The 50,991-nt window shown below is 72.8% G+C and carries 43 protein-coding genes and 1 riboswitch; of the genes, 32 read left to right on the top strand and 11 right to left on the bottom strand.

The features are described from left to right. Positions 1–154 precede the first annotated feature (154 nt). Positions 155–883 (top strand): GNAT family N-acetyltransferase, encoded by a 729-nt coding sequence (locus tag H9652_RS06500; protein ID WP_191795525.1) that lies wholly within the window; start codon positions 155–157, stop codon positions 881–883. Between the two features lie 169 nt (positions 884–1,052). Here H9652_RS06500 and H9652_RS06495 read toward each other — a convergent pair whose 3' ends face one another. Both H9652_RS06495 and H9652_RS20240 read right to left on the bottom strand, forming a co-directional pair. Next, complete coding sequence (locus tag H9652_RS06495; RefSeq protein WP_191795524.1) at positions 1,053–1,919, bottom strand: phosphotransferase family protein; 867 nt, start codon at positions 1,917–1,919, stop codon at positions 1,053–1,055. A gap of 38 nt (positions 1,920–1,957) precedes the next feature. Further along, positions 1,958–2,938 carry a DUF2599 domain-containing protein gene (locus H9652_RS20240; protein WP_191795523.1) on the bottom strand — a complete coding sequence of 327 codons (981 nt, stop codon included), beginning with the start codon at positions 2,936–2,938 and terminating at the stop codon, positions 1,958–1,960. 208 nt (positions 2,939–3,146) lie between these two features. Between H9652_RS20240 and purL the strand changes: the two genes are divergently transcribed. The 5 genes from purL (at position 3,147) to H9652_RS06465 (ending at position 9,057) form a co-directional block, all read left to right on the top strand. Continuing rightward, the gene (gene purL / locus H9652_RS06485; RefSeq protein WP_191795522.1) at positions 3,147–5,531 is read left to right on the top strand and encodes a phosphoribosylformylglycinamidine synthase subunit PurL; all 2,385 of its coding nucleotides are present in this window, start codon (positions 3,147–3,149) and stop codon (positions 5,529–5,531) included. 159 nt (positions 5,532–5,690) lie between these two features. Then, positions 5,691–6,743, top strand: a complete 1,053-nt coding sequence (locus tag H9652_RS06480; RefSeq protein ID WP_191795521.1) for an endonuclease/exonuclease/phosphatase family protein — start codon at positions 5,691–5,693, stop codon at positions 6,741–6,743. Continuing rightward, the gene (locus tag H9652_RS06475) at positions 6,740–7,744 is read left to right on the top strand and encodes an endonuclease/exonuclease/phosphatase family protein (protein WP_191795520.1); all 1,005 of its coding nucleotides are present in this window, start codon (positions 6,740–6,742) and stop codon (positions 7,742–7,744) included. The genes H9652_RS06480 and H9652_RS06475 overlap by 4 nt, the downstream gene beginning before the upstream one ends. Positions 7,745–7,753: 9 nt before the next feature. Continuing rightward, positions 7,754–8,113: a hypothetical protein gene (locus tag H9652_RS06470; protein WP_191795519.1), complete on the top strand. Its 360-nt coding sequence runs from the start codon at positions 7,754–7,756 to the stop codon at positions 8,111–8,113. 182 nt (positions 8,114–8,295) lie between these two features. After that, positions 8,296–9,057: an SAM-dependent methyltransferase gene (locus H9652_RS06465; RefSeq protein ID WP_191795518.1), complete on the top strand. Its 762-nt coding sequence runs from the start codon at positions 8,296–8,298 to the stop codon at positions 9,055–9,057. Positions 9,058–9,063: 6 nt separating this feature from the next. On the opposite strand, the gene H9652_RS06460 is transcribed toward H9652_RS06465, so the two are convergent. The 7 genes from H9652_RS06460 to H9652_RS06430 all read right to left on the bottom strand — a co-directional run bounded on the left by H9652_RS06460 (position 9,064) and on the right by H9652_RS06430 (position 17,088). Then, a complete protein-coding gene (locus H9652_RS06460; RefSeq protein WP_191795517.1) occupies positions 9,064–9,282 on the bottom strand; it encodes a helix-hairpin-helix domain-containing protein in 219 nt (72 codons plus the stop codon). Positions 9,283–9,329: 47 nt separating this feature from the next. Beyond that, on the bottom strand, positions 9,330–10,601 hold the full coding sequence (locus H9652_RS06455; protein WP_318244009.1) for an MFS transporter: 1,272 nt from the start codon (positions 10,599–10,601) through the stop codon (positions 9,330–9,332). Beyond that, complete coding sequence (locus tag H9652_RS06450) at positions 10,598–12,034, bottom strand: LLM class flavin-dependent oxidoreductase (RefSeq protein ID WP_191795516.1); 1,437 nt, start codon at positions 12,032–12,034, stop codon at positions 10,598–10,600. Before H9652_RS06450 ends, H9652_RS06455 begins: the two co-directional genes overlap by 4 nt. A 73-nt stretch (positions 12,035–12,107) precedes the next feature. Further along, positions 12,108–13,019 carry an ABC transporter permease gene (locus H9652_RS06445; RefSeq protein WP_191795515.1) on the bottom strand — a complete coding sequence of 304 codons (912 nt, stop codon included), beginning with the start codon at positions 13,017–13,019 and terminating at the stop codon, positions 12,108–12,110. After that, positions 13,012–13,809, bottom strand: a complete 798-nt coding sequence (locus H9652_RS06440; protein ID WP_404822004.1) for an ABC transporter ATP-binding protein — start codon at positions 13,807–13,809, stop codon at positions 13,012–13,014. Before H9652_RS06440 ends, H9652_RS06445 begins: the two co-directional genes overlap by 8 nt. 98 nt (positions 13,810–13,907) lie before the next feature. Continuing rightward, positions 13,908–15,020, bottom strand: a complete 1,113-nt coding sequence (locus H9652_RS06435) for an ABC transporter substrate-binding protein (RefSeq protein ID WP_191795514.1) — start codon at positions 15,018–15,020, stop codon at positions 13,908–13,910. 466 nt (positions 15,021–15,486) lie between these two features. After that, entirely contained in the window at positions 15,487–17,088 is a 1,602-nt protein-coding gene (locus tag H9652_RS06430; protein WP_191795513.1) for an ATP-dependent DNA ligase, read from the bottom strand. 118 nt (positions 17,089–17,206) lie between these two features. Here H9652_RS06430 and H9652_RS06425 point away from each other — a divergent pair, with 118 nt between their 5' ends. From H9652_RS06425 to H9652_RS06350, 16 genes are all read left to right on the top strand, one after another. Next, a complete protein-coding gene (locus tag H9652_RS06425) occupies positions 17,207–18,007 on the top strand; it encodes a 3-hydroxyacyl-CoA dehydrogenase (RefSeq protein WP_191795512.1) in 801 nt (266 codons plus the stop codon). 501 nt (positions 18,008–18,508) lie between these two features. Next, complete coding sequence (locus H9652_RS06420) at positions 18,509–19,777, top strand: LLM class flavin-dependent oxidoreductase (RefSeq protein ID WP_191795511.1); 1,269 nt, start codon at positions 18,509–18,511, stop codon at positions 19,775–19,777. Positions 19,778–19,789: 12 nt separating this feature from the next. Next, on the top strand, positions 19,790–21,205 hold the full coding sequence (locus H9652_RS06415) for an NtaA/DmoA family FMN-dependent monooxygenase (protein WP_191795510.1): 1,416 nt from the start codon (positions 19,790–19,792) through the stop codon (positions 21,203–21,205). 63 nt (positions 21,206–21,268) lie between these two features. Then, a complete protein-coding gene (locus tag H9652_RS06410; RefSeq protein WP_191795509.1) occupies positions 21,269–22,240 on the top strand; it encodes a DUF1684 domain-containing protein in 972 nt (323 codons plus the stop codon). Beyond that, positions 22,237–22,848, top strand: coding sequence for a GNAT family N-acetyltransferase (locus H9652_RS06405; RefSeq protein WP_191795508.1), 612 nt, complete (start codon positions 22,237–22,239; stop codon positions 22,846–22,848). The genes H9652_RS06410 and H9652_RS06405 overlap by 4 nt, the downstream gene beginning before the upstream one ends. Positions 22,849–22,921: 73 nt before the next feature. Beyond that, a complete protein-coding gene (locus H9652_RS06400) occupies positions 22,922–24,070 on the top strand; it encodes an amino acid ABC transporter permease (protein WP_191795507.1) in 1,149 nt (382 codons plus the stop codon). Then, positions 24,067–24,882 (top strand): amino acid ABC transporter ATP-binding protein, encoded by an 816-nt coding sequence (locus H9652_RS06395; protein WP_191795506.1) that lies wholly within the window; start codon positions 24,067–24,069, stop codon positions 24,880–24,882. The genes H9652_RS06400 and H9652_RS06395 overlap by 4 nt, the downstream gene beginning before the upstream one ends. 74 nt (positions 24,883–24,956) lie before the next feature. Beyond that, on the top strand, positions 24,957–26,018 hold the full coding sequence (locus H9652_RS06390; RefSeq protein WP_191795505.1) for an ABC transporter substrate-binding protein: 1,062 nt from the start codon (positions 24,957–24,959) through the stop codon (positions 26,016–26,018). A 123-nt stretch (positions 26,019–26,141) separates the two neighbouring features. After that, positions 26,142–27,335, top strand: coding sequence for an FAD-dependent oxidoreductase (locus H9652_RS06385; RefSeq protein ID WP_191795504.1), 1,194 nt, complete (start codon positions 26,142–26,144; stop codon positions 27,333–27,335). A 60-nt stretch (positions 27,336–27,395) separates the two neighbouring features. Further along, positions 27,396–28,280 (top strand): NADPH-dependent oxidoreductase, encoded by an 885-nt coding sequence (locus tag H9652_RS06380; RefSeq protein ID WP_191795503.1) that lies wholly within the window; start codon positions 27,396–27,398, stop codon positions 28,278–28,280. Positions 28,281–28,333: 53 nt separating this feature from the next. Further along, entirely contained in the window at positions 28,334–29,623 is a 1,290-nt protein-coding gene (locus tag H9652_RS06375; RefSeq protein WP_191795502.1) for an LLM class flavin-dependent oxidoreductase, read from the top strand. 54 nt (positions 29,624–29,677) lie between these two features. Continuing rightward, positions 29,678–30,067, top strand: a complete 390-nt coding sequence (locus H9652_RS06370) for a rhodanese-like domain-containing protein (RefSeq protein WP_191795501.1) — start codon at positions 29,678–29,680, stop codon at positions 30,065–30,067. Continuing rightward, the gene (locus H9652_RS06365) at positions 30,064–30,702 is read left to right on the top strand and encodes a GNAT family N-acetyltransferase (RefSeq protein WP_191795500.1); all 639 of its coding nucleotides are present in this window, start codon (positions 30,064–30,066) and stop codon (positions 30,700–30,702) included. Before H9652_RS06370 ends, H9652_RS06365 begins: the two co-directional genes overlap by 4 nt. 121 nt (positions 30,703–30,823) lie before the next feature. After that, positions 30,824–31,939: an LLM class flavin-dependent oxidoreductase gene (locus H9652_RS06360; protein WP_191795499.1), complete on the top strand. Its 1,116-nt coding sequence runs from the start codon at positions 30,824–30,826 to the stop codon at positions 31,937–31,939. Between the two features lie 130 nt (positions 31,940–32,069). Further along, positions 32,070–33,167 (top strand): LLM class flavin-dependent oxidoreductase, encoded by a 1,098-nt coding sequence (locus H9652_RS06355; protein ID WP_191795498.1) that lies wholly within the window; start codon positions 32,070–32,072, stop codon positions 33,165–33,167. A 136-nt stretch (positions 33,168–33,303) separates the two neighbouring features. Then, positions 33,304–33,720 (top strand): hypothetical protein, encoded by a 417-nt coding sequence (locus tag H9652_RS06350; RefSeq protein ID WP_225227835.1) that lies wholly within the window; start codon positions 33,304–33,306, stop codon positions 33,718–33,720. Positions 33,721–33,785: 65 nt separating this feature from the next. Here H9652_RS06350 and H9652_RS06345 read toward each other — a convergent pair whose 3' ends face one another. Next, a complete protein-coding gene (locus tag H9652_RS06345) occupies positions 33,786–34,352 on the bottom strand; it encodes a flavin reductase family protein (RefSeq protein ID WP_191795497.1) in 567 nt (188 codons plus the stop codon). Next, on the bottom strand, positions 34,349–34,978 hold the full coding sequence (locus tag H9652_RS06340) for an NADPH-dependent FMN reductase (protein ID WP_191795496.1): 630 nt from the start codon (positions 34,976–34,978) through the stop codon (positions 34,349–34,351). The genes H9652_RS06345 and H9652_RS06340 overlap by 4 nt, the downstream gene beginning before the upstream one ends. A 20-nt stretch (positions 34,979–34,998) precedes the next feature. After that, a riboswitch (SAM riboswitch) is annotated at positions 34,999–35,108 on the bottom strand. Between the two features lie 228 nt (positions 35,109–35,336). Here H9652_RS06340 and gdhA point away from each other — a divergent pair. The 10 genes from gdhA (at position 35,337) to H9652_RS06290 (ending at position 50,935) form a co-directional block, all read left to right on the top strand. Then, entirely contained in the window at positions 35,337–36,674 is a 1,338-nt protein-coding gene (gdhA, locus tag H9652_RS06335; RefSeq protein ID WP_191795495.1) for an NADP-specific glutamate dehydrogenase, read from the top strand. A gap of 260 nt (positions 36,675–36,934) precedes the next feature. After that, complete coding sequence (locus H9652_RS06330; RefSeq protein WP_191795494.1) at positions 36,935–37,693, top strand: copper homeostasis protein CutC; 759 nt, start codon at positions 36,935–36,937, stop codon at positions 37,691–37,693. 286 nt (positions 37,694–37,979) lie between these two features. After that, positions 37,980–39,665 (top strand): ABC transporter substrate-binding protein, encoded by a 1,686-nt coding sequence (locus H9652_RS06325; RefSeq protein WP_225227834.1) that lies wholly within the window; start codon positions 37,980–37,982, stop codon positions 39,663–39,665. 46 nt (positions 39,666–39,711) lie between these two features. Continuing rightward, positions 39,712–40,710, top strand: coding sequence for an ABC transporter permease (locus H9652_RS06320; RefSeq protein WP_138826301.1), 999 nt, complete (start codon positions 39,712–39,714; stop codon positions 40,708–40,710). Then, the gene (locus tag H9652_RS06315; protein ID WP_138826299.1) at positions 40,703–41,839 is read left to right on the top strand and encodes an ABC transporter permease; all 1,137 of its coding nucleotides are present in this window, start codon (positions 40,703–40,705) and stop codon (positions 41,837–41,839) included. Before H9652_RS06320 ends, H9652_RS06315 begins: the two co-directional genes overlap by 8 nt. Beyond that, positions 41,836–42,753, top strand: a complete 918-nt coding sequence (locus tag H9652_RS06310) for an ABC transporter ATP-binding protein (protein ID WP_138826297.1) — start codon at positions 41,836–41,838, stop codon at positions 42,751–42,753. The genes H9652_RS06315 and H9652_RS06310 overlap by 4 nt, the downstream gene beginning before the upstream one ends. Further along, on the top strand, positions 42,753–43,640 hold the full coding sequence (locus tag H9652_RS06305; RefSeq protein ID WP_191795493.1) for an ABC transporter ATP-binding protein: 888 nt from the start codon (positions 42,753–42,755) through the stop codon (positions 43,638–43,640). Before H9652_RS06310 ends, H9652_RS06305 begins: the two co-directional genes overlap by 1 nt. Before the next feature lie 161 nt (positions 43,641–43,801). Then, entirely contained in the window at positions 43,802–45,331 is a 1,530-nt protein-coding gene (locus H9652_RS06300) for an RNB domain-containing ribonuclease (RefSeq protein ID WP_318244008.1), read from the top strand. A gap of 96 nt (positions 45,332–45,427) precedes the next feature. Next, on the top strand, positions 45,428–45,805 hold the full coding sequence (locus H9652_RS06295) for a sterol carrier family protein (RefSeq protein WP_191795492.1): 378 nt from the start codon (positions 45,428–45,430) through the stop codon (positions 45,803–45,805). Positions 45,806–46,228: 423 nt separating this feature from the next. Next, the gene (locus tag H9652_RS06290; protein WP_191795491.1) at positions 46,229–50,935 is read left to right on the top strand and encodes an ExeM/NucH family extracellular endonuclease; all 4,707 of its coding nucleotides are present in this window, start codon (positions 46,229–46,231) and stop codon (positions 50,933–50,935) included. Positions 50,936–50,991 lie beyond the last annotated feature (56 nt).

The following is a 50,991-nucleotide window of genomic DNA, read 5'->3' as shown; positions in this document are numbered from 1 at the left end:
GTGGGGGCGGCCCGGCGGGTCCTGTCGTGAGTCCGGGCGCTCGGCCCGCCATGTCGCGTCGGTGGCGGTCCCGGCGCGCCGTCCGTCCTCGGCCCGACGGCGAGTGCCCGCCATTCCTGTTGACGCACCTCGCGGACTTCGCCAGGCTGCACCGATGGCACCCGACCCCGTCCCCGACGCACCCGCCACCGACGCCCCCGCGTCGGTAGGCACCGCCCCCGCACTCCCGACGCGCACCGATCTCTGGCCTCCGTCCGGCCTGCGCGTCGTCTCGGGGGACCTGGAGCTGCGTCACCTCGACGAGGACCTCCTGTACCGGCTCGCTGCCGTTGGCGGCGAGGGCATCCACGACGAGGGGTTCATGCCCTTCGCGTTCCCGTGGTCGCGCGGTTCGGCGGTCGAGGTCGGCCGCAGCATCCTTGCCTACCAGTGGGGTGCGGCGTCGCGGATCGCACCCGCGTCCTGGGCGGTCGAGCTGGCCGTGGTGCGCGACGGCGAGGTGCTGGGCGTGCAGGCGCTCACGGCGTCGGACTTCGTGGTGACGCGCACGGCGGAGTCCGGCTCGTGGCTGGGGCGCCGGTACCAGGGGGCCGGCGTCGGCACGCTCGCGCGGCTCATGATCCTCGAGCTCCTCTTCACGGGGTTCGACGCCCGGACGGCCACGACGTCGGCCTGGGAGGACAACGCTCCCTCCCACGGCGTCACGCGCAAGCTCGGCTACCGGCCCAACGGCGCGGAGACGCTCGCCCGCGAGGGTAAGCCGGTGGTCAACGTCCGGTACCGCCTCGACCGGGCGGACTGGGACGCGCGCCCGGCGGCGCTGCGCCCCGAGGTGACGCTGCACGGCGTCGGACCGGTCAGGGAGATGCTGGGCCTCGACTGAGCGATCGCACGGGGCCGGTGCGGGGCTCGCGCGAGCCGGGGTGCCGGATACCGGGTGCCGGGTGCCGACCATGCGGTTGGCGTCGGTCGAGCATGCGGTTAGCGTCCGGACCCGGCCGATTCTCGACGCCAACCGCATGTTCGGCACCGAGAGGGAGGCCGGGGCGCCGTCAGGTCGCGACCAGGGTCGCCAGCACCGATCGAGCCTCGGCCTCAAAACCGGGGTCGTCGTGCTCGACCGACCACGCGATGATCGCGAGCGTCGAGAGCGCGACGTACGCGTGCAGCACGAGGCGGTCCTCGTCGTCGGGCACGCGGCCGTAGCCCTCGTGGAACGCCGCCTCGAGGTCGGGGCGTCCCCGCCACTCGCGCATCGTGAGCTTCTGCAGGTCCACGGCCCATGGCGAGAGCTCGGCGTGCGCGAAGTCGATCACGCGCACGTGACCGTCCGTGTCGACCAGCCAGTTGCGCGGCCCGAAGTCGCGGTGCGCCGGTACGAGCCGGACCGACCGCACGTCGGCCACAGGGGCCGCGACCTCGCGCAGCCGCAGGAGATCGGTCGCGTCGACGATCGGGCCGAGCGCGGCGGCCTTCTCGTCGAGGTCCGCGAGGAGGCGCTCCCCGTAGCCCTCGTCGGGTACGCCCGGGGCGCTCGCGTGCAGCCGTGCGAGCAGTACCCCGGCCTGCCGGTGGACGTCCGGGTCGAGGGCCACGTCGCCCGTCGCAAGCGCGCCGGGCACGTGCGTCAGGACCAGGACGTGCGCGTCGGTGTCGGCGGCGAGCAGCCGACCCGCGTCGTCGCCGAGCGAGGGTACGTACCTCTGCAGCGCCTCGACCTCGCGTGCCACGTTGCGCGCCGACCGCTCCCACTTCACGACGACGTCACCCGCCCCCGTGCGCACGCGCGCCACGCGGGACTCGCCGTGCGGCCAGATCCACTCCTCGACGAGCTCCGTCCGGGTGCCCGCACCGACTGAGGCGGCCCAGGTCGCGGCGGCGTCGAGCAGGACGGTGGGCAGTGGGAGGTCGGAGGACATCCGTCGATGCTAGGGCCTGGGCGGGAGCGAGGCCGGGCCTAGGCCGTCGGGTTGCAGCGCGCCGCGGCCGTCGCCAGGAACCCGACGTCCGGGCGCCACGGCTCCAGGTTCCACGTCTTCTTGTCGGTCGCGCCGAGGGCGTGGCAGTCGAACTGGTCGCGCATGGTCGTCGAGGCGGCCTCGGGCTCGCTCGCGACGAGCTGGGCCCAGGCCGTCGCCTCGCCCACGATGCCCGACTGCCGCGCCCACGGCGTCGGGTCGACCGCGAGCGAGCGTCCGCCCTCGCGATCTCCCCAGGTCGCACTGCGCACGCCCTGTGCACCGAGCCACGTGGTCACGGTCCAGCCGTGCGCCGGACCGGCACCGTCCCCTGTGGCGCCCCCGGTGCCCGACGGCGTCGCCCCCCGAGCCTTCGCGTGCACCTCCGCGCGGGTCGGCGCCACGACCACGACTCCTGCGCGGCCTGCTGCTCCGGACGTCTCCGTCGCCTCCGGCGCCGACAGCCCGCCGAGCGGGGTGCCTGCGGCGTCGAGGACGGTGACGCTGCCGTCGCTGTTGCGCACCAGGGAGCCGTCGGCGGGGGAGACGAGGTCGATCGTCGCGGGGACCGCGGTGCTCACGGCGTCGCTGCCGTCGGTCGTGCCGGTCGGGGTGCTCCCCGACGAGGCGACGGTCGCCGCCTCGTCGGCGGGCAGCACGAACGTGACGCGGCTCGACGCGTCCTCGTCCGGGGTGACCGCGACGGCCTCACCACCGCCGGTCCCGTCGGCTGCCACGATCGGCACCGTCAGCGCGAGCTCGATCCCGTCGGCCGTGAGGGCCTGCGTCACGGTGGCCCGCTCGGGTGAGGGTGCCGTCGAGGGTTCTCCCGACGCGGCCCCCTCGGAAGCCGCGGACGCGGGCGGGACGGGAGCGGCGCCGTCGGGCAGGGAGCAGCTCGTCGCCAGGACGGCCACGACCACGCCCACCACCGCGACGGTGGCGTGCGGGCGGGGGCGACGGAGAACGAGGGAGGTCACCGTGCGAGGCTATCTCCGCTCGCCGAGGGTTCCGCACCCCGCCGCCCACGTGCCCGGGAGCCGTCCGCCGCACGCGTTCGTGGACGCCCGACCCCACCGCTCCCGACCGCCGGTAAACTGGCCGCACCTGTGCAGCCCCGTGCCGGTCGCCTCCTCGATGACTCGCTCGTCGAAACGCGCCGGCTGGCACGCCACCCCGAGGGATTCGATGACCGCCCCCAGCAACGCCCCGACGCCCGCCGCAGCGACCTCCGAGCACCGGCCGCACCTCGACACGGTCGAGCGCGCAGCCGCCACCCCCGACGAGGCGCAGCCCTTCGCGGAGCTCGGCCTCAAGCCGGACGAGTACCAGCGCATCCGCGACATCCTCGGGCGACGCCCCACGGCCGCCGAGCTCGCGATGTACTCCGTCATGTGGTCGGAGCACTGCTCGTACAAGTCGTCCAAGGTGCACCTGAGCACGTTCGGCAAGAAGACGACCGACGAGATGAAGAAGCACCTCCTCGTCGGCATCGGCGAGAACGCGGGCGTCGTCGACATCGGTGACGGCTGGGCCGTGACGTTCAAGGTCGAGTCCCACAACCACCCGAGCTTCGTCGAGCCCTACCAGGGTGCGGCGACCGGTGTCGGCGGGATCGTCCGCGACATCATCTCGATGGGCGCACGCCCCGTGGCCGTCATGGACCAGCTGCGCTTCGGCGCGGTCGACCACCCGGACACGGCGCGCGTCGTGCACGGCGTCGTGTCGGGCGTCGGCGGCTACGGCAACTCCCTGGGTCTGCCGAACATCGGCGGCGAGCTCGTGTTCGACTCCTCCTACCAGGGCAACCCGCTCGTCAACGCGCTGTGCATCGGCGTGCTGCGTCACGAGGACATCCACCTCGCCAACGCCTCGGGCGTCGGCAACAAGGTCGTCCTGTTCGGTGCGCGCACGGGCGGCGACGGCATCGGTGGCGCCTCGATCCTCGCGTCCGAGACGTTCGAGGACGGCGTCCCCGCCAAGCGCCCCTCGGTCCAGGTGGGCGACCCCTTCATGGAGAAGGTCCTCATCGAGTGCTGCCTCGAGCTCTACGCGGCACGCGTCGTCGAGGGCATCCAGGACCTCGGTGCGGCCGGCATCTCGTGCGCCACCTCGGAGCTCGCGTCCAACGGTGACGGCGGCATGCACGTCGAGCTCGACTCGGTCCTGCTGCGCGACCCGTCGCTCAACGCGGGCGAGATCCTCATGTCGGAGTCGCAGGAGCGCATGATGGCGGTCGTCGCGCCCGACAAGCTCGACGAGTTCCTCGCCATCACGAGCAAGTGGGACGTCGAGACGTCCGTCATCGGCGAGGTCACCGGCACCGGGCGCCTCACGATCGACCACCAGGGCGAGCGCATCGTGGACGTCGACCCCAGGTCGGTGGCGCACGAGGGCCCCACGTACCACCGCCCCTACGCGCGCCCCACGTGGATGGACGGTCTCAACGCCGACAGCATCTCGACGGGTGAGGGCGCCGCGCGGTTCGCACGTCCCGAGACGGCCGACGAGCTCCGCGCGACCGCGCTGCGCCTGCTCGGCTCGCCCAACCTCGCCTCGAAGGAGTGGGTCACCAACCAGTACGACCGCTTCGTCCAGGGCAACACGGCCCTCGCCCAGCCCGACGACGGCGGCGTCATCCGCGTCGACGAGTCCACGGGCCTCGGGGTCGCCCTCGCGACCGACGCCAACGGCCGCTACGCGAAGCTCGACCCGCGCACGGGTGCCCAGCTCGCGCTCGCCGAGGCGTACCGCAACGTCGCCACGACCGGCGCCCGCCCGCTCGCCATCACCGACTGCCTCAACTTCGGCTCCCCCGAGGACCCCGACTCCATGTGGCAGCTCGTCGAGGCCATCGAAGGCCTGGCCGACGCGTGCCAGACCCTCGGGGTTCCCGTCACGGGCGGCAACGTCTCGCTCTACAACGGCACGGGAGAGCCCGGGCAGATCGACTCGTCGATCCACCCGACGCCCGTCGTCGGCGTCCTGGGCGTGCTCGACGACGTCGCGCACGCCACCGGGTCCGGCTGGCGCGAGGCCGGGGAGGCCATCTACCTCCTCGGCACGACCCGCCCCGAGCTCGACGGCTCCGCCTGGGCCGACGTCGTCCACCAGCACCTCGGCGGCGTGCCCCCGCAGGTCGACCTCGCGGCCGAGCGCGCCCTGGCCGAGGTGCTCGTCAACGCCAGCCGTGACGACCTGGTCTCCGCCGCGCACGACCTCTCCGAGGGCGGCCTGGTCCAGGGCCTCCTCGAGGCGTCGCTGCGCTTCGGCACCGGCGCCAAGGTCTCGATCGACGCCCTCGCCGCGCGCGACGGCGTCACCCCGTTCGAGGCCCTGTTCTCCGAGTCGACGGCCCGCGCGCTCGTCGCCGTGCCGCGCGGCGAGGAGACCAAGCTGGTCGACGCGTGCGTCGCGCGCGGCGTGCCCGTCCTCAAGATCGGCGAGACCGGCACCGAGCCCGCCGAGGTCACCGAGACCGGGGAGTCGCTCGAGGTCGAGGGCATCTTCACGATCCCGCTGAGCGAGGCCGACCAGGTGTTCCGTGCGACGCTGCCGGGGATCTTCGGCTGATTCGTCGCTGAGCCGCCGACGGGGCGGGGCGCGCGAGGTCTTCCTCCGCGCCCCGCCCCGTCGGCGTTCACAGGATCCCTCCGCGGGCTGCACCGGGTCTGCCCGCCGCCCGTGACCGACCGGCCCAGAACGGCCCGAACCGGTCGATAGGGTCGCTGCATGACAGGGGACAGCAGCACCATGGGGGAGATCGGCGCCTCGGAGGCCGAGCCACCGGCCACCCCGCCCGACGTCGCCTCTACCTCGACCCGCCGCAAGCGCCCGGGTGGGCGCGCCGTCGGGCTGGGGCTGTGGGTCCTGGGCGGGGTGGTCCTGGCCATGACGCTCGTGCGCGCCGTCCCGTACGACGGCGTCACGCCCCTCGCGCAGGTCGTCGGCGTCACGCCGTGGGTCGTCCCGCTCGCGCTGCTGGTGGCTGCGGCGGCCTTGGTCCTGCGGCGCCGGCTGCTCGCGATCCTGTGCGGGGTCGCGCTCGTGGCGCAGGTCGCGTGGGTCGCGCCGTTCTTCGTGCCCGGGCGCGGCATCGAGGCGGGTGCCCAGGGAACGCTGCGGGTGCTGACGGTCAACGCGTACTTCGGGCAGGCCGACGCCGCCGCCGTGGTGCGGATGGTCCACGAGCAGGACGCGGACGTGCTCGCGGTCGTCGAGCTCACGGCCGCCTTCCACGACCGTCTCGAGGCCGCGGGCATCGAGGCGGTCATGCCGCACCACGTCGACGCCAAGGTGGGCACGGGCTCGCCCGGGAGCGGCCTGTGGAGCAGGACCGCGCTGACCGACCCCGACACGAGCGAGTGGAGCACGTTCGCCATGCCCGCAGCCACCGTCGACGTGGACGGCACGCCCGTGCGCGTGACCGCAGTCCACCCCGTCCCTCCGCTGCCCGAGATCACGGGCGTGTGGCACCAGGAGATGGCCGACCTCGCCCGGCGCGCGCACGACGACCCCCTGCCCCAGGTGCTGCTGGGCGACTTCAACGCGACGTACGACCACGCGTCGTTCCGCGCCGTCCTGGGCGACCGCTTCCACGACGCGACACGCACGGCCGGGCACGGCCTGAACCTGTCGTGGCCCGTGGGGGAGCGGGTCCCGACGTTCCTCGACCTCGACCACGTCGTGGTCGACGCGGGCATGCGGGTCGACGACCTCGACTCGCTCGTCGTTCCCGGCTCGGACCACCGGGCGCTCGCGGTCACGGTCCAGGTGGCACCGTGAGCGCGCCCGTCCTGACCGAGGAGCGTCCGCCGTCGAGGGCGCGGCGAGCGGGCGCCGTCGCGTGGACGGTCGTCTTGTCGCTCTGCCTCATGGGGGTGGGGGCGCTCACGCTCGCGCGCACCCTGGGGTTCGACGACGTCACGCCCTTCGCGCAGCTCGTGTCCCTCACGCCGTGGGTCGCCCTCGCGGCGCTCGTGGTGCTGTTGCTCTCGCTGAGCCGGCGGCGCTGGGTGCTCAGCGCGGTCGCGGGGGTGCTGGTCGTCGCGCACGCGGTGTGGCTCGTGCCGTTCTTCGTGCCGGGGTCGGGTATCGCCGCCGGGGCCGACGGGGCGCTGCGCGTCATGGCCGTCAACGTCCTCTACGGGCGGGCGGACGCCCGGGCGGTGGTCGAGGCCGTGCGCGAGGAGGAGGTCGAGCTGCTGAGCGTCGTCGAGCTGACCGACGACTTCGAGACCGCTCTCGTGGGAGCCGGGATCGAGGAGGTGCTGCCGTACACGTGGACGCGGACCCACCCGACCGAGGGGGCAGCGGGCAGCGGCCTGTGGAGCGCGACGCCGCTGACCGACCCACGTGACGGCGTGGCGAGCCGGTTCCACCAGCCGAGCGCCGTCGTCGGGGTGGACGGGACGTCCGTGCGGGTGACGGCCGTGCACTCGCACCCACCCACTCCCGGCGAGGTCGACCTGTGGACGGACGACCTCGCGCTGCTGAGCGACGCGGCGCACGCAGACCCCACGCCGCAGATCCTGCTCGGCGACTTCAACGCGACCTCCGACCACTCGGCCTTCCGCGACCTGCTCGGGGACCGGTTCGCCGACGCGACCCGGCTCGCAGGGGACGGCCTGAACCTGTCGTGGCCCGCCGACCGCCGCTACCCGCCGCTCGTGGACCTCGACCATGTGGTCGTCGACGCCGGTATGCGGGTCGACGACGTCGGGCCCGTCGCGATCCCGGGCACCGATCACCTGGCGATCCTGGCGACGGTGCAGGTCAGGCCCTAGGTTGGTGGCATGAGCGACGACGACACCGCCACCACGTACGAGGCTCGGCTGCGCGACCTCCTCGAGCACCGCATGGACTCGGGCCGCGTCCTGGCCGAGCGGGCCGAGCAGGTCGCGGCAGCCAAGACAGCGCTCGAGGAGGCCGAGCGCGAGTACGCCACGGCGTTCTCCGACGCGCTCGCCGCGGGCTGGACCGAAGCCGAGCTGCGCAAGGTCTTCAAGTCCCTCGGCGTCCCGGTGCCGACGCGCCCGCGCCGCAGCAAGAGCACGGGCGTCAAGGCGCAGCCGCCGGTGCCCAAGCCGCCCGTCGTGACTGCGCTGGCCCGCCGCCACGACGACACCGAGGTCATCGACGTCATCACGGCCTGAGCGCCGCGTCGCTGCCGGCGCTCACGGACGTTCTCGGCCCTGCCAGGACCGCCTGAAAGGTCCGGAAAGCACCCGCCGAACCTCTGGTTCAACGGGCTCCCGGGTGAGATGATGATCTCGGTGTCTTCGCAGGTCAGAGCATATGAAGGTGCTCTCGGGGATGCCTGAGACGGAGGCCCGTCATGAACCGCTCCATCCAGACCGAGGACGACGTCGCGCGGCTGCTCGACGCCCTCTACTCCGAGGCCACCGAGCGGTGGGCCGCTCGCGGCGCCGCCGCCTGGCACGGCAGCGCAGCCTGGTGGGACTCCTTCTACACCGACCGGGACCGTGCCGTCCCGTTCTTCCGTGACGCCCCCGAGGAGAGCCTCGTCGCCTGGCACGGGGCGGGTCTTCTACCGATCGGCCCGGGCACGCGTGTGCTCGAGCTCGGGTGCGGACCGGGGCGCAACGCGATCTGGTTCGCCCAGCAGGGCGCGACCGTCGACGCGTTGGACCTCTCCGGGACGGCAGTGAGCTGGGCGGAGGAGCGGGCATCCTCCGCCGGTGTGGACGTCCGCTTCGTGTGCGCGGACATGTTCGACTGGCCCGCCGAGGAGACGTACGACGTCGTCTTCGACAGCGGGTGCTTCCACCATCTCCCGCCGCACCGTCGGATCGGCTACCGCAGGCTCGTCGAGTCCTGGCTCCGGGACGGCGGATCCTTCGGACTGACCTGTTTCGCCGCCGCGGGGGACGGGTTCGCTGCGATGGGGTCCGAGGTCGACGACGTCGAGCTCTACCGCGGCGGGGCGCTCGCCGGCGGGCTCGCGTACGGCGCGGACGACCTCCGCGCCCTCTTCGAGGGGTTCACCGAGATCGAGCTGCGCAGGCTCGCACCGCAGGCCGCCGGTTCGTCGCTGTTCGGCGAGTCCTTCCTGTGGGGCGGGCTGTTCCGGTCCTGACCCGCGTCACGCCTCCCGAAACCCCGATCCTCGCTCGGCGAGCTCCTCGCCCAGGATGCGGATCGCCTTCGGCCCGACGCCGTGGATCGTGAGCAGCTCCTGGGCGGTCGCGCGCGTGAGGTCCTCGTAGTGCGTGTACCCGTGGTGGGCGAGCTCGCGCGTCGCGACCTTGCCGATGCGCGGCGTGAGGTCGCTGGGCGGGACGGCAGCGCGGTCGTCGGTCATGGCAGGGTCCTCTCGGGCGGCCCGTGAGCGGGCGTGGACACCCAGCATCACCGAGGGACGGTCTCGCTCGCGACCCCGGCCGGTGCCGCGGGCTCCACCGCCACCGCCACCGGCACCGGCCGCGGCCACGGCGCCCACACGGGCACGTACCGCCAGAACACCGCCCCGCCCGCGACCGACGTCGCGCCGACGACGAGCGCGGCGACCCCCAGCGGCGCGACGAGGGCGGTGCCCGCGACGACGAGCGGACCCGCGAAGGCCCCCGCGTCGTGCAGGAGCCGCCACGCCCCGAAGAACTCGGCACGCTGCGCGGGCGGTGCGACGTCGGCGCCGAGCGTCATGATGACGCCGTTGCTCAGCCCGTTCCCGAAGCCGAGCACCAGGGCCACCACCGCCAGGGACGCGACGCCGCCCGCCCACGGCAGCGTGAGGTAGCCCGCCGCCAGGACCGCGAGCGACGGGACGGCGAGGGCGCGCCGACCGAACCGGTCCATGAGGTACCCCGCGGGGATCGACACGAGCACGTCGAGCGCGGCGCTGGCCCCGAAGACCAGGCTCGTCGTCGCGGCGTCGACGCCCAGGAGGTCGGCCCACAGGGGCAGGAGCACGGTGCGGGCCGTCCGCGAGAGTCCCATGAGCGCGGCCCCGAGGCCGAGCGTGCGCAGCAGCCGGCGGTGCTCGACGAGCACGCGCCACAGCCCCGCCTTCCGGGCGGCCACGTCGCCGGGTGCGGCGCGTGCGCGAGGCGAGCGTCCGACGTCGGGCACGCGGCCCATGAGGACCGCCGTGACGCACACCGCGACGAGCTGCACCGCGAACCCTCCGCGCGTGCCGACGGCCAGGATCGCGGCCGCCCCGAGGATCGGGCCGACGAAGAACCCGACCCGCATCATGGCCGCGACGCTCGACATGACGCGAGCGCGGCGCGCGAACGGCACGGCCTCTGCCAGGTACGTCTGGCGGGCGAGACCCCACACGGCCTGCGAGAGGCCCGCGAGGAACACGCCGACCGCGAGCGAGACGACCGACCACGAGACCAGGCAGAGCGCGACGCCGCCCACGGCCAGCACGCTCGCCCCCACGATCGAGCGCCGTTCCCCGAACCGGGACACGAGCCGCCCCGCGGGCAGGTCGCCGACGAGCTGGCCCAGCGCGGCGAGCGCCACGACCAGGCCTGCGACGCCGAGAGACGCGCCGTGCTCGCGCGCCGCGAGCGCGACGACCGGTGCGGCCGCGCCCTGGGCGACACCCCAGACCCCGGCGGGCACGTGGACGGTCCACGCCAACCTGACCGGCGGGGAGCCCGTGCCCGCGCTCACGCCAGGACCGGCTCCGTGGTCCGGGCCCCCTCCTGCCCGACGGCGCCGCTCGCCTCGTCCGTGTCGCCCGCCTCGGGGAGCGCGTCCGCCGCGAGCGTCGCGTACCGGCTCTCGGGGCGCGCGAGGCCGAGGTGGTCGCGCAGCGTCGTGCCCTCGTACTCCGCACGGAACAGGCCGCGCTCGCGCAGGATCGGCACGACGTGGTCGGCGAAGTCGTCCAGGCCGCCCGGCAGGTAGGGCGGCATGACGTTGAACCCGTCGGCGGCGCCCTGCGTGAACCACTCCTCGATCGTGTCGGCGACCTGCTCGGGCGTGCCCGCGACGACCCGGTGGCCGCGCGCCCCGGCGAGGCGGTGGAGCAGCCCGCGGACCGTGGGCTGCTCACGCTCGACGATGCCTGCGACGACCTGGAGGCGGCTGCGCGAGTTGTCGGTCACGTCGCCCGCGTCCGCGAACAGCTCGGCCGGGACGGGCCCGTCGAGCTGCGCGTGGTCGAGGCGGACACCCGTGAGCTTCTCGAGCTGGCGCAGACCGTACTCGGGGACGGTGAGCTCGTTGAACTCGCGCTCCAGGGCCTTGGCCTCGTCCTCGGTCGAGGCGATGAACGGGCTGATGCCCGGGAGGATCTTGACCGCGTCACGCGAGCGGCCCAGCGCCTCGGCCCCGGCCTTGACGTCGGCGTAGAAGGCCTGCGCGTCGGACAGGCGTTGGTGCGCCGTGAAGATCGCCTCGGCGTAGCGGCTCGCGAACGCGCGTCCCTCGTTCGACGCGCCCGCCTGGACCAGGACGGGGTGGCCCTGCGGCGAGCGGGCGGCGTTGAACGCACCCTCGACGCGCAGGTGCTCGCCGCGGAAGGCCGCGTCGTGGATCTTCGCGGGGTCGGCGTAGCGGCCCGAGGCGCGGTCGATCAGGACAGCGTCGTCCTCCCAGCTGTCCCAGAGCCGGGTGGTGACCTCGACGAACTCGGCGGCTCGCGCATACCGCTCGACGTGGTCCGGGTGGGAGTCCAGGCCGAAGTTGCGGGCCGCGTCCTCGCTCGCCGTCGTGACGATGTTCCACCCGGCGCGCCCGTTGCTCAGGTGGTCGAGCGTCGAGAAGAGCCGCGCCAGGTTGTACGGGTCGTAGAACGTGGTCGACGCGGTCGCGATCAGGCCGATCCGCGTCGTCGCGGCCGCGATCGACGCGAGCGTCAGGATCGGTTCGAGCCTGCCCACGCTGTTGAACTCGACGCCGTCGTGCAGGACGGGGCCGTCCGCGAAGAAGACCGCGTCGAACCTCGCGGCCTCGGCCGTGCGGGCGAGGTCGGTGTAGAAGTCGGCCGTGAAGATGCGCTCGGGCTGGGTGTCCGGGTGGCGCCAGGCCGCCTCGTGGTGGCCGGCGGGGTGGATGAACAGGTTCAGGCTGAGCCGGCGGGCCGGTGCGTGCTCGGTCATGGTGCGTCCTCGGGTCGTGGGATGGGTCGGGAGACGGTTCGTGCGGGGGCCGGGTCGCTCACTGGCGATCCGTTCACGTCGTGCGCCAGCGCGAGAAGTGACGTTCGAGGCTCACGAGCACCGCGTTGATCGAGACCCCGACGAGCGAGATCGCGATGATCCCGGCGTACATGTTCGTGATCTGGAAGTTGAACTGGGCGTAGGTGATGAGGTACCCGAGCCCGGCCTTGGCGCCGACCATCTCGGCCGCGATGAGCACGAGGATCGAGCTCGTCCCGGCCATGCGGATACCCGTGAAGATCGTCGGGACGGCGGCCGGCAGCACGACCTTCTGGAACAGCCGGAGGGGCGGCAGCCCGAGCGACCGGGCCGACTTCACGAGCAGCGGGTCCACGGTCCGGACCCCGGCGATCGTGTTGAGGAGGATCGGGAAGAAGCACGCGTAGACGACGAGCGTGATCTTCGACGTCTCGCCGATCCCCAGGACGAGGATGAACACGGGCAGGAGAGCGAGGGCAGCGGTGTTGCGGAACAGCTCGAGGAAGGGGCCGAGGAACTGGGCGACGCTCGCCCACCACCCGATCGCGATGCCCAGCGGGATCGCGAGCAGGACCGCGATCGCGAAGCCCGTGCCGGCCCGCGTCAGGCTCGTCCCGACGTGCTTGCCCAGCTCGCCGCTCGTGAGCAGCTCCCAGAAGGACTCGAGCACCGCGCTGAGCGGCGGCAGGAAGACCTTGTCGACCAGCCCGACGCGCGGCGCGACCTCCCAGATCACCAGGAACAGCACGATCGCTGCCGAGGCCCGCAGGACGCGTACCCCGACGCCGCGCAGACGGGCCCCGACGGGCGGCGTCGGGTCCTGGTCGGCCGTGAGCACCTGACGGCGTCCGAGCGTGGGCGGGTCGGCGAACGCGACGGTGTCCTCCGCAGGGCGGGCCAGCGGCTCGCCCCGTGCGGGGGCGTGCGGGGTCACGGTGCTAGACATGGGCGTCCTCCGTCTGTGCGTGGAGCGCGCTCCACACCTCGTGCCGGTACCGGCCGAAGCGCGCCGAGGAGCGGACGTCGTCGTGCTCGCCGTCGCCGCCGCCAGGGTCCGCGGCCCCCGCGAGGTCCACGTCGATCACGGTCTGCAACCGGCCCGGGCGCGGCGTCATGACCGCGACGCGCTGCCCCAGGTACACCGACTCCTCGATGCCGTGCGTGATGAAGACGATCGTCTTGCCCGTCGCGCGCCAGATCCGCAGGAGCTCGTCCTGGAGGGACTCGCGCGTCTGGGCGTCGAGAGCCGCGAAGGGCTCGTCCATGAGGAGGACCTCGGGGTCGAACGCGAGGCTCCGCGCGATCGCCACTCGTTGCTTCATGCCGCCCGACAGCTCGTGCGGGTAGCGGTCCGCGAACGCCGTGAGGCCCACGAGGTCCAGGTACTCGTCCGCGACCCGGGCCCGGGCGCCGCGCGCGACGCCCTTGGCCTCCAGCCCGAGCTCGACGTTCGCGCGGGCCGAGCGCCAGGGGAGCAGCGCGTACTGCTGGAAGACCACGCCCCGGTCGAGACCCGGCCCCGTGACGGGCGAGTCGTCCAGGAGGATGCGGCCCGACGTCGGCTCGGTGAGCCCGCCGAGCAGGTCCAGCAGCGTCGACTTGCCGCAGCCCGAGGGCCCGACGACCGTCAGGAACTCGCCCGCGCGGACGTCGAGCGTGAAGTCCTCGACGGCCGTGAACCGCTTGCGTGCCCCGCGGCCCGCGGCCGCGTCGCGCACGATGAACTCCTTGTGCACGTGCTCGAGGCGGAGCTTGGGGGTCGACCCCGGGACGTCCGCCGCCTCCGTGGAACCCGTCGCGCTGGGCCGGGTCGTCGTGACCGTCACCGTGCCGCTCACGGCGCGCCCTCGACGGGCTCGCCGTCGGGGCCCGCGTCCTTCGCGTAGGTCCCGTTCGCGTAGGGGTTGTGCTCGTTGGTGTAGATGTCGGAGGGGGAGAACTGGCCCTTCTCGAGCTCACCCTCGCGCACGAGCCAGTCGATCCACGTCGCGATCTCCTCCTCGGCGATCACGCCGCCGGGGGCCGTGATGCTCGCGGACTTCCAGTAGGGGACCAGCTCGGTGCTCTCGCCGCGCCCGCGCCCCTCGATGATCGACGTGTACCGCGCGCGCACCTCCTCGACCGGGGTGACCTGCGCCCACCGGATCGCGCGCGCCGTGCCCTGCACGAAGTCCTCCACGACCTCGGGGTTCTTCGCGATGTACTCGTCGCGGAAGATGTACGTCCCGTAGGAGAAGTTCCCGTAGAGCGACGTCTCGCTGAAGAGCTGCGTGATCCCGCCGCGCTCCAGAGCCTTGTCCTGGAAGACGCGCGAGAGCCCGACCACGTCGACCTGCCCCTCGCGCAGCACCTGCTCGGCGTTCACGGGAGGCACGACGACGAGCTCGACCTGGTCGATCTCCTCGGGGCTCAGCCCGCCGCGCGAGAGCCACTCGCGGATGAGGAACTCGCTCTGTGCGCCCAGCGTGTTGACGCCGATCGACCTCCCGACCAGGTCCCGGGGCTCGGTGATCGGGCTGCCCTCGACCGTGTAGAAGCCGCCGTAGGACAGCTCGTCCGAGCCGTAGTAGGAGATGACGGACGTGATGGGAGAGCCCGACGCCTTGAGCTTGACGATCGCGCCGTTGAACGCGCCGCCGAAGTCGGTCGAGCCCGTCGCGGCGGCCTGGATGCTCTGCGGGCCGCCCGTCGAGTCTCCGACCCACTCGAGCTCGACCTTCTCGTAGTAGCCGAGGTCCGCCGCGAGCTCGGGGAACGTCACCTGCCCGACCGAGCCGTCGTAGCGCAGCACGGCCCGGCCGGACTCGCCGACCGTGGCCTCCTCGGCGCTCGCGGCCGAGCACGCCACGAGCGTCACGGCGAGGCCCGCGGTCAGTGCGGCCCGGACGGCGGTGCGGACGGCGGTGCGGGCCGGGTGGAGGGCGTGGGGTCTGAGGGTGCGGGGCATGGGAGCTCCAGGGAGTCGGGTACGGGTGCCCTGCCGTCCGCGAGTACGCCGACGGCAGGGTGGGAAGGGTGGTCTCTCGGTCCGCCGGTGCGCGAGGTGTGCGACGGCGGGAGCGGGACGGTGAGCGCGCGAGGAGAGCGGAGCCGGTCGTCGACGCGAGCGACGGCCGGGGTGGGGCGGGGCTATCGACAGAGACAGCCGGCGACGCGACGCAGGTCGACGGCGCGACGCACCACGAGGCGCACGGGTGTCCCGGCGTGCTCGTGGAGGCTGACGTCGAAGCGCATGGCGGCGATCCTGGCGGCAGCCGCCGGGACGGCACAAGGCCCCATCCGGTCCCCGAGACGATGTTTCGCCCGGTTCCTCCGGGTTAACCGGTGAACGGGCCCCGACGGCGCCGCGCGCCACGAGGGGGTCGGGCGACGACGGGCGCTGGTCGCGTGGGGCGTCGGGGCCGGCCCTGCGGTCAGGCCAGCGCCCTGACCGCCTCGATCGTGTCCGCCTCGTCGGCGGTCTTGTCGTCGCGATAGCGCAGCACGCGCGCGAACCGCAGCGCGAGCCCGCCGGGGTAGCGCGTGGACCGTTGGAGCCCGTCGAACGCAATCTCGACGACCTGCTCGGGCCGCACGTGCACGACGTAGTCGGTCCGCGAGGTCTCGAGCGCGAGGAACCGCTCGGTCTGCCAGCGCAGCATCTCGTCGGTCATGCCCTTGAACGTCTTGCCGAGCATCAAGAACCCGCCCTGGGGGTCGCGGGCGCCCAGGTGGATGTTGGACAGCAGCCCCGTCCGGCGCCCCGACCCCCACTCGACCGCGAGCACCACGAGGTCGAGCGTGTGCCGCGGCTTGACCTTGACCCACCCGGCGCCGCGGCGCCCTGCTGCGTAGGGCGCGTCGAGCGACTTCACGACCACGCCCTCCTGCCCCTCGCGCACGGCCTCGGCGAAGAACTCCTCGGCAGCGCCGGGAGAAGCGGTCGCCAGGCGACGGACCGTGAACGACCCGGCGACGCGGTCGAGCACGTCGAGCCGCTCGTGCAGCGGGGCGTCGATCAGGTCGTCGCCGTCGGCGTGCAGCACGTCGAAGAAGTACGGGCGGAGCGCGAGCGCCCCCGCGAGCGCGGTCTCGTCCGCTCCGCTCGCTGCGGGGGCGTCGCGTGTGGCCGACCGGGCGGCCGTCTCCTGGAAGGGCCCGGCCACCCCGTCCGGCCCGACGACGAGGGCCTCGCCGTCGAGCACGAACCGCTCCGAGGCCAGGGCTCGCGCATCCGCGACGATCTCCGGGACGCGCGAGGTGATGTCGTCGAGCGAGCGCGTGAACACCCGCACCTCGTCGCCGTCCCGATGGACCTGGATGCGGATGCCGTCGAGCTTCACGTCGACCGACAACCGGTGTCCCGGGTCGTCCGCCGCGGGCGGGACACCGAGCTTGTCGAACGCCGCCGCCACGTCCGGGGCCGACTGCGCGAGCATGGGCCGCACGGGGCGACCCACCTCGAGGCCGAACCCGGCCAGGGCGGCGAGCGCCGCCGTCGGGCCGGGGGCTTCGAGGGCCGTGCGCGCGACCGGACCCGTCGCGCCGCGCAGCATGACCGCACGACGCACCGCGTCGACCGGGACGCCCGCAGCCTCCGCGACCGCGTCCACGACCAGGGCGTCGAGCGCGCCCTGCCGCAGGTCGCCCGCGACCAGGCCGCGCAGGAACGACTGCTCGCGCTCGGTCGCCGCCGCGAACAGCGCCGTGGCCGCCGCGGACTTGGCGGTGTCCGAGCCGGGACCCGAGAGCGCCGCCATCTCCTCGAACGTCGCGTCGACCGCCTCGACCGTGAGCGTCGGGGAATCGGCGGGCGGGGGCAGCGAGCGCAACGACGCCCAGCCGAGCCCCGTGCGCCGCTGCCGCAGCGCGCCTGCGAGGTACGACACGACGATCTCGACGTCGTCACCGGGCCGGCCTGCCTCCCTGTCCGGTGCAGCCCGACGCAGCAGGTCGGCCAACGCCGCACGTTTGGCGAGGCGCGAGCGGGTGGCGGCGATGGCGTCGGACGTGGCGGCGACCTCGGCGAGCAGCATGTCTCATCCTCGCGCCACCCCGCCCGGCACGCTCGGCCAGCCCGACGGCGGCGCCCGGCCCTGCGGACCTCCTCGCCCCCGGGCTACGCTGCCCAGACCGTCGACGAAGGAGTGGGACGTGGAGATCGCGGGCAAGGTCGCGCTGGTGACCGGAGGGGCCTCGGGCCTGGGGCGGGCGACCGTCGAGGAGCTGGTCGGCGCCGGGGCGCGCGTCGTGGTCGCGGACCTGGCGGGCTCTCCCGGTCAGGCGCTCGCGGACGCCCTGGGCGATGCGGTCCGGTTCGTGCCGACCGACGTGACGAACGAGGACGACGTCTCCCGCGCCCTCGACGCCGCCGCCGACCTGGGCGGGCTGCACGTCGCGGTGAGCTGCGCGGGGATCGTGCTCGCGCGGCGCGTGCTCGGCAAGGGCGGCGTGCACGACCTCGCGTCGTTCCAGAAGGTCGTGACCGTGAACCTGGTCGGGACGTTCAACGTCGCGCGGCTCGCGGCCGAGCGCATGGTCGCGCTGGGCCCCGACGGCCCTGATGGCTCGGAGGACGGCGTCCCGCGCGAGGTCCCCGAGGAGCGCGGCGTGATCGTGAACACCGCCTCCGTCGCGGCGTTCGACGGCCAGGTGGGCCAGGCCGCCTACGCGGCGTCGAAGGGCGCCGTCGCCGCGATGACGCTGCCGCTCGCGCGCGACCTCGCGGACCGGCGCATCCGGGTCATGGCGATCGCACCCGGCATCTTCAGCACGCCCATGATGGCGTCCTTGCCGCCCGAGGCCCAGGAGTCGCTCGCGGCCCAGGTGCCGCACCCGCGCCGCCTCGGCCGCCCCGAGGAGTTCGCGCACCTGGTGCGCGCGATCGTCGAGAACCCCATGCTCAACGGCGAGGTGATCCGCCTCGACGGCGGTATCCGGATGGCGCCGCGCTGACCGTGGTGTCCGATTCGGACCGGTTCGAGTCTCAATCTCTACTGATTCGGTCCAGAATGCGGACGGTTGGCCCAAGTCGTTGACACGCCCGGTGCCCAGGCATACATTCCGGGCCATCGGCAGACACCCCGTCCGCCGCACCCACGCACCGACGACCGGAGGAGGACCCGTGGACACCAGCGTCACGCTCGCCGCGTCCCCCGCCGGTCCCGCACGTCGAACGTGTTGTTCCCCCGGGCGCCCCGTCGTCCCGGGCCGCGTCTGTTGTTGAGCCTGCGCTCCTCCTGACGCCTCCCGAGCCGCACCGGCTCGTCCCTGAACCGCCCCGCCCGTGAACGGGTCGCCGCGGCATGCCGATCTGCGGCGAGCCACGCCACCCGCCACCGCGCCCGGCGGTCCACCCGCTGCACCCCAGTTCTCGCGACCCGTCGCGGCCGCCCGCCGACCCCTGCGGCGGCGGCCGAGCGACCCCGCACCCGACCTCCCGGAGTGGAACGACCCATGCCTGACTCGAACCTGACGCCGCTGTTCGCCCCCACCTCCCAGCCCGACGAGCAGTCCGCGTCCCGGTCCGTCGAGGACGACCTCGACGTGCTCGCCGGCATCGACGACCTGCTCGACGAGCGACCACGCCGCTCGGTGCACCTCGGCGTCGACCTGTCCGACGCCGGAGCGCGAGCGGGTGCGTGGCGGGCCGTGGGCTCGCAGTCGCCGCGCCTGTTCGACGCGCACCGGCTCCAGGAGCTCGTCGCGACCGCCGAGCGCGGCGTGCTCGACTTCGCGCTGTTCGACGACACGTTCTCGCTCCAGCCCACGCGCAACACGACGCTCCGCGGTCGGCTCGACGCGGCCCTCGTGGCCTCGCGCCTCGCCCCCCGCTCGACGGGGATCGGCCTCGTCGCGACCGTCGACACGACGCACACCGAGCCCTTCCACGTCTCCAAGGCGATCGCGACGATCGACCACGTGAGCTCGGGCCGCGCCGCGTGGCAGGTGGGCTGGTCGACGAGCGAGGCCGCCGCGGCGCTGTTCGGGCGCAAGGAGGTCCAGGGCACCGCGGACGCGGTCGCCGAGGCCGAGGAGGCGATCGAGGTCGTGAGCCGCCTCTGGGACAGCTGGGAGGACGACGCCGAGATCCGCGACGTCCCCTCGGGGCGGTTCATCGACCGCGACAAGGTGCACTACGTCGACTACGACGGCGTCCGGTTCGCCGTGAAGGGCCCTTCGATCACGCCCCGCTCGCCCCAGGCGCAGCCGCCGGTCGTGGTGCGCGGGGACTCCGTGGAGGCGCTGGCCCTCGCGGGCCGCCGCGCCGACGTCGTGCGGGTGCGGGCCACGACGCTCGACGCGGCCAAGGCGCTGCGCGACCAGGTGCGCGCCGCGGCCGCCGAGGCGGGCCGTGACCCCGACGAGCTGCGCGTCCTGGTCGACCTCTACGCCGTGATCGGGCAGGACCGGGCCAGCGCCCAGGCGCGGCTCGACCTGCTCGAAGGGCTCGAGGGCGTCACGTGGGACACCGACTCGCTCACGCACGTGGGCACGGCCCGCGACCTCGCGGAGGTCGTCGAGGAGTGGTTCGAGGCGGGCGCCGCGGACGGGTTCACGATCCGTCCGTCCTCGCTGCGCACGGACCTCGACGCGCTGGTCGACGGCGTCGTGCCGCTGCTCCAGGAGGCCCGCGTCTTCCGGTCGACCTACCCGGGCACGACCCTGCGGGACACCCTGGGGCTCGCACACCCCGCCAACCGCTACGCCGCCGCGATCGCCTGAGGACCCGCCACCATGACGCACCCCACCCCCGCCTCGTCGGACCGCTCGCACGACGGCCGGCCCCGCAAGCAGATCCACCTGGGCGCCCACTTCCCGGGCGTCAACAACACGACCGTGTGGAGCGACCCGGCCTCGCGCAGCCAGATCGAGTTCAGCTCGTTCGAGCACCTCGCGCGCCGGGCCGAGGCCGCGAAGCTCGACTTCTTCTTCCTCGCCGAAGGCCTGCGGCTGCGAGAGCACAAGGGGCAGATCCACGACCTCGACGTCGTCGGCCGCCCCGACACGCTCCCGGTCCTGGCCGCGCTCGCCGCGGTCACCGACCGCCTGGGCCTCGCGGGCACGGTCAACACGACGTTCAACGAGCCCTACGAGCTGGCCCGCCAGTTCGCGACGCTCGACCTCCTGTCCGGGGGGCGTGCAGCCTGGAACCTGGTCACGAGCCCCGACGCCTTCACGGGAGCGAACTTCCGCCGCGGCGGCTTCCTGCCCTACGAGGAACGGTACGAGCGCGCGGGCGAGCTCGTCGCCCTGGCCCGGCAGCTGTGGGACTCGTGGGACGGCGAGGCCGTGGACGAGGACGAGCTCGTGCGGACGGGGTCCGTGCGTCCGTTCGCGCACCAGGGCAAGCACTTCGACGTGTCCGGCCGGTTCGAGACCCCGCGCGGGCCTCAGGGGCACCCCGTCCTGTTCCAGGCGGGCGACTCTGCCGACGGGCGCGACTTCGCGGCGGCGACGGCCGACGTCGTCTTCTCGGCGCACTCCGCGTTCGAGGACGGTCAGGCGTTCTACGCCGACGTGAAGTCCCGCCTCGCGGCCCACGGTCGCGACCGCGACTCGCTCAAGATCCTCCCCGCGACGGTCGTCGTCCTGGGGGACACGGCCGAGGAGGCCGCCGAGCGTGCGCGGGAGATCCGGCTCCAGCAGGTCCCGGGTCGGACGGCGATCGCGTTCCTCGAGCAGGTCTGGGGGCGGGACCTCACGGCGTACGACCCCGAGGGGCCGCTGCCCGACGTCGAGCCCGACCTCGACCACCTGAACATCACGCGCGGCCGCGTCCGGCACATCAAGGATCCGGCGCCCGTCGTCAAGGCGTGGCGCGAGAAGGCCGCAGCCAACGGCTGGTCCATCCGGGACCTCGTGATCGAGGTGTCCGGCCGCGGCGGGTTCGTCGGCACGGCCCAGCAGGTCGCCGACGACATCGACCGCCACGTGCAGGAGGACGCGTCGGACGGCTTCATCCTCGTGCCGCACCTGACGCCCACGGGCCTCGACGACGTGCTCGACCAGGTCGTGCCGCTGCTCCAGGAACGCGGCTCGTTCCGCACCGAGTACACGGGCACGACGCTCCGCGACCACCTCGGGCTCTCGCGCCCCGAGGTGGGTGCGGGGACCACCGCGAGCGCCGCGTCCGCCGCCCCGTCGCGCTGACCCGGCTCGACAGCCCGACCACCTGCCCGACCACCGCCCGACCACCAGCCCCGAAGGAGCATCATGACGACGAGCACCACGTCCCCGGCAGGCGTCACCACGCGCGGCCGCCACACGGCGTCCGCACCCACGGGCACGCCCGTCGAGCCGTCCGGCGGCTCGGCGCCGAGTGCCGCCGCGGCCGTGTGGTCGGCGTGGCACGCCGAGCGCGAGCGCACCCTGCGCGAGCAGCACGGCTGGCTCACCCTCACGTCGCTGCACTGGGTCCCGGAGTCCCCGACGTCCTTCCCGGGCCTGCCCGGCGAGTGGTGGTCGGACGCGGACGGCGTGCACCTGCGCGCCGCGGCGGCCGACGCGATCGTCCCGGCCGGCGGCCAGGACGCGCTGCGCGGCACGCACGTCCAGGACGTCGCGGAGGGTGCGTCGACGTTCGTCGCGACCTTCGTGCCCGACGGCGCCGACCCGGCCTCTCCGGTCGCGGTCGAGCTCGTGCGGCGCACCGGGCGCTACGGGCTGCGCGTGCGTGACCCCCGGGCCCGCACCCGGGTCACGTTCGAGGGTGTCCCGACCTTCGCCTACGACCCGTCGTGGGTCCTCGACGCACCTGTCCGCTGGTATGACGAGCCGGTCGCGGAGGTCGTGGGCGGCGCGCAGCCCGGACTGGAGCACCACGTGCAGGTCGTGGGCGAGGTCGACGTCACGCGCGACGGCCTGACGACGACCCTGCGGCTCACGGGCACGCCGGGCGGTGGCGCGAGCCTGCTGTTCACCGACCCGGCCCCCGGCGTCGCAGACTGGCGTGTGCTGTTCGTCGACCGCGCCGCAGCCTCCGACAAGGCCGAGGCGACCGACGAGGTCGAGGTGTCCGAGGACGAGCGCGCGGCCGGGCAGGACGCCGCCCGGACGCTGCGGCTCGACCTGAACCGCACGCTCAACCTGCCCTACGCGTTCACCGACTTCGGCACGTGCCCGCGCCCGGTCGAGGGCAACGTCCTGCCGTTCTCGGTCGAGGCGGGGGAGAAGGTGCCGCGATGAGCGCGCCCACGACGGCGGTCACGATCCGCTCCGTGCACCTGCACGACCCTCTCGTGCGCCCGCTGCTCGACGAGCTCGCGCACGAGTACGCCTCGCGCTACCGCAGCCTCCTCGACGAGGACGACCTGCGCGCCGAGATGGAGCACTACCCGGCGGCCGACTTCGCGGCCCCGCACGGCGACCTCGTGCTGCTCCTCGCGGACGGCGAGCCGGTCGCGGGTGGTGCGTTCCGCCGTCGGGCAGAACCCGAGGTCGGCGAGCCCGCGCGCCGGACCCGGCCCGGCTCCGGGCCCCACGCGCAGGGCGCCACGCACTCCGACGACGGCGTCCCCCTCGTCGCGACCGCCGAGCTCAAGCGCATCTGGACCCACTCGGCCCACCGGCGGCGCGGGCTCGCCCGACAGGTCCTCGGCGAGCTCGAGCACCGCGCGGCCGAGCGAGGCTACCCCCGGATCTACCTGACGACCGGGCCGCGCCAGCCCGAGGCCGCAGGCCTGTACCTCAGCGCGGGATACACCCCGCTGTTCGACGTGACGCGCGACCCCGAGGAGATCGGCCCTCTGGCGTTCGAGAAGTGGCTCTGTCCGCACGTGTCAGAACCGGCGTGACCCCGAGGTCACGCTCGCTCTGACACGGCAGGTCCAGCCCACTCCCACCGCCCTTCTCCCACCGAGGTCCACCATGAGCACCCTCTCCCTCCCGCAGGACGAGTCGCGCCAGCTCGCCCCACCCCCCGGGTCCCTGCCCGACCCACCGGGCGCCACCGCCACCACCGACCGGTCCGTCGTCGACGGGCCCACCACTCCCGACGAGGCCACCCCGCGCTGGGAGGACCTCAAGGTCGTCCCCGCTCGACACCCGGGCCGCTGGGTCGCGACCGCGTTCGTCGCGGTCCTGCTCGCGATGGTCGTCAGCTCGCTCGTGACCAACCCCAAGTGGGAGTGGTCGGTCGTCGCGCAGTACCTGACGTGGCCCTCGGTCCTGGGCGGGCTGTGGGGGACCATCCGGTTGACGGCGGTCGCCGCGGTCATCGGGTTCGGGCTCGGGACGGTCCTCGCGCTCATGCGCCTGTCCCGGTCGCCGCTGCTCCAGGCCGTGTCGTCGGCGTACACGTGGGTGTTCCGCTCGGTGCCGCTGATCCTGCAGCTCCTGCTCTGGTACAACCTGGCCTACCTGTACCCGACGCTCTCGCTCGGCATCCCGTTCGGCCCCGGGTTCCTGGAGTTCGGGACGCTCGACGTGATCGACAAGTTCGGTGCCGCGATCCTGGGCCTGGGCCTGTCGCAGGCCGCCTACTCCTCGGAGATCGTGCGCGCCGGGATCCTCTCGGTCGACCAGGGCCAGCACGAGGCCGCGGCCTCCCTGGGCATCCCACGCTCGCGCCAGACGCTGCGCATCGTGCTGCCGCAGGCCATGCGGACCATCGTGCCGACGTCGGTCAACGAGATCATCGGCCTCGTCAAGGGGACCTCGGTCGTGTACGTCCTCGCGTACGGCGAGCTGTTCTACACGATCGGCGTCATCTACGGCCGCAACCAGCGCGTCGTCCCGCTGCTCATGGTCGCGGCCATCTGGTACCTGATCATCACGACGGTCCTGACGATCGCGCAGTACTACGTCGAGCGGCACTACGCCAAGGGCGCCGTCCGCACGCTGCCCCCGACCCCGGTCCAGCGTGTCCGGTGGACGCTCCAGGTCGCGTGGTCCCGGATCACCGGACGCCCCGCGCCCGCCCACCTGCCCCCCGCCTACGCGGCGCGCGCCGCCGTCGGGCGCGGTCACCTGACCCGCACCGGGGCGACCGACCGCCACCCCGGAGGTGCCGCATGACCGCCACGACCACCCGTCCCGCGGCCGAACCGGCCAGCCCGGCCGCGACGCCCCTGGGCCTCGTCGAGGTCCGCGGCGTCCACAAGTCCTACGGCACGCTCGAGGTGCTCGCGGGCATCGACCTCGTGGTCCGCCCGGGCGAGGTGACCGTGATCCTCGGCCCGTCCGGCTCGGGGAAGTCGACGCTGCTGCGCGTCATCAACCACCTGGAGAAGGTCGACCGCGGGTTCGTCGCGGTCGACGGCGACCTCATCGGGTACTCCCGCCGGGGAGACACGCTGCGCGAGCTCAAGGAGAAGGACATCCTCGTCCAGCGGACCCGGATCGGGTTCGTGTTCCAGAGCTTCAACCTCTTCCCGCACCTCACGGCCCTCGAGAACGTCGTCGAGGCGCCCGTCTCGGCACAGGGCCGACCGCGCGCCGAGGTCGAGGTCGAGGCGCGCGAGCTCCTGGCCCGGGTCGGCCTCGCCGACAAGGTCGACGCCCGCCCGCGCCAGCTCTCGGGCGGCCAGCAGCAGCGCGTGGCGATCGCCCGCGCGCTCGCGACCCGGCCCCGCGTCCTGCTCTTCGACGAACCGACGTCGGCGCTCGACCCCGAGCTCGTCGGCGAGGTGCTCGACGTCATCAAGGACCTCGCGCACGGCGGCACGACCATGGTCGTCGTCACGCACGAGATCGGCTTCGCCCGTGAGGTCGCCGACACGGTCGTCTTCATGGACGCGGGCCGCATCGTCGAGCAGGGACCGCCCGCCCAGGTCCTCGACGCGCCCCGCCACGACCGGACCAAGGCCTTCCTCGACAAGGTCCTGTGACGCCACGGCACGTCTGCTGCCCGGTCCGCGTCACCCGCCCCACCGCACTCCCACCCACCACGAAAGAGAACACGATGTCCCTGCACACATCCGGCGCGCCCGCCCGCTCCTCCGCGGCGTCCCGCACCGGCCGCCGCCCCGCCCGTCTCTCCCACCGCGCGGTCGCCGCCGTCGCGACCCTTCCCCTCCTCGCGCTGCTCGCGGCGTGCGCGACGAACGCCGACGCCGAGCCCGGCACGGCGGACAACGAGAAGGCCGCGGAGGCCGCCGGTCTCGTGATCGACACCTCCCCCGACCAGGAGTTCATCCACACGACCGAGTCGCCCGAGGCGATCGCGCTCCTGCCCGAGGACGTCAAGGCCGCAGGGGTCCTCAAGGTCTCCACGACCGCGGGCGGGCTGCCGCCCCTGGGGTTCCTCGCGGACGACGACAAGACGCCCATCGGCAACGAGCCCAACATCGCGGTCCTCGTCGCGGACGCCCTGGGTCTCGACCTCGAGCTCGAGGTGAAGGCGTGGGCCGACTGGCCGCTCGCGCTGCAGTCCGGGGACGTCGACGCCGTGATCTCGAACGTCACCGTGACGGAGGAGCGCAAGGAGCTGTACGACTTCTCGTCCTACCGCAACGACCAGCTCGGCTGGCTCTCGGGCGCGTCGAACGACAAGGTGCCCGCGATCAAGGAGGCCAAGGACATCGCGGGCCTCACGGTGGGCGTCGGGTCGGGTACCAACCAGGAGAAGATCCTGCTCGCCTGGAACGAGGAGAACGTCGCCGCAGGCCTCGACCCCGTCGAGGGCGGGGAGCCCGAGTACTACGAGGACTACAAGGACGCGCTGCTCGCGGTCGCCTCGGGTCGCCTCGACGTGTACGTCGGGCCCAACGCGAGCCTCGCGTACAGCGCCGCGACCGCGCCCGACCAGTACAAGGTCGTGGGAACGCTCAACGGCGGCTGGCCCGCGACGGCGCAGATCGCGGTCGCGACCCTCAAGGGCAGCGAGCTCGCCCCGGCCGTCACGGCGGCGATCAACCACGCGATCGAGGACGGCAGCTACGCCAAGCTCCTCGAGCACTGGGGCCTGGAGGACGAGGCGATCGCCGCCTCGGAGACCAACCCGCCCGGGCTGCCCAAGCCCTGACCGGACGGCCGCCCGGCCTGCGGGGCTCCTCCTGGGACCCGCGGGCCGGCGGCACCGGCCACCTTCCGTGAGCACCGGCCCACCGTCCGTGAGTGCCGGACCACCCCGAGAGAGGCAGCCAGCATGACCGAGCACGTGTCGCACGTCGTCGTCGGCGGCGGCGTCATGGGGTCTGCCGCGGCGTGGCAGCTCGCGCGCGCAGGGCACGACGTCGTCCTGCTCGAACGTTTCGAGCCCGGCCACGCGAACGGCGCCTCGCACGGCGCGTCGCGCATCTACCGCACGACGTACTCCCAGCCCGCGTACCTCGACCTCGCGCAGGAGGCGTTCGGCCTGTGGCGCGAGCTCGAGCGTGACGCCGGCCTGCGCGCGGACGCCGTCCTCACGCTGACGGGAGGTGTGAGCCACGGTGTCCCGCGGCGCACCGAGATCGGGGACGCCCTCGCCGCGCGGGGCATCCCGCACGAGTGGCTGCGCCCCGAGGAGGCCGCCGACCGCTGGCCGGGCCTGCGTTTCGAGGGCGACGTCCTGCACGAGACCGCGACGGCCGGGCGCGTCCACGCCGACCGCGCGGTCGCAGCCTTCCAGTCCGCGGCCCGCGCGCACGGTGCCGACGTCCGCCACGGCGTGCACGTCCGCCACGTCCACCCGGGTACGGGCTCGGTGCGTGTCGTCACGGACCGGGGGGACCTGGTCGCAGGCACGGTCGTGGTCGCCGTGGGTGCGTGGAGCGCGGGCCTGCTGGGGGAGGCGTTCCCCGAGCCCGACGGCGCCGCGCCCCTCCCGTCCCTCGTCGTCACCCAGGAGCAGCCCGCCCACTTCGCGCTCGCCCTGGGTGCGCCGGCGGAGGGCACCTGGCCGGCGTTCACGCACGCCCCCGCCGAGCCGCACGCGTGGCCCAGCGGCGTCTACGGGCTCGCGACCCCGGGGGAGGGGATCAAGGTCGGGTTCCACGGCGTCGGCCCCCGCACGGACCCCGACCGGCGGACCTTCCGTCCCGAGCCGGGGCAGCTCGCCCAGCTCCAGGACTACGTCCGGACGTGGGTGCCGGGCGCCGACGCCGACCGGTTCGTGCCCGTCTCGTGCACGTACACCACGACCCCGGACCACGACTTCGTGCTCGACCGCGTGGGCCGCGTCGTGATCGCCGCGGGGTTCTCGGGGCACGGGTTCAAGTTCGCGCCGTCGATCGGGCGCGTCCTGGCCGAGCTGGCGCGCGAGGACCCGGACGCGTCGCCCGAGGCCGCAGACCGCCTGTTCTCCCTGGCCCGTTTCGCGCGAGGACCCGTGGCGCAGGTCCCCGGCCGGGCGGGCTGACCGGCAGACCGCCTGCGACACCCACCACCTCGATCCGCTCCGACCCATCGAAAGGCCACCATGTCGACCACGACCGACCTCGCCGCCCTCGCCGAGACCACGCCCGCCGACCCCGCTCCCTCCGAGGCCGCACCCGCGGAGGCCTCGCCCCTGACCGAGCGCTACGGCCCCGACCAGTCCGTCCCCCTCGCTCCGCCCACCGCGGCGATCGACGGGATCCTGCGGCACCGCACGGTACGCGCCTACCTGCCCGACCCGCTCGACGAGACGGTCCTGCCGACGCTCGTCGCGGCCGCGCAGTCCGCCCCGACGTCGTCCAACATGCAGTTCTGGAGCGTCGTCGCGGTCACCGACCTGGAGCGCAAGGACCGGCTCGCGGCGCTCGCGGGCGGTCAGGAGCACATCCGGCAGGCACCGCTCCTGCTCGTGTGGGTCGCGGACCTGGCGCGTGCCCGCGCGATCGGCGCGGCGCACGGCACCTCGCTCGAGGGGACCGACTACCTGGACTCGACGGTCGTGGCGTTCGTCGACGCGGCGCTCGCCGCGCAGAACGCCGTCGTCGCCGCGGAGTCGCTGGGGCTCGGGACCGTGTACATCGGCGCGCTGCGCCACCACCCCGAGCAGGTCGCGGGCGAGCTCGGCCTGCCCGAGGGCACCGTCGCGGTGGTGGGCCTCGTCGTCGGGCACCCGGACCCCGCGGGAGGCGAGCGGGTCAAGCCGCGCCTGCCGCAGGCCGCCGTGCTGCACCAGGAGACCTACGACCTCGACGCCCAGGCCGAGCACGTCGACGCCTACGAGGACGTCATCGCGCCGTTCTACCGCGACGAGGGCCTCACGGAGAGCTGGCGGCGCCGCGTGGTCGACCGGCTCGCGATCCCCGGCCCCCAGCGCGGGCACGCGCACCTGCACTCGGCGCTCGCGGCCCGCGGCCTGCCGTCCCGCTGACCCGTCTCTCGTCCCGCACCCAGCGCCCCCACCGACTCGCAGAGGACCTTCCGATGACCACCTCCGACCAGCCGACCGTCCCTCAGTCCTCGCCCCCGACCCGGGTCCCGCTGTCGATCCTCGACCTCGCCGTCGTGAGCGAGGGGTCGACGGGGGCGCAGGCACTGCGCGACACCCTCGACACCGCGGTCCGGGCGGACGCCCTCGGCTACCGTCGCATCTGGTTCGCCGAGCACCACCTGTCGCCCGGCGTCGCGTCGGCGTCCCCCGCGGTCCTCGCGGCCCTCGTCGCGGAGCGCACGTCGCGCATCCGCGTCGGGTCGGGGGCCGTGCTGCTGAGCACGACGAGCCCGCTGATCGCGGCCGAGCAGTTCGGGACCGTCGCGGCCCTGCACCCGGGGCGCGTGGACCTGGGCCTGGGCCGGGCCTTCACCCCGCCCCCCGCGAAGGGCGGGAAGAGCGCGAGTGGCGAGGCTCCGCCGTCGGGCACGGGAGAGGCACCGGCCGCACCGCCGGTCCCGCCCGCCCCCGCCCGGCCGGCCGGGATGCGCGTGGTCGACGGGCTCCTGGTCCCCGCCGCGCCGGGCGTCGACCTCTCCGACTCGGCGCTGCGTGAGCGGCTGCTCGCACAGAAGGAGGTCGTGGGCGCGAGCCGGACCCCGGGGGAGTTCCGTGCTGAGCTCGAGCTGGTCCTCGGGCTGCGCGCCGGGACGTTCACCGACGGCGCGGGCACCGGGTGGACGAGCCCTCCCGTCGAGGGTGCGGCGTTCGACCTGTTCGTCCTCGCGTCGAGCGGTGGGGTCAGCGCACGTGTCGCGGGCGAGCTCGGCCTGCCGCTCGCCGCGAACTACCACGTGGGCCCGTCCGCGACGCTCGACACGATCGCGGCGTACCGGGCGGCGTTCCGCCCGGGCGTGCTCGACCGCCCGTACGTCGTGGTCTCGGCCGACGTCCTCGTCGCGGACACCGACGACGAGGCCCGCCGGATCGGCGAGCCGTTCACGGCCTGGGTCCTGTCGATCCGTCGCGGGGCCGGCGGCGCGATCGCCTACCCGGCGCCCGGCACGTCGCCGGCGTGGGAGGACCTGTCGGACGCCGACCGGGCCGCGGTCCAGGACCGGGTCGACACGCGGTTCGTCGGGTCGCCCGAGACCGTCGTCGAACGCCTCGAGACCCTGGCGCGCGTGACCGCGGCCGACGAGATCGTCATCACGACCGCCGCCCACGACCCCGCCGACCGGGCCCGCTCGTTCGACCTGCTTGCCCGGCACTGGGGCCTGCTGCCGACCGACGCGGCCCGGCCGGGCGTCGCGGCCGCCCGCGAACCCGCCCTCGCGAGGTAGAGGACGCCACCCCTCTGCCTCGGCACCCGCCACCCACCACACCCAGGAGACGACATGACCCAGCCCCAGCCCCTCCTCACCCCGGCCAGCGACGCGGGAGCCCGCGTCGCCGACGGGGCCTTCCTGATCGACGTCCGCAGCGAGGGCGGCCGCGCGACCGCCGGCACGATCCCCGGCGCCACGGTCACCGACCGCGACGACCTCGACGCGATCTTCGGCTCCGCCTCCGCCCCTGCGGTGTCGCTCGACACCCCGGTCGTCGTGGTCTGCGGCTCCGAGCGGGGCTCGGGCCCCGTCGCCGAGGCCCTCGCGGCACGCGGCTACACGAACGTCACGCACGTCGAGGGCGGCTTCCCCGCCTGGCGCGACGCGGGACTCCCGGCCGAGCCGGGGACGGGAGCGGCGCCGTCGGGCCCGCACGAGCCCGTCCGGCAGCGCGCATGAGCGCCCCCACCACGTCGCGCCCGCGCGCGGACAGCCCGCCCGACGGCGCCGCTCGCCCGGGCGAGCACACCCACCGGGGAGCGGGGTCGCCCCGGGAGGGGGCCGGGGTGACCGTGCGGCTCGTGACCCCCGCCGAGTACGAAGCCGTCGCCGACCTGCTCGACGCGGCGTACGGGCACGAGTACTCGATCTCGGACTCGTACCGGGCCGTGCTGCGCGACGTCGCGACCCGCGCGGCCGAGCACGACGTGTGGGTCGCGGTCGACGACGAGACCGGCGCGCTGCTCGGGACGGTCGCGACGCCGCTGCCCGGCCGGCACATCTCGCCCCTGGCCCTCGACGGCGAGCTCGACTTCCGGCTGCTCGGCGTCGCGCCCGCTGCCCGGGGGCGGGGGATCGGGGCCGTGCTCACGCGGCACGTCCTCGACGTGGCCCGCGCCCAGGGGGTGCAGCGGGTCGTCATGAACTCCGGCCCGCAGATGACCCGCGCGCACCGGCTCTACGAGGCGCTCGGGTTCCGGCGCCTGCCCGAGCGCGAGACCCGCGTGATCGAGGGGGAGGGCGGCGGCCGGCTGCACGCGTACGGCCTCGACCTCACCCCGGCGCCGGCCCCGCCACCCCTGCTGCCGAGGTAGACCCCCCGGCGCGAGGTAGACCCCTGGGCGCACACACGCGGGTCTACCTCGCGCGGACGGGTCTACCTCGGCATCAGGCCACCCATCGAACGACCCCACCACCCCACCCACGGAGAACACCATGCCCGTCGAGTTCCTCGGCATCGCCACCACGAGCGACGCCTCCGAGACCACCGCCCGCACGACCGCCCCCTTCGACAAGCAGTACCTCGAGCGCCTCGTGCGCGCCCACGAGGACAACGGCTGGACCCGCGTCCTGTTCGCCTACGGGTCGAGCGGCCCCGAGCCGTCGGCGCTCGCGGCCTGGACCGCGGCCCGCCTCGACACGGTCGAGCTGCTGCTGGCGCACCGCCCCAACGTCTCCTACCCGACGTTCGCAGCCAAGTCCTTCGCGACGCTCGACCAGCTCTCCGAAGGGCGGCTGTCGGTCCACTTCATCACGGGCGGCAACGACCACGAGCAGGGGCGAGAGGGAGACACCCTGACCAAGGACGAGCGCTACGCCCGCACCCACGAGTACATCCAGATCGTCAAGAGGGCGTGGTCGAGCGCCGAGCCGTTCGACCACCACGGGACGTTCTACGACCTCGACGACTTCGTGCTGGACGCCAAGCCCTTCGAGGGGCGCACGCCGACCATCTCGTTCGGCGGCTCCTCCGACGCGGCGTTCCGGGTCGGTGCGGCCGAGGCCGACATCTACGCGGTGTGGGGCGAGCCGCTGGACCGCACGGCCGAGCAGATCCAGCGCGTACATGCCGAGGCCGCTGCCGCCGGTCGGCAGACGCCGCCGCGCATCCACGCCGCGTTCCGCCCGATCATCGGAGCCACCGAGGAGCTCGCCTGGGAGAAGGCCCACCGCGTGCTCGACCGGATCGAGGAGCGCAAGGCCGCGGCCGGGGGCGTGCTGAGCCGTCGCCACCCGATCGACAAGCCCGAGAACGCGGGCTCGCAGCGCCTCCTGGAGATCGCGGCGCAGGGCGACCGGTACGACACGGCCCTGTGGACCGCGACGGCGAGGGCCACCGGGGGAGCGGGCAACTCGAACGCGCTCGTCGGGACGCCCGAGACCGTCGCGCAGGCCCTGCTCGCGTACTACGACCTGGGCGTCCGCATCATCTCGGCTCGTGGCTACGACCTGCTCGACGACGCGACCGACTTCGGCCGCTACGTCATCCCGATCGTGCGCGAGGAGGTCGCCAAGCGCGACGCCGAGGCCGCGCAGACCCAGGCGGCCTGAACCCCGCTCCCCACTCTCCACCCCCTCCGCGAGGTAGAGGGCTCTGGTCGAGGTAGAGGTCCGGAGCCCTCTACCTCGACGCCAACCCTCTGCCTCGGCACCGTCCCCCACCCCAGAAGGAGCCCTCACCGTGCGTTTTCAGGTCCTCGACATCGTCTTCAACCCGCCCCATCCCGTCACGGGCGAGGCGGTCCCCGCGGCCGACCGGCTCGAGCGGGTCGTCGAGACAGCGGTCCTGGCGGAGGAGCTCGGCCTCGACGCGTTCGCGGTCGGGGAGCGGCACGCGGGGGACGTGCTGTCCTCGGCGCCGACGGTGATCCTCGGGGCGATCGCCGCCCGGACGTCGCGCATCCTGCTGAGCACGGGCGTGACGGTGCTGTCCCTGCTCGACCCGATCCGCGTCGCCGAGGACTACGCGACGATCGACCAGCTCAGCCGGGGCCGGTTCGAGATGGTCATCGGCAAGGGCAACGAGGCCCTCCAGTACCCGCTGCTGGGCCTCGACCTCGCGAAGCAGTACGAGTACCTCGAGGAGAACTACGAGCTGCTCCGTCTGCTCCTGAGCGGCGAGGAGGTCGACTGGGAGGGCCGCCACCGCCCGGACCTGCGAGGCGCCACGACCCTGCCCCGCCCGTACGACGGCGCGTTCCGGATCTGGCACGGGTCCGCGACCTCGCGGTTCGCGGTCGAGCTCGCCGCGAGGTGGGGCGACCCGATCGTGAGCGCCAACGCGCTCCAGCCCCGCGAGAGCTACCAGGTGCTGATCGACCACTACCGCGAGCAGTACGCGGCCGCAGGGCACGACCCGGCGTACGGGTTCGTCGGGTCGGGGTCCGGCGGGCTCTTCCTCGCCGACACCACCGAGCAGGCGATCGAGGAGTTCCGGCCCATCTACGAGGGCGCGGTCGCGCGCGCGGACCTGCGCAAGCACGACCCGTCCGCGGTCGGCAAGGTCACGAGCTTCCGGACCATCGAGGAGGCCGTCGAGCGCGGCCCCGCCCTCGTGGGTTCTCCCGAGCGCGTGGCCGAGAAGATCCTCGACTACCACCAGAGCTACGGGCACGACCTCCAGTCGGTCTCGATCAACCACCTCCTGGAGCCCGCCCGGCAGGACGACGTGCTGCGCCGGTTCGCGGAGGAGGTCGTGCCGCTGGTCAGGGCCGAGGTCAAGACCGACCTCTGGGGGCCCGCCGACGCCCGCCGGGCCAAGGGGTTCACGGCGCGGTAGGCCCGACGGGCGAGCCTGCGAGGGGCCGGCCGGGCAGGGCCGGCACCCTGGCGGAGCGTTCCCGCTCGGCCTAGGCTGGAAGTGTCCGGCAGGCCCTCGCGTGCGCCGGGCACGGGCACGGAAGAAGGCTCCGACGATGTGGCTCCTCGTGATCTCCGGCGCGGTGGGCGCGGCCCTGGTCGCCGCCATCGCCTGGTTCATGGTGCGCGTCGACCGGCCCTCCGCGGATGCCCTGCCACCGCTCGGACCGCACCGGACCACCCTGCGGGAGCGGCGTCGTCGGGCACCCGATCCTCTCGTGGCGCTCGCGCTCCAGATCCGCCTCGGGCGGCTCGCCGACGAGCTGCGCGCGGTCGAGGCCGACCCGGACGTCTACGCCCGCGCCCACCACTACCTCGCGGCGCAGGGTGCGTACGACGCGCTGCTGCGCGAGGCGTGCCGGCTCAGCGGGCTCGACGTCGAGGCCGCCCCGCTGCGTGCGGGCCTGCGCAGCGACGAGGACGAGCGGCTGCGCGAGGAGCTCGAGCTCAGCGCGCGCGGGTGGAGCTGGTGACCCGGCAGCACGGGTGAGGGGCCCGACGGCGGCGCGCTCCACCGTCGGGCCCCGGTCCGTGCGGCTCAGAGAGCCGAGTGGTCCCCGATCCGGTGGTACGACCGGTCGTGGTAGACCAGCGGTGTCGCGTCCGCCCGGGTCCCCGACGCGAGCGCGCGCAGCGAGACCAGGTAGCTGTCGCCCACGGGCGTGCGCTGGATGATGCGGCCGCGCACCCACGACAGCGCGCCGTCGATCACGGGTTCCCCGGACTCGAGGGGAGACCAGCCGCCGGCCGCGAAGCGGTCGATCCCGCTCGTCGCGAAGCGCGCCGACACGTCGTCCTGGTCGGCGCTGAGGAAGTTGACCGTGACAGTGCGGGCCGCCGAGATCGCGGGCCACGACGACGACGTCGACGCGAGCGAGAACGCGAGCAGCGGCGGCGCGGCCGAGACCGAGATGACCGACGTCGCCGTGAAGCCCACGGGGCGGCCCTCGTGCTCGAGCGCGACGACCGCGACACCCGCGGGGTGCTGCCGGAACACGGCCTTGTAGGCGTCGGCGCTGAGCTGCGGCTCGTCCTGCTCGTGGAGCAGGGCCTCGAGCCCGGCGAGTCCGGCGACGTCGGAGCGGGTCGTGGGTTCGGCGGTCATCGGGTCACCTCGGCGAGCTCGGGGGCGGTCCGGTGGGTGGTCTCCTGCCCGACGGCGGCGCTCGCCGCCCGCAGCAAGGGCCCTCCCGCGTGGTCGAGCCAGGCGTCGACGGTGCTCGTGAGATCGGCCTCGCCCAGCCGGGAGTCCAGGAGGGTGAGCGTGCGCGCGGGGACCGTCGCGCCGAGCTCGACGAGGAGCGGGCGCAGGTGCACCTCGCCCGCGAGAGCGTGCGCGGGGTTGCCCGACACCACGACCGGGACGGCCACGACCCCGGCCAGGCCGTCGGGGCCGTAGAGGTCGAGGAACGCCTTGAGCAGCCCGGTGTACGAGCCCTTGTAGACGGGCGTCGCGACGACCAGGACCGCGGCGCTCGCGGCGATGTCCCGCGCGGTGTCGGCGCGCGGGTGCTCGGGGGCGAGGATCTCGGTGGCGATCTCGGCGAGGTCGATCGTGGCCGGGGTCGGGTCGGCCGGGGCGAGGCCCAGGTGGTCGGCGACGCGGGCCGCGACCGTCCGGGCGGCGGTCAAGGTCCGTGAACCGGGCCGCGGGTTGCCGACCAGGGTCACCACGGCCGGTCGTGGGTCGTCGGTCTGCGTCGGGCGGGGTGCTGCGGGGTGCTGGGTCATCGCTTCCTCACTGTCGTCGTGCTGCACGCTTGCCGCGTCGTGCCGGCGCGGCCAGGTCATCTCCCGGAGCACCCCGTCGTGAAGGGGTTGCTGACCAGCGAGCCGGGGCTTCGCGCTGGTGCTCGTGACCTCTGGGTAGGGGTATAGCCCTGGAGGGGCGAATCTGCACCGATCAGGTCGAGAATTCTCAGAGGGTGGACGGAGGTTTCCGGAGGTGGGACCTCGAACTGTTGCCCCGAGCAAGGGCGGCGTCCCAGGTCATGAGCCTGGCGTCTCCCAGAGTGGGACGGGAGTACGGCGATGTTTACGAGTACGTAACCTGGTGCGGTTCAAAGCCCGCCCTGCCGAGGAGCACTCCATGGATAGTCGTCTGCAGTCCGTCTTCGACGAGGTCCTCGCCCGCAACCCTGGTGAGGTCGAGTTCCACCAGGCGGTTCGCGAGGTCTTCGACTCGCTCGGGCCGGTGCTCCAGAAGAACCCCCAGTACGTCGACGCCGCCGTGCTCGAGCGCATCTGCGAGCCCGAGCGCCAGATCATCTTCCGCGTGCCATGGGTCGACGACCAGAACCACGTCCAGATCAACCGCGGCTTCCGCGTCGAGTTCAACTCGGCCCTCGGCCCGTTCAAGGGCGGCCTCCGCTTCCACCCCTCGGTGTACCTCGGGATCGTCAAGTTCCTCGGGTTCGAGCAGATCTTCAAGAACTCGCTCACCGGCATGCCCATCGGCGGCGGCAAGGGCGGCTCGGACTTCGACCCGCGCGGCAAGTCCGACGGCGAGGTCATGCGCTTCTGCCAGTCGTTCATGACCGAGCTCTACCGCCACATCGGCGAGTACACGGACGTCCCCGCGGGCGACATCGGCGTGGGCGGCCGCGAGATCGGCTACCTGTTCGGTCAGTACAAGCGCATCACGAACCGCTACGAGTCCGGCGTCCTCACGGGCAAGGGCATCAGCTGGGGCGGATCCCTCGTGCGTACCGAGGCCACGGGCTTCGGCACGGTGTTCTTCGCCGACCACATGCTGCGCACCAAGGGCCAGACCTTCGACGGCCAGCGCGTCGTCGTCTCCGGCTCGGGGAACGTCGCGACCTACGCGATCCAGAAGGCTCAGCAGCTCGGCGCGAACGTCGTGTCCTTCTCCGACTCGTCGGGCTACGTGGTCGACGAGGCCGGCGTGGACGTCGACCTGCTCCGCCAGATCAAGGAGGTCGAGCGCGGGCGCGTGGCCGACTACGTCGAGCGTCGCCCCGGGGCACGCCTCGTGACGGGCGGCAGCATCTGGGACGTCCCCGCGACGGTCGCGCTGCCGTGCGCCACCCAGAACGAGCTGAGCGAGCAGGACGCGAAGCAGCTCGTCGCGAACGGCGTCGTCGCGGTCGCGGAGGGCGCCAACATGCCCACGACCCCGGGCGCGGTCTCGCTCCTGCAGGACGCCGGCGTGCTCTTCGCCCCCGGCAAGGCGGCGAACGCGGGCGGCGTCGCGACCTCGGCCCTCGAGATGCAGCAGAACGCCTCACGGGACGCATGGACGTTCGAGTACACCGAGGAGCGCCTCGCGCACATCATGGAGGGCATCCACTCGCGCTGCGAGGAGACCGCCGACGAGTACGGCGCACCGGGCAACTACGTCCTGGGCGCGAACATCGCGGGCTTCACCAAGGTCGCCGACGCGATGATCTCGCTGGGCGTCATCTGACGGACCATGGGTCCCTGGGTCCCTGGGTCCCTGGGTCCCTGGGCGGCCCGGCCGACCGACGGGAGCGGTGCGCCCCGTGCGCCTCGCGGTGCGCGGAGGGCGCCGCTCCCGTCGTCATTCGGGGAGGTCGGGGCTTCTCGGCGCTTCTCGGGCGCACGGGGCACGGGCGCACGGGGCGCGCGTGACGGCGTCGGGTCTACGCTGACCGCTGACACGGGTGCGCTGCGGCGTGCCGACCCCGACCCAAGGAGCATCCCCACATGGCACGCGAGGTCGCCCTCGAGATCGCAGTCCAGGACACCGACGGCGTGCGGATCGCCGCACAGGTCGGGGCGCGCCGCGTCGAGCTGTGCGCGGCGCTCGGGGCGACGGGTGGGCTGACGCCGAGCGTCGGGCTCGTCGAGGCCGCGGTCGCCGCTGCGGCCGAGGTAGCGGGGGACGGGGTGCCCGTCGAGGTGCACCCTCTGGTCCGGCCGCGCCCGGGCGGGTTCGTGTTCAGCGCGGCAGAGCTCGACGTGCAGGTGCGTGACGTCCGCGCGGCGGTGGCGGCAGGGGCTTCCGGGGTCGTGATCGGTGCCCTCACGGCCGACGGGCTGGTCGACGCGGACGCGGTGCGTGCTCTCGTCGCGGCCGCGAGCGGGCGCGACGTGACGTTCCACCGGGCGATCGACGTGGTCGAGGACGTCACGTCGGCGCTCGACCTCCTCGCGGACCTGGGTGTCACGCGTGTCCTCACCTCGGGCGGCGCCCCGAGCAGCATCGACGGGGTCGACCGGCTGCGGGAGATGGCGCGTCACTCCGCGGGGCGCGTCCAGCTCCAGGCGGGCGGGGGAGTGCGCCCGCAGGACGTGGGGGCGCTCGTGGCGGCCGGGGTGGACGCGGTCCACCTCTCGGCCAAGCGCACGCTGTCCGACGACGGCGGCCCCGGTGGCGGGGGCGGGTCCGGCTACGACGTCACGGACCTGGACGTCGCGCGCGCGGCGCGGGACGCGGTCGACGAGGCTCTCGCGAGCCTCTAGGAGGCAGGTGTCGGAGCGTTCCCACGGAGGCCGCGCGCTCAGGAGCGCGCCCTCCGTGGGGCGTTCGTTGTGCACTGCGCATCGATTGCTGCTCGTGGATGCCGGCCCGAACCCGCAGGATCTAGCGGTTTCTGGGCTCTCCGGAGTCGGCGAGATTTCATTTAGGTAACTTTCCTGTTGTATTGGTCGGAAGCCCGTCCGGGATTCGTTAGTGTTCCTGCCACGAGCTCGCACGGTGGCGAGCGGCCGATCAGCGTGACGACGCGTTGACGACTCGAGAGGACCAATGATGATTCGAAGCGTGGCGCGCAAGCGCCTGCTCACGACGGTTGCCCTGGTGACCGGTGTGACGATGTTCGCGGCCGGCTGCTCCAGCTCCGGTGGCGAGAAGTCCGAGGAGGGCGGCGGCGACGCGGGTCGTGTCCTGAACGTGTGGGCCGGCACGCAGACCCCCGTGGTCGCGAACTTCAACCCCTACTCCCCGAACCCGCTGCACGCGGCGAACGGCGCGATCTACGAGCCGCTCTTCTACTACAACAAGGCGCAGGCTGGCGCCCCGGAGCCTCGCCTCGGCGAGTCCTTCGAGTGGTCCGAGGACGGTCTCTCCCTCACGGTGAAGATCCGCGAGGGCGTCAAGTGGACGGACGGCGAGGACTTCACGGTCGACGACGTCGTCTACTCGCAGACGAACGAGGCGACCAAGCGCGACTTCATCACCTCGGTCGAGGCCGTCGACGCCACGACCGTGAAGTGGACGTTCAACTCGCCCCAGTTCACGTCCGAGGTCCAGCTCCTCGGCACCGCCCTGGTCGTCCCCGAGCACATCTTCTCCAAGATGGGCGACATCGTCTCCGACCTCAACACCGAAGCGGTCGGTACCGGCCCCTACAAGGTCGACGCCGTGACCGACGCGGCCTACACGGTCGTCGCGAACGAGGACTACTGGGCAGGCGCGCCCAAGGTCAAGAAGGTCCGCTACCTCGGGATCGACGCCAACCAGAGCGCCGAGGACCTGCTCACCACGGGCAAGGTCGACTGGGCCGGCATGTTCGTCCCTGACCCCGAGCGCATCACTGGTGACGGCCGCCTGACGATGCTCAACACCCCGCAGGACCCGACCACGCTCTACACCTGCTCGACCGTCTCGCTCGGTTGCACGGGCGCCCAGACGGACGCCGCGGTGCGCCAGGCGCTCAACCTCGCGATCGACCGTGGCGAGATCAACGAGAAGGCCTTCGCGGGCCAGGCCGCCGTGGTCTCCCCGACCTTCGCGCTGCTCGGCCGCGACGACCGCTGGATCTCCCCTGACGTCGAGAAGGAGAGCCCGCAGAGCGCCGACCCGGCCGCTGCCGCCGCGATCCTCGAGGGTGCCGGCTACACCAAGGGCGCCGACGGCATCTATGAGAAGGCCGGCAAGAAGGTCGAGATGACCCTCGTCACGGTCGACGGCTGGACCGACTACAACTCCGTCGGCGACCTCGTCGCTGAGCAGGCCGCGAAGGCCGGCATCAAGGTCACGCACAACAAGGTCACGCAGCAGGAGATGTCGGACGCGCGCGTCGCCGGCACCTACGAGCTCATGGTCGGTGGCATCACCGGTCCGTCTCTCGACGACCCGTTCTCGATCTACCGTCAGTGGATGTCGACCGAGTACACGGGCCCCGTGGGTGAGGTGCTCGAGTCGGGTCGCTTCAACTACGTCCGCTACTCGAACCCTGTCGTCGACGCGGCCGTCTCGGCGGCAGCCGCGACGAACGACGAGGACCTCAAGAAGGAGCAGTACGCGGTCATCCAGAAGGAGATCACGCGTGACCTCCCGTACATCCCGGTCGTCGTGAACGCCACCCAGACCTTCGTCGACACGAAGGACTTCACGGGCTGGCCGACGGACGAGGACCTGTACGCGTTCCCGCCGTCGTGGAGCACGGTCTCGCTCGGCGTCGTGCTCTCGAAGCTCGAGCCGAAGAACTGATGTCGTACCGCCGAAGAGGAGTGTCGAGCAGCAAGGGATATGCATCATGAGGTTCTACGTCCGCCGAATCACGTTCTACGTGATCACTCTCTGGGCGGCAGTCTCCCTGAACTTCCTGCTCCCCAAGCTCATGCCTGGGGATCCCAAGCAGATCTTCATCGACAAGTTCGTCCGCAAGGGCGGCGAGCTGACTCCAGCGATGCAGAACAGCATCGACCTCCTCTTCGGCGGTGACGACGACGCCACCCTGTGGGACCAGTACCTCTCCTACTGGGGCAAGATCCTCCAGGGCGACCTGGGCATCTCGATCACGTACTACCCCAAGCCGGTCGTCGAGCTGATCGGCGCGGCCCTCCCGTGGACCCTGGGTCTCGTGGGACTCGCGACGATCATCTCGTTCATCCTCGGCATCGTCGGCGGCGCCTGGGTCGGCTGGAAGCGCGGCACGTGGGTCGACCACGTCATCCCGGCGTCGACCCTCCTGCAGGCCCTGCCGTACTTCTGGCTCGCGCTCATCCTGGTCTCGGTCTTCTCGGTGTCGCTCGGGTGGTTCCCGATCATCGGCGCCTACGACATCTTCAGCTTCGACAACGGTCCCGAGTGGTCCTGGGAGTTCGTCGGCAGCGTCGTCTATCACGGCACGCTGCCCGCGCTCACGATCATCATCTCGGCGGTGGGAGGCTGGCTGCTCGGGATGCGCAACATGATGGTCTCGACCCTCTCCGAGGACTACGTGACCACGGCGGAAGCCAAGGGGCTGCGCCCCATGCGGGTCGCGACGACCTACGCCACGCGCAACGCGGTGCTTCCGTCCATCGCCGGATTCGGTGTCACCCTCGGCTTCGTGGTCGCGGGGTCGGTGGTCATGGAGCAGGTCTTCTCCTACCCGGGCCTCGGCAAGCTCCTCTTGACGTCGGTGCAGTCCAACGACTTCGCGCTGATGCAGGGGACGTTCCTCGTGATCACCGTCTCGGTGCTCGCGGCGAACTTCCTCATGGAACTGATCTACGGCTTCATCGACCCGAGGACGCGGAACAATGGCTGACGACATCCGAGAGGCACAGGCCGTGACCCCGGCGGCGGACGCCGCGCCCGCGGCGTCCGTGGTGGTCGACGGCCTCCCGCCCGAGAACCACACGCCAGGCATCGAGCCCGACGTCCCGATCACCTCGCCCGACGCGTTCGCCGTCGCTTCCACGGACGGACCAGCCCCGAAGCGCGGACTACGGGCCATGCTGCCCCGCCGGTCCGGGAAGCTCATCGTCGGGCTCGCGCTGGTGATCGCGATCATCGTCTTCTCGATCATCGGGCCGTTCTTCACGCAGAGCCCGACGTCGACCGAGAACCAGCAGTACCTGCCGCCGAGCTCCGAGCACTGGCTCGGGACCAACCACCTTGGCGTCGACATCTTCGCGCAGCTCGCGAACGGTGGCGCCGGCTCGCTCATGGTCGGCCTCGTGGCCGGCACTCTCGCCCTCGTGCTCTCGCTGTGCTTCGGCATCATCGCGGGCTACGTCGGCGGCTGGACCGACGAGATCCTCAAGTTCATCACCAACGTCATGCTCGTCATCCCCGGGCTGCCGCTCGTCATCGTCATCTCGGCCTATCTCTCGACCAGGTCGCTGTGGATCGTCGCGCTCATCCTCGGCTTCACGGCCTGGGCCGGGGCCGCGATCGTTCTCCGGCTGCAAGCCAAGTCGCTCCGCAGCCGCGACTACGTCTACGCCGCGAAGGTGGCAGGCGAGAAGACCCACCGGATCATCCTCGTGGAGATCCTGCCGAACCTGCTCCCGTTGCTGGCCGCCAACTTCCTCGGCGCAGTGCTCCTCGCGATTCTCGGCGAGGCGGGCCTGTCCTACCTGGGCCTCGGGCCCTCCGGCTCCATCACGTGGGGCACGATCCTCAACCAGGCGAGCGCGAACGGCGCCCTGGCCCAGCAGATGTGGTGGTGGTTCGTTCCTCCGGGCCTCATGATCGCTCTGTTCGGCTGTGGGCTCGCGCTCATCAACTTCAGTATCGACGAGATCATCAACCCCAAGCTGCGCCAGGCCCCGGCCGCGGTCAAGAGTGTGCGCAAGGCCCGCAAGAGCCGCGCCACGCAGCGCCCCTCCGGCCCGTCGGCTGTCGCCTCGGCGCCGGTGGCGCCCCGAGACGACGAGAAGGTCAAGGCATGAGCACGTCGACCGTTTCCGCCAGGCCAGCCGGTGACGCTGGAGCGGGGCCCGGGGCGATCCCGGTGCTCACCGCGAGCAACATCTCGATCGAGTACCAGGTCACCCCCGTGGTCCAGGCGGTGAAGGACGTGTCCCTCACCCTCCATCGCGGAGAGATCCTCGGTCTGGCCGGTGAGTCGGGCTGCGGCAAGACGACCCTTGCGTACGGGCTCAACCAGCTCCTCAAGCCGCCGGCGCTCCGCACCAGCGGGGAGATCGTCCTGCACGACAAGGACGGCCACGACATCGACGTGGCGGCACTGTCCGGGAACGCGCTCAGGGCCTTCCGTTGGGACAAGGTGTCGATGGTCTTCCAGGGGGCCATGAACGCCCTCAACCCGGTCATCAGCATCAAGGCGCAGCTCTTCGACGTCTTCGACACGCACCGTCCAGGGATGTCGCGCAAGGAGAAGACCCAGCGCAGTCGTGAGCTCCTCGAGCTCGTCGGGGTGGATCCCAAGCGCCTCGACAGCTACGCGCACGAGCTCTCGGGCGGTATGCGCCAGCGCGTCATGATCGCGATGGCCCTGGCGCTCAACCCTCAGGTCATGATCATGGACGAGCCCACCACGGCTCTCGACGTGGTTGTGCAGCGGGGCATCTTGCGGGAGATCATGCGGCTGCGTGAGCAGCTCGGGTTCGCCGTCATCTTCATCACGCACGACCTGCCGATGCTGTTGGAGATCAGCGACCGGATCGCGGTCATGCTCCAGGGCGAGATCGTCGAGCTCAACTCGGCGGAGGCGATCTACGCCGCCCCTGCCCACGAGTACACGCGCAAGCTGCTCGCCTCGTTCCCCAGCCTCACAGGCGAACGAGGCGCCTTCGTCCGCGCCGGTGGGGACACCGAGGACAACACGGGAGAGGTGGCCTGATGGGCGCCCTGGAGGTACGCAACCTCACCAAGGACTTCGTGATCCGCAACGGCTTCAAGAAGACGAGCCTGCGCGCGGTCAACGACGTCTCGTTCACGCTCGAGCCGGGCAAGACGATCGCGATCGTCGGGGAGTCGGGCTCGGGCAAGTCGACCGTCGCGCGCATGATCGCCAAGCTCGAGACGCCGTCCTCCGGTGAGATCCTGCTCGACGGGACGCCGAGCGCGCAGCGGGGGGCGTCGCTCGCGAAGTACCGTCACGACGTCCAGATGGTCTTCCAGGACCCGTTCGCGTCGCTCAACCCGTTCCACTCGATCCGGCACCACCTCGAGCGGCCCCTGCGCATCCACAAGGTCGCCCGGACCCAGAAGGACGTCGACGCGGCGGTCGAGGAGCTGCTGACTCGCGTCAACCTGACCCCGGCCAAGGTCTTCGCGGAGAAGCGCCCGCACGAGATGTCGGGCGGTCAGCGGCAGCGCGTCGCGATCGCCCGTGCGCTCGCTCCGGGAGCCCGGTTCCTCATCGCGGACGAGCCGGTCTCGATGCTCGACGTCTCGATCCGCCTCGGTGTCCTCAACCTGCTCGCGCGTCTCCAGCGTGAGGAGAACCTCGGGGTCCTGTACATCACGCACGACCTCGCGACGGCACGTCACTTCTCCGACGAGATCATCGTGATGTTCCGTGGCAACATCGTGGAGCGGGGTCCGTCCGACGACGTGATCCTCAACCCGCAGCACGAGTACACCAAGCTCCTTCTGTCCGCGGCGCCCGACCCGAAGAACCAGGGCAAGCTGCGAGACGAGGTGCGCAACGAGCTCGCATCCACGGCGACCGCCTCGGGGGAGGCCACCGCGGTGCGTGACCGCTTCGGTACGGCCGGCCTCTAGGACGGCCCCGCCGGGCGGTGTCGGCGCGAGCAGGCGACCGACGCACGAGTGACGGCTCCGGGCCACGGCCTGGGGCCGTCAGTCGTGTGCCGAGGGCGGGAGACGGCGGCGAGGAGCCGCCGCGCCGCCCGACGGCGCCAGACACCCCCTAGAGTCGGGACGTGCCCTCCCGGAACCTGCGCGTCGCGCCCGTCGCCCCCACCCTGCCGACGGTCGATCCCGTCCTGACCGCGCTCGCCGCCCTGCGCGCGGAGATGGAGATCCCCGCCGAGTTCCCGTCGGACGTCGTCGAGGAGGCCTCGGCGGCAGCGCAGCTCGATGTCTCGACCGGGCGCGAGGACCTGCGCGACGTCCCGTTCGTGACGATCGACCCGCCAGGCTCCATGGACCTCGACCAGGCGGTCCACCTCGAGCGCCTCCCCGGCGGCTACCTCGTCCGGTACGCGATCGCCGATCTCGCGGCCTTCGTGACCCCGGGCGGAGCGCTCGACGCGGAGGTGAACGAACGGGGGATGACGCTCTACGGCCCCGACGAGCGCACGCCGCTGCACCCTGCGGTGCTGTCCGAGGCCGCTGCGAGCCTCCTGCCGGACGCGGACCGGGCCGCCGCCGTCTGGCACGTGACGCTCGACGAGCGTGGCGAGATCACCGACGCCCGGGTCGAGCGGGCGCTCGTGCGCAGCACGGCGCGACTGAGCTACGAGGAGGTCCAGACGCGGCTCGACGCCGGAGACGCGGGGCAGATGCTCGACCTGCTGCGCGAGATCGGCCTGCTGCGCGAGGCACGCGAGCGTGAGCGCGGCGGGGTGTCCCTCAACGTGCCCGAGCAGGACGTGGTGGCGCACGAGGACGGGTCGTTCGGGCTCGAGTTCCGCTCGACCCTCCCGGTCGAGGGCTGGAACGCGCAGGTGTCCCTGCTGACGGGCATCGCGGCAGCCCGGATCATGCGGTCGGGCGGGGTGGGGATCTTCCGGACGCTCCCTGCCGCAGACCCGCGGGACCTGGAGCGCCTGCGCCGTACGGCCGGGGCGCTCGGCATCGACTGGCCCCGCGACCTGACCTATGGCGAGCTGCTCGCGACCCTCGACTCGGCGAGCTCGCGGCACGCGGCCTTCCTCAACGAGGCGACGTCGCTGTTCCGTGGGGCGTCGTACGCGCCGTTCGGCGGCACGGGACAGCCTGCCGAGGTACCCGACGACGTCGCGCACGCCGCGATCGCGGCCGAGTACGCGCACGTGACCGCACCGCTGCGCCGCCTGGTCGACCGCTACGGGACCGAGATCTGCCTCGCGCTGTGCGCCGACGAGGACGTGCCGGTCTGGGTGCGCGACGCCCTGCCGGGGCTGCCGCGCACCATGGCGCGAACCGGTCAGCGCGCTGGTTCGTACGAGCGGGCGAGCGTCGACATCGTCGAGGCGGCGTTGCTCACGGGGCGGGTCGGTGACGTGTTCGACGCCGTGGTCGTCGACGTCGAGAACGACGAGGAGCGACGCCGGCGGGCGGCCAAGGGAGCGTCGGCCGCTGCGCCGACGCCGGACGCGCGCGACGTGGTCCGCGGCCAGGTCGTGATCGTCGAGCCTGCGGTCCGCGCGAGCGTCGAGGGCGTCGGCCTGCCGCTGGGCGACCCGGTCAGGGTCCGGCTGCGCGAGGCGTCGGTCGAGCGCCGCCGGGTCGACTTCGAGCTCGCCTGAGGGGCCCGCTCCGCCGAGTGCGTGATTCCGCAGCGAAACGCCCGGTGAGTCGCAGCGAAGGCACGCACTCGGCGACGAGCACGGGAGGATGGACCCATGCCTCCTCGTCGCCGCACCGACCCGGCCGTCGGCCGCACCGCTCTCGCCGCCTGGCAGGACGGAGCCGCCGGACGCCCCGAGGTCACGACCGCCGTCCGCTTCACGCTCGAGGAGCTGGCCGAGGTCGCACCCGGCCACGCGGTCGAGGTCAGGGTGCCCCCGTACGGCGCGGTCCAGGCGGTCGAGGGCCCGCGGCACACGCGCGGGACCCCGCCCAACGTCGTCGAGACCGACCCCGAGACGTGGCTCGGTCTGGTCACCGGTGCGGTCGAGTGGCCGGAGGCCGTCGCGGACGGGCGCATCAGCGCCTCGGGGGAGCGCTCGGACATCTCGTCGCTGCTGCCGTTGCAGGCCGCGCGCCGCCGCGACCGGTAGGGCCCGCGCGCCAGGACGCGCTGGCGCGTCACCCTCGGTGGGCGAACCCGTCACCCTCGGTGGGCGGCCCCGTCACCTTCGGCGCGCACCGCGGCCGCGCCGGCCAACGGCAGGATGGGCCCTTCGAGGTTCACGGTGTCTGCATCGTGAGATAGCGTGCGAGGCGAACGGGCGACGGTGCCCGTCGGCCGGACCGCGCACGACGACGTCGCGCACCCCGGCCGGAGGGTGCCGTACGCCTGGGGGACGTGGTCGTTCGACCGGTGGAGACCGGCCGGACACCACGTGTTCATCAGCCTGCTGTTGGATTCCAGAGCCTGCACCCGCGCCACCCGCGCCGAGGCGGGCGCGCCGGGAACCCGGCCACGACACGAAGGAGTCAGCGTGATCGGTAGTCACCATCAGTCCCGACGCAGGAGAGGTGTGGTCGCGGCCACCCTGTCGGCGTCGCTCGTCGCCACGGCGGCGCTCAGCACGGTCGCCGCGGGGTCGGCGTCTGCTGCGGTCGACGGCTCGTCCGTCGTCATCAACGAGGCGTACCTCAACGGCGGGAGCGCCAACGCGCCCTACCTCAACAAGTTCGTCGAGCTCTACAACCCCACGGCTGCGGACATCGACCTCACGGGCTGGTCGGTCCAGTACCGGTCCGCGACGGGCACGGGCGCCTCGAACGGCGTCGTCCCGCTCACGGGGAAGATCAAGGCGGGCGGCTACTACCTGGTGCAGGGGGCGTCGAACGGCGCCAACGGCGCCGCGCTGCCGACGCCCGACGCGACGGGGACCATCGCGCCGCAGGGGCAGAACGGGACGCTCGCGCTGGTCAGGTCTGCCTCGGCGATCACGATCACGCCGGGCTCGGTCGTGGCCAACCCGCAGGTCGTGGACCTCCTGGGCTACGGCACGTCCAACACGTTCGAGACCGCGGCGGCTCCCGCGGGAACGGCCAACACCGTGCCCGGCTCGCTCAACCGCGCGGCCGGCGCGGACACGGACGACAACTCCGCGGACTTCGCGGTCAGCAGCACGGTGACCCCGCAGAACAGCGGTGGCGGCTCCGGCCCCGGCCCGGACCCCGAGCCCGGCACGGCCAGGACCATCGCCGAGATCCAGGGAACGGGCGACGCGAGCCCCTTCGTGGGCCAGACCGTCACGACGCGCGGCGTCGTGACCGCGACCTACCCCTCAGGCGGCTTCGACGGCCTCTACATCCAGACCGCCGGTTCGGGCGGCGACCTCGACCTCGCGACGCACACCGCGTCGGACGGGCTGTTCGTGTACTCGAAGGCCGCGGCGACGGCGCTGCAGGTCGGCCAGCACGTCGAGGTCACGGGGGTCGTCTCGGAGTACTTCGGGCTGACGCAGGTCACGCCCTCGGCGACCGGCTGGAAGGTCCTCACGGACCCGGCCGAGGTCGTCAAGCCCGCGAACGTCGCGTACCCCGCGACGGCCGTGGACCGCGAGAAGCTCGAGGGCATGCTCGTCCAGCCCGCCGGTGACTACGTCGTCGCCGACAACTACGACACGAACTACTACGGTTCGGTCGTGCTGGCGAGCGGCACCGAGCCGCTGCGGCAGCCCACGTCGGTCGGTCGTCCGGGCAGCGCGGAGGCCGCAGCAGCGGTCGCCGACGCCAACGCCCGCCGCGTCAACCTCGACGACGGAGCGACGACCAACTTCAACAACGCGGCGAACAAGGCCAAGCCGCTGCCCTACCTGACCGGCGGTGCACCGGTGCGCGTCGGCGCGCTCGCGACCTTCACGTCGCCCGTGGTCCTGGACTACCGCTTCGACGGCTGGAACTTCCAGCCCGTCACGGAGCTGACCCCGGCCAACGCGGCCGCGGTCCAGCCCGCGACGTTCGCGAACACGCGCACGGACGCCCCGGAGGCCGTGGGCGGCGACGCGACGGTCGCGACGTTCAACGTCCTGAACTACTTCACGACGACGGGCGACCAGCTCAGCGGGTGCCAGTTCTACACGGACCGCGAGGGCAACCCGATCACGGTGCGTACGGGCTGCGACGCCCGTGGCGCGGCGAACGCGGCGAACCTGCAGCGTCAGGAGACCAAGATCGTCGCGGCGATCAACGCCCTGGACGCCGACGTCGTCTCGCTCGAGGAGATCGAGAACTCCAAGGCGTTCGGCAAGAACCGTGACGCCGCGCTCTCGACGCTCACGGACCGCCTCAACGCCGCGGCCGGCGCGGGGACCTGGGCCTTCGTGCCCTCCCCGGCCACGCTGCCCGCCTCGGAGGACGTCATCCGCACGGCCTTCATCTACCGTCCGGCGGCCGTCGAGCCCGTGGGGGCCTCGGTCATCCACGACGTCGCGGCCTTCGACAACGCGCGTGAGCCGCTCGCCCAGACCTTCCGGCTCGCCGGGGGAGAGGCCTCGACGGACTTCGTCGTCATCGCGAACCACTTCAAGTCCAAGGGCTCCGGCTCGGGGGCCGACGCCGACCAGGGAGACGGGCAGGGTGCCTCGAACGCCTCGCGCGTCAAGCAGGCCACGGCGCTCGTGACGTTCGCCGACCAGGTCTCGTCGGCTGCGGGCACCGACAAGGTGCTGCTCGCAGGCGACTTCAACGCCTACGCCCAGGAGGACCCGATCAAGGTCCTCACGGACGCGGGCTACGTCGACCTCGGTCCCACCACGGGCAAGGAGACGTACCTGTTCGACGGCCTCGTCGGCTCGCTCGACCACGTGCTCGCCTCGCCCGGTGCCGCGACCGCGGTCACTGACACCGACATCTGGAACATCAACTCGGTCGAGCCCATCGCGAACGAGTACAGCCGCTTCAACTACAACGTCTCGAACCTGTACGACACCACGGCCTTCCGCTCGTCCGACCACGACCCGATCGTCGTCGGCCTCGAGCTGGGCGGCGAGGAGCCGGGCGGGGTCAAGGAGCTCGACCTGCTCGCGATCAACGACTTCCACGGTCGGATCGACGCGAACACGGTCGCGTTCGCGGGGACCGTCGAGCAGCTGCGCGCCGCCAACCCGGCGGGCACCGCGTTCCTCTCGGTCGGCGACAACATCGGCGCGTCGCTCTTCGCGTCGGCGCTGCAGGACGACCAGCCGACGATCGACGTGCTCAACGCCCTGGACCTGTCCGCCTCCGCGGTGGGCAACCACGAGTTCGACAAGGGCTTCGCCGACCTGACCGGTCGCGTGACCGACGCGGCCGACTGGTCCTACCTGGGCGCCAACGTCTACGCCAAGGACACCACGAACCCGGTCCTGCCGGAGTACGCGGTGATCGACGTCGACGGCGTCAAGGTCGGCGTCATCGGCGCCGTCACCGAGGAGACCCCGACGCTCGTGACCCCGTCCGGGATCGCGGACCTCTCGTTCGGGGACCCCGTCGAGGCCGTGAACCGCGTCGCCGCGCAGCTGCGTGACGGCGACCCGGCGAACGGCGAGGCCGACCTCCTGGTCGCGCTCTACCACGAGGGTGCGAGCGCGGGCACGCCCGACGGCTCGACGCTCGAGCAGGAGCTCGCTCACCAGGGCGCGTTCGAGCAGATCGTCAACGACACGGACGCTCGCGTCTCGGCGATCTTCACGGGTCACACCCACAAGCAGTACGCGTGGGAGGCCCCGATCCCCGGGACCGACCGGACCCGCCCGGTCCTGCAGACCGGCAGCTACGGCGAGAACATCGGGCACGTGAGCCTGACGTTCGACACCGCGACGGACCTGGTCACGGACTACTCGGTCGCGAACGTCAAGCGCACCACGACGCCTGCCCCGGAGCTCGTCGCGGCGTACCCGCGCGTGGCCGAGGTCAAGACGATCGTCGACGCGGCGCTCGCGCAGGCCGAGGTCATCGGCGCTCAGCCCGTCGGCTCGGTCACGGCGGACATCACGACCGCCTTCCTGGGCGGCTCGTACGTCGACGGCACGTACAAGGGATCGGGTCCGCTGCCCTCCACGGGTCGTGACGACCGTGCCTCGGAGTCGACCCTGGGCAACCTCGTGGCGACCTCGCTGCTCGACACGCTGGCCGACCCGGCCCGAGGCGGCGCCGACTTCGGCGTCGTCAACGCGGGCGGTCTGCGCAACGAGCTGTTCTACGGCGACGACGGCGTGATCACGTACGCCGAGGCCAACGCGGTGCTGCCGTTCGTCAACAACCTGTGGACGGTGTCCCTCACGGGTGCCCAGGTCGAGACGATGCTCGAGCAGCAGTGGCAGACCAACCCGGACGGCACGCGCCCGTCGCGTCCGTTCCTGGCCCTGGGCCTGTCGGACAACGTCAGGTACACCGTCAAGACGACCGACGTGAACGCCACCCCCGGCGACAACGTCACCTCGGTCCTCGTCAACGGCGAGCCGCTCGACCCGGCCAAGACGTACCGGGTCGCGACGTTCTCGTTCCTCGCCACGGGTGGTGACAACTTCCGGGTCTTCGCGCAGGGCACGGACGCGCGTGACTCGGGTCTGATCGACCGCGACGCGTGGATCTCGTACCTGCAGACCCACCCGAACCTCAGCCCCGACTTCGCTCGTCGCAGCGTGGTCGCGGACGGTCTGGGGACGGTCACCGCGGGCGAGTCCGTGACGGCTCAGGTCTCGCGCCTCAACCTCACGTCGCTCGGCAGCCCGCTCAACACGGGCGTCTCGGCGTACCTCGTGCCTGCGGGCACGGCGTTCGACCCGGCGAACCCGGGGACGGTCGTGGCCACGGGCACGGTCACGAACGGGGCCGCGAGCCTCGAGGTGCCGGTCCCGGCGGAGACCGCGGGGGGCGAGTACGGCGTGTACGTCGTGGCGGCCCCGAGCGGGACGGTCACGCGCCTGGCGCTCACGGTCGAGGGTGCGGACCTGCCCGACGTCGTCATGGACGACCTGAGCGCCAAGGCCCAGTGCGTCGGGGGCCGCGTGCACCTGTCGGTCAAGGGGACGAACGGTGAGACGCTCCCGATCGACGTGCGCTACACGACGGCGTACGGCGAGAAGAAGTTCACCAAGCTGGCGCCGGGCAAGATCGCGGCGCAGTCGTTCAACACCCGTGCCACGTCCGTGCCGGCCGGCACGGTGCGCGTCGCGGCGTACAAGTGGCAGGACGGTCAGGGCTTCTACGAGACCTACGACGTGGCCTACCCGGCGGTCACGTGCGGCTGACGCACTGATCGCCTGAGGATCCGTCGGGCCTGCTTCCCTCTCGGGGGGAGCAGGCC

Source organism: Oerskovia rustica, assembly GCF_014836555.1.
Lineage (GTDB): Bacteria > Actinomycetota > Actinomycetes > Actinomycetales > Cellulomonadaceae > Oerskovia > Oerskovia rustica.
The sequence above is the reverse complement of the archived record's forward strand: the minus strand, read 5'-3'. Positions and strand labels throughout refer to the sequence as shown.

What these genes read in the sequence shown, in the direction of transcription:
- H9652_RS06500 (WP_191795525.1), top strand. Translation starts at nt 155, where the DNA reads ATGGCACCCGACCCCGTCCCCGACGCACCCGCCACCGACGCCCCCGCG.
- H9652_RS06495 (WP_191795524.1), bottom strand. Translation starts at nt 1,919, where the DNA reads ATGTCCTCCGACCTCCCACTGCCCACCGTCCTGCTCGACGCCGCCGCG.
- purL (WP_191795522.1), top strand. Translation starts at nt 3,147, where the DNA reads ATGACCGCCCCCAGCAACGCCCCGACGCCCGCCGCAGCGACCTCCGAG.
- H9652_RS06480 (WP_191795521.1), top strand. Translation starts at nt 5,691, where the DNA reads ATGACAGGGGACAGCAGCACCATGGGGGAGATCGGCGCCTCGGAGGCC.
- H9652_RS06470 (WP_191795519.1), top strand. Translation starts at nt 7,754, where the DNA reads ATGAGCGACGACGACACCGCCACCACGTACGAGGCTCGGCTGCGCGAC.
- H9652_RS06465 (WP_191795518.1), top strand. Translation starts at nt 8,296, where the DNA reads ATGAACCGCTCCATCCAGACCGAGGACGACGTCGCGCGGCTGCTCGAC.
- H9652_RS06460 (WP_191795517.1), bottom strand. Translation starts at nt 9,282, where the DNA reads ATGACCGACGACCGCGCTGCCGTCCCGCCCAGCGACCTCACGCCGCGC.
- H9652_RS06450 (WP_191795516.1), bottom strand. Translation starts at nt 12,034, where the DNA reads ATGACCGAGCACGCACCGGCCCGCCGGCTCAGCCTGAACCTGTTCATC.
- H9652_RS06445 (WP_191795515.1), bottom strand. Translation starts at nt 13,019, where the DNA reads ATGTCTAGCACCGTGACCCCGCACGCCCCCGCACGGGGCGAGCCGCTG.
- H9652_RS06435 (WP_191795514.1), bottom strand. Translation starts at nt 15,020, where the DNA reads ATGCCCCGCACCCTCAGACCCCACGCCCTCCACCCGGCCCGCACCGCC.
- H9652_RS06430 (WP_191795513.1), bottom strand. Translation starts at nt 17,088, where the DNA reads ATGCTGCTCGCCGAGGTCGCCGCCACGTCCGACGCCATCGCCGCCACC.
- H9652_RS06420 (WP_191795511.1), top strand. Translation starts at nt 18,509, where the DNA reads ATGCCTGACTCGAACCTGACGCCGCTGTTCGCCCCCACCTCCCAGCCC.
- H9652_RS06415 (WP_191795510.1), top strand. Translation starts at nt 19,790, where the DNA reads ATGACGCACCCCACCCCCGCCTCGTCGGACCGCTCGCACGACGGCCGG.
- H9652_RS06410 (WP_191795509.1), top strand. Translation starts at nt 21,269, where the DNA reads ATGACGACGAGCACCACGTCCCCGGCAGGCGTCACCACGCGCGGCCGC.
- H9652_RS06405 (WP_191795508.1), top strand. Translation starts at nt 22,237, where the DNA reads ATGAGCGCGCCCACGACGGCGGTCACGATCCGCTCCGTGCACCTGCAC.
- H9652_RS06400 (WP_191795507.1), top strand. Translation starts at nt 22,922, where the DNA reads ATGAGCACCCTCTCCCTCCCGCAGGACGAGTCGCGCCAGCTCGCCCCA.
- H9652_RS06395 (WP_191795506.1), top strand. Translation starts at nt 24,067, where the DNA reads ATGACCGCCACGACCACCCGTCCCGCGGCCGAACCGGCCAGCCCGGCC.
- H9652_RS06390 (WP_191795505.1), top strand. Translation starts at nt 24,957, where the DNA reads ATGTCCCTGCACACATCCGGCGCGCCCGCCCGCTCCTCCGCGGCGTCC.
- H9652_RS06385 (WP_191795504.1), top strand. Translation starts at nt 26,142, where the DNA reads ATGACCGAGCACGTGTCGCACGTCGTCGTCGGCGGCGGCGTCATGGGG.
- H9652_RS06380 (WP_191795503.1), top strand. Translation starts at nt 27,396, where the DNA reads ATGTCGACCACGACCGACCTCGCCGCCCTCGCCGAGACCACGCCCGCC.
- H9652_RS06375 (WP_191795502.1), top strand. Translation starts at nt 28,334, where the DNA reads ATGACCACCTCCGACCAGCCGACCGTCCCTCAGTCCTCGCCCCCGACC.
- H9652_RS06370 (WP_191795501.1), top strand. Translation starts at nt 29,678, where the DNA reads ATGACCCAGCCCCAGCCCCTCCTCACCCCGGCCAGCGACGCGGGAGCC.
- H9652_RS06365 (WP_191795500.1), top strand. Translation starts at nt 30,064, where the DNA reads ATGAGCGCCCCCACCACGTCGCGCCCGCGCGCGGACAGCCCGCCCGAC.
- H9652_RS06360 (WP_191795499.1), top strand. Translation starts at nt 30,824, where the DNA reads ATGCCCGTCGAGTTCCTCGGCATCGCCACCACGAGCGACGCCTCCGAG.
- H9652_RS06350 (WP_225227835.1), top strand. Translation starts at nt 33,304, where the DNA reads ATGTGGCTCCTCGTGATCTCCGGCGCGGTGGGCGCGGCCCTGGTCGCC.
- H9652_RS06345 (WP_191795497.1), bottom strand. Translation starts at nt 34,352, where the DNA reads ATGACCGCCGAACCCACGACCCGCTCCGACGTCGCCGGACTCGCCGGG.
- H9652_RS06340 (WP_191795496.1), bottom strand. Translation starts at nt 34,978, where the DNA reads ATGACCCAGCACCCCGCAGCACCCCGCCCGACGCAGACCGACGACCCA.
- gdhA (WP_191795495.1), top strand. Translation starts at nt 35,337, where the DNA reads ATGGATAGTCGTCTGCAGTCCGTCTTCGACGAGGTCCTCGCCCGCAAC.
- H9652_RS06330 (WP_191795494.1), top strand. Translation starts at nt 36,935, where the DNA reads ATGGCACGCGAGGTCGCCCTCGAGATCGCAGTCCAGGACACCGACGGC.
- H9652_RS06325 (WP_225227834.1), top strand. Translation starts at nt 37,980, where the DNA reads ATGATGATTCGAAGCGTGGCGCGCAAGCGCCTGCTCACGACGGTTGCC.
- H9652_RS06320 (WP_138826301.1), top strand. Translation starts at nt 39,712, where the DNA reads ATGAGGTTCTACGTCCGCCGAATCACGTTCTACGTGATCACTCTCTGG.
- H9652_RS06315 (WP_138826299.1), top strand. Translation starts at nt 40,703, where the DNA reads ATGGCTGACGACATCCGAGAGGCACAGGCCGTGACCCCGGCGGCGGAC.
- H9652_RS06310 (WP_138826297.1), top strand. Translation starts at nt 41,836, where the DNA reads ATGAGCACGTCGACCGTTTCCGCCAGGCCAGCCGGTGACGCTGGAGCG.
- H9652_RS06305 (WP_191795493.1), top strand. Translation starts at nt 42,753, where the DNA reads ATGGGCGCCCTGGAGGTACGCAACCTCACCAAGGACTTCGTGATCCGC.
- H9652_RS06295 (WP_191795492.1), top strand. Translation starts at nt 45,428, where the DNA reads ATGCCTCCTCGTCGCCGCACCGACCCGGCCGTCGGCCGCACCGCTCTC.